The organism is Saccharothrix sp. NRRL B-16348 (assembly GCF_001280085.1).
Taxonomy (GTDB): domain Bacteria; phylum Actinomycetota; class Actinomycetes; order Mycobacteriales; family Pseudonocardiaceae; genus Actinosynnema.
In genome coordinates this window covers 1-55,856 of the sequence record NZ_LGED01000224.1, presented here as the reverse complement: position 1 = coordinate 55,856, position 55,856 = coordinate 1, and the positions used below count along the sequence as shown (strand labels likewise).

Annotated in this window: 62 protein-coding genes (1 of these 62 running past the window's edge); 15 read left to right on the top strand and 47 right to left on the bottom strand. The window is 71.7% G+C overall.

What is annotated here, in order from left to right:
* The 25 genes from ADK67_RS33150 to ADK67_RS33030 form a co-directional block, all read right to left on the bottom strand.
* Positions 1-270, bottom strand: the 5' portion of a protein-coding gene (locus ADK67_RS33150) for a DUF2469 domain-containing protein (protein ID WP_015104440.1). 54 nt of this gene lie to the left of the window's left edge; 270 of the gene's 324 nt are visible here — the first part of the coding sequence; it begins with the start codon at positions 268-270; the stop codon falls past the left edge of the window.
* On the bottom strand, positions 270-1,064 hold the full coding sequence (locus ADK67_RS33145; RefSeq protein ID WP_053720496.1) for a ribonuclease HII: 795 nt from the start codon (positions 1,062-1,064) through the stop codon (positions 270-272). Before ADK67_RS33145 ends, ADK67_RS33150 begins: the two co-directional genes overlap by 1 nt.
* Positions 1,065-1,073: 9 nt before the next feature.
* Positions 1,074-1,976: a signal peptidase I gene (gene lepB, locus ADK67_RS33140; RefSeq protein ID WP_053720495.1), complete on the bottom strand. Its 903-nt coding sequence runs from the start codon at positions 1,974-1,976 to the stop codon at positions 1,074-1,076.
* A 16-nt stretch (positions 1,977-1,992) separates the two neighbouring features.
* Positions 1,993-2,895, bottom strand: coding sequence for a signal peptidase I (lepB, locus tag ADK67_RS33135; RefSeq protein WP_053720494.1), 903 nt, complete (start codon positions 2,893-2,895; stop codon positions 1,993-1,995).
* Positions 2,896-2,929: 34 nt separating this feature from the next.
* On the bottom strand, positions 2,930-3,289 hold the full coding sequence (gene rplS / locus ADK67_RS33130) for a 50S ribosomal protein L19 (protein ID WP_053720493.1): 360 nt from the start codon (positions 3,287-3,289) through the stop codon (positions 2,930-2,932).
* A 165-nt stretch (positions 3,290-3,454) separates the two neighbouring features.
* A complete protein-coding gene (gene trmD / locus ADK67_RS33125; RefSeq protein ID WP_053720492.1) occupies positions 3,455-4,201 on the bottom strand; it encodes a tRNA (guanosine(37)-N1)-methyltransferase TrmD in 747 nt (248 codons plus the stop codon).
* Positions 4,191-4,709: a ribosome maturation factor RimM gene (gene rimM, locus ADK67_RS33120; protein ID WP_053720491.1), complete on the bottom strand. Its 519-nt coding sequence runs from the start codon at positions 4,707-4,709 to the stop codon at positions 4,191-4,193. Before rimM ends, trmD begins: the two co-directional genes overlap by 11 nt.
* A gap of 8 nt (positions 4,710-4,717) precedes the next feature.
* Entirely contained in the window at positions 4,718-4,957 is a 240-nt protein-coding gene (locus ADK67_RS33115) for an RNA-binding protein (RefSeq protein ID WP_015104447.1), read from the bottom strand.
* Complete coding sequence (gene rpsP, locus ADK67_RS33110) at positions 4,954-5,406, bottom strand: 30S ribosomal protein S16 (RefSeq protein ID WP_053720490.1); 453 nt, start codon at positions 5,404-5,406, stop codon at positions 4,954-4,956. The genes ADK67_RS33115 and rpsP overlap by 4 nt, the downstream gene beginning before the upstream one ends.
* A 152-nt stretch (positions 5,407-5,558) precedes the next feature.
* Positions 5,559-6,326 carry a LamB/YcsF family protein gene (locus tag ADK67_RS33105; RefSeq protein WP_231648455.1) on the bottom strand — a complete coding sequence of 256 codons (768 nt, stop codon included), beginning with the start codon at positions 6,324-6,326 and terminating at the stop codon, positions 5,559-5,561.
* The gene (locus tag ADK67_RS33100; protein ID WP_053720489.1) at positions 6,323-7,105 is read right to left on the bottom strand and encodes a CPBP family intramembrane glutamic endopeptidase; all 783 of its coding nucleotides are present in this window, start codon (positions 7,103-7,105) and stop codon (positions 6,323-6,325) included. Before ADK67_RS33100 ends, ADK67_RS33105 begins: the two co-directional genes overlap by 4 nt.
* A 9-nt stretch (positions 7,106-7,114) precedes the next feature.
* Entirely contained in the window at positions 7,115-7,825 is a 711-nt protein-coding gene (locus tag ADK67_RS33095; RefSeq protein WP_053720488.1) for a CPBP family intramembrane glutamic endopeptidase, read from the bottom strand.
* A 155-nt stretch (positions 7,826-7,980) separates the two neighbouring features.
* Positions 7,981-9,057 (bottom strand): amidohydrolase family protein, encoded by a 1,077-nt coding sequence (locus ADK67_RS33090; RefSeq protein WP_197289733.1) that lies wholly within the window; start codon positions 9,055-9,057, stop codon positions 7,981-7,983.
* Positions 9,054-10,592 (bottom strand): signal recognition particle protein, encoded by a 1,539-nt coding sequence (gene ffh / locus ADK67_RS33085; RefSeq protein ID WP_053720487.1) that lies wholly within the window; start codon positions 10,590-10,592, stop codon positions 9,054-9,056. The genes ADK67_RS33090 and ffh overlap by 4 nt, the downstream gene beginning before the upstream one ends.
* A gap of 55 nt (positions 10,593-10,647) precedes the next feature.
* Complete coding sequence (locus tag ADK67_RS33080; protein ID WP_231648454.1) at positions 10,648-11,190, bottom strand: AAA family ATPase; 543 nt, start codon at positions 11,188-11,190, stop codon at positions 10,648-10,650.
* A gap of 226 nt (positions 11,191-11,416) precedes the next feature.
* Positions 11,417-13,786: a [protein-PII] uridylyltransferase gene (locus ADK67_RS33075; protein ID WP_053720485.1), complete on the bottom strand. Its 2,370-nt coding sequence runs from the start codon at positions 13,784-13,786 to the stop codon at positions 11,417-11,419.
* A 30-nt stretch (positions 13,787-13,816) separates the two neighbouring features.
* Positions 13,817-14,155 (bottom strand): P-II family nitrogen regulator, encoded by a 339-nt coding sequence (locus ADK67_RS33070; RefSeq protein WP_053720484.1) that lies wholly within the window; start codon positions 14,153-14,155, stop codon positions 13,817-13,819.
* Positions 14,152-15,495 (bottom strand): ammonium transporter, encoded by a 1,344-nt coding sequence (locus tag ADK67_RS33065; protein ID WP_053720506.1) that lies wholly within the window; start codon positions 15,493-15,495, stop codon positions 14,152-14,154. Before ADK67_RS33065 ends, ADK67_RS33070 begins: the two co-directional genes overlap by 4 nt.
* Positions 15,496-15,841: 346 nt before the next feature.
* Positions 15,842-17,377 (bottom strand): alpha/beta hydrolase, encoded by a 1,536-nt coding sequence (locus ADK67_RS33060; RefSeq protein WP_053720483.1) that lies wholly within the window; start codon positions 17,375-17,377, stop codon positions 15,842-15,844.
* A 124-nt stretch (positions 17,378-17,501) separates the two neighbouring features.
* Positions 17,502-18,500 carry an allantoicase gene (gene alc, locus ADK67_RS33055; RefSeq protein WP_053720482.1) on the bottom strand — a complete coding sequence of 333 codons (999 nt, stop codon included), beginning with the start codon at positions 18,498-18,500 and terminating at the stop codon, positions 17,502-17,504.
* A gap of 25 nt (positions 18,501-18,525) precedes the next feature.
* Positions 18,526-19,818 carry an allantoinase AllB gene (gene allB, locus ADK67_RS33050; RefSeq protein ID WP_053720505.1) on the bottom strand — a complete coding sequence of 431 codons (1,293 nt, stop codon included), beginning with the start codon at positions 19,816-19,818 and terminating at the stop codon, positions 18,526-18,528.
* A 5-nt stretch (positions 19,819-19,823) separates the two neighbouring features.
* Positions 19,824-20,831 carry a glycerate kinase gene (locus ADK67_RS33045; protein WP_053720481.1) on the bottom strand — a complete coding sequence of 336 codons (1,008 nt, stop codon included), beginning with the start codon at positions 20,829-20,831 and terminating at the stop codon, positions 19,824-19,826.
* Complete coding sequence (gene gcl / locus ADK67_RS33040) at positions 20,828-22,543, bottom strand: glyoxylate carboligase (RefSeq protein WP_082404197.1); 1,716 nt, start codon at positions 22,541-22,543, stop codon at positions 20,828-20,830. The genes ADK67_RS33045 and gcl overlap by 4 nt, the downstream gene beginning before the upstream one ends.
* Positions 22,543-23,415 carry a 2-hydroxy-3-oxopropionate reductase gene (locus tag ADK67_RS33035; protein ID WP_053720480.1) on the bottom strand — a complete coding sequence of 291 codons (873 nt, stop codon included), beginning with the start codon at positions 23,413-23,415 and terminating at the stop codon, positions 22,543-22,545. Before ADK67_RS33035 ends, gcl begins: the two co-directional genes overlap by 1 nt.
* On the bottom strand, positions 23,412-24,173 hold the full coding sequence (locus ADK67_RS33030) for a hydroxypyruvate isomerase family protein (RefSeq protein WP_053720479.1): 762 nt from the start codon (positions 24,171-24,173) through the stop codon (positions 23,412-23,414). The genes ADK67_RS33035 and ADK67_RS33030 overlap by 4 nt, the downstream gene beginning before the upstream one ends.
* Positions 24,174-24,330: 157 nt before the next feature.
* Between ADK67_RS33030 and uraD the strand changes: the two genes are divergently transcribed.
* The 3 genes from uraD to pucL are packed head-to-tail and all read left to right on the top strand — an operon-like array spanning position 24,331 to position 26,012.
* On the top strand, positions 24,331-24,816 hold the full coding sequence (gene uraD / locus ADK67_RS33025) for a 2-oxo-4-hydroxy-4-carboxy-5-ureidoimidazoline decarboxylase (protein ID WP_053720478.1): 486 nt from the start codon (positions 24,331-24,333) through the stop codon (positions 24,814-24,816).
* Positions 24,813-25,130, top strand: a complete 318-nt coding sequence (locus ADK67_RS33020; RefSeq protein ID WP_053720477.1) for a hydroxyisourate hydrolase — start codon at positions 24,813-24,815, stop codon at positions 25,128-25,130. The genes uraD and ADK67_RS33020 overlap by 4 nt, the downstream gene beginning before the upstream one ends.
* Positions 25,131-25,133: 3 nt before the next feature.
* Complete coding sequence (pucL, locus tag ADK67_RS33015; RefSeq protein WP_053720476.1) at positions 25,134-26,012, top strand: factor-independent urate hydroxylase; 879 nt, start codon at positions 25,134-25,136, stop codon at positions 26,010-26,012.
* Between the two features lie 37 nt (positions 26,013-26,049).
* Here the strand turns inward: pucL and ADK67_RS33010 are convergent, their stop codons facing one another.
* The 3 genes from ADK67_RS33010 to aceB form a co-directional block, all read right to left on the bottom strand.
* Positions 26,050-26,508: an Imm1 family immunity protein gene (locus ADK67_RS33010; protein ID WP_053720475.1), complete on the bottom strand. Its 459-nt coding sequence runs from the start codon at positions 26,506-26,508 to the stop codon at positions 26,050-26,052.
* A 75-nt stretch (positions 26,509-26,583) separates the two neighbouring features.
* Positions 26,584-27,780, bottom strand: a complete 1,197-nt coding sequence (locus ADK67_RS33005; RefSeq protein ID WP_053720474.1) for a DUF6986 family protein — start codon at positions 27,778-27,780, stop codon at positions 26,584-26,586.
* Position 27,781: 1 nt separating this feature from the next.
* On the bottom strand, positions 27,782-29,314 hold the full coding sequence (gene aceB, locus ADK67_RS33000; RefSeq protein WP_053720473.1) for a malate synthase A: 1,533 nt from the start codon (positions 29,312-29,314) through the stop codon (positions 27,782-27,784).
* Between the two features lie 84 nt (positions 29,315-29,398).
* Here aceB and ADK67_RS32995 point away from each other — a divergent pair, with 84 nt between their 5' ends.
* On the top strand, positions 29,399-30,151 hold the full coding sequence (locus ADK67_RS32995) for an IclR family transcriptional regulator (RefSeq protein WP_442974216.1): 753 nt from the start codon (positions 29,399-29,401) through the stop codon (positions 30,149-30,151).
* Between the two features lie 194 nt (positions 30,152-30,345).
* Here ADK67_RS32995 and ftsY read toward each other — a convergent pair whose 3' ends face one another.
* On the bottom strand, positions 30,346-31,692 hold the full coding sequence (gene ftsY / locus ADK67_RS32990) for a signal recognition particle-docking protein FtsY (protein WP_053720472.1): 1,347 nt from the start codon (positions 31,690-31,692) through the stop codon (positions 30,346-30,348).
* 114 nt (positions 31,693-31,806) lie between these two features.
* Here ftsY and ADK67_RS32985 point away from each other — a divergent pair, with 114 nt between their 5' ends.
* Positions 31,807-32,955 (top strand): anhydro-N-acetylmuramic acid kinase, encoded by a 1,149-nt coding sequence (locus ADK67_RS32985; protein WP_082404194.1) that lies wholly within the window; start codon positions 31,807-31,809, stop codon positions 32,953-32,955.
* Positions 32,942-34,501 (top strand): sodium:solute symporter, encoded by a 1,560-nt coding sequence (locus ADK67_RS32980; RefSeq protein WP_053720501.1) that lies wholly within the window; start codon positions 32,942-32,944, stop codon positions 34,499-34,501. The genes ADK67_RS32985 and ADK67_RS32980 overlap by 14 nt, the downstream gene beginning before the upstream one ends.
* 9 nt (positions 34,502-34,510) lie before the next feature.
* On the opposite strand, the gene ADK67_RS32975 is transcribed toward ADK67_RS32980, so the two are convergent.
* Positions 34,511-35,446, bottom strand: coding sequence for a GNAT family N-acetyltransferase (locus tag ADK67_RS32975; RefSeq protein WP_053720471.1), 936 nt, complete (start codon positions 35,444-35,446; stop codon positions 34,511-34,513).
* 48 nt (positions 35,447-35,494) lie between these two features.
* Between ADK67_RS32975 and ADK67_RS32970 the strand changes: the two genes are divergently transcribed.
* The 4 genes from ADK67_RS32970 to ADK67_RS32955 all read left to right on the top strand — a co-directional run bounded on the left by ADK67_RS32970 (position 35,495) and on the right by ADK67_RS32955 (position 38,394).
* Positions 35,495-36,073 (top strand): maleylpyruvate isomerase N-terminal domain-containing protein, encoded by a 579-nt coding sequence (locus tag ADK67_RS32970; protein WP_231648453.1) that lies wholly within the window; start codon positions 35,495-35,497, stop codon positions 36,071-36,073.
* A 10-nt stretch (positions 36,074-36,083) separates the two neighbouring features.
* Positions 36,084-37,250, top strand: a complete 1,167-nt coding sequence (locus ADK67_RS32965; protein ID WP_053720470.1) for a cytochrome P450 — start codon at positions 36,084-36,086, stop codon at positions 37,248-37,250.
* A gap of 94 nt (positions 37,251-37,344) precedes the next feature.
* Positions 37,345-37,680 (top strand): hypothetical protein, encoded by a 336-nt coding sequence (locus ADK67_RS32960; protein ID WP_053720469.1) that lies wholly within the window; start codon positions 37,345-37,347, stop codon positions 37,678-37,680.
* A 15-nt stretch (positions 37,681-37,695) separates the two neighbouring features.
* On the top strand, positions 37,696-38,394 hold the full coding sequence (locus ADK67_RS32955) for a lysophospholipid acyltransferase family protein (protein ID WP_053720468.1): 699 nt from the start codon (positions 37,696-37,698) through the stop codon (positions 38,392-38,394).
* Between the two features lie 40 nt (positions 38,395-38,434).
* On the opposite strand, the gene smc is transcribed toward ADK67_RS32955, so the two are convergent.
* The 4 genes from smc to ADK67_RS32935 are packed head-to-tail and all read right to left on the bottom strand — an operon-like array spanning position 38,435 to position 43,750.
* Complete coding sequence (gene smc / locus ADK67_RS32950; protein WP_197289732.1) at positions 38,435-42,205, bottom strand: chromosome segregation protein SMC; 3,771 nt, start codon at positions 42,203-42,205, stop codon at positions 38,435-38,437.
* A gap of 58 nt (positions 42,206-42,263) precedes the next feature.
* Positions 42,264-42,917 (bottom strand): anti-sigma factor family protein, encoded by a 654-nt coding sequence (locus ADK67_RS32945; RefSeq protein WP_053720467.1) that lies wholly within the window; start codon positions 42,915-42,917, stop codon positions 42,264-42,266.
* Positions 42,914-43,420, bottom strand: coding sequence for a sigma-70 family RNA polymerase sigma factor (locus ADK67_RS32940; RefSeq protein WP_082404192.1), 507 nt, complete (start codon positions 43,418-43,420; stop codon positions 42,914-42,916). The genes ADK67_RS32945 and ADK67_RS32940 overlap by 4 nt, the downstream gene beginning before the upstream one ends.
* Positions 43,421-43,453: 33 nt before the next feature.
* Positions 43,454-43,750 carry an acylphosphatase gene (locus ADK67_RS32935; RefSeq protein ID WP_053720465.1) on the bottom strand — a complete coding sequence of 99 codons (297 nt, stop codon included), beginning with the start codon at positions 43,748-43,750 and terminating at the stop codon, positions 43,454-43,456.
* 64 nt (positions 43,751-43,814) lie between these two features.
* Between ADK67_RS32935 and ADK67_RS32930 the strand changes: the two genes are divergently transcribed.
* From ADK67_RS32930 to ADK67_RS32920, 3 genes are all read left to right on the top strand, one after another.
* Entirely contained in the window at positions 43,815-44,513 is a 699-nt protein-coding gene (locus tag ADK67_RS32930; protein WP_063797808.1) for a CAP domain-containing protein, read from the top strand.
* A 32-nt stretch (positions 44,514-44,545) separates the two neighbouring features.
* On the top strand, positions 44,546-45,037 hold the full coding sequence (locus tag ADK67_RS51475; protein ID WP_053720463.1) for a hypothetical protein: 492 nt from the start codon (positions 44,546-44,548) through the stop codon (positions 45,035-45,037).
* Between the two features lie 133 nt (positions 45,038-45,170).
* The gene (locus ADK67_RS32920; RefSeq protein ID WP_053720462.1) at positions 45,171-45,632 is read left to right on the top strand and encodes a hypothetical protein; all 462 of its coding nucleotides are present in this window, start codon (positions 45,171-45,173) and stop codon (positions 45,630-45,632) included.
* Here ADK67_RS32920 and ADK67_RS32915 read toward each other — a convergent pair whose 3' ends face one another.
* Positions 45,633-46,190, bottom strand: coding sequence for a GNAT family N-acetyltransferase (locus ADK67_RS32915; RefSeq protein WP_053720461.1), 558 nt, complete (start codon positions 46,188-46,190; stop codon positions 45,633-45,635).
* Positions 46,191-46,258: 68 nt separating this feature from the next.
* On the opposite strand from ADK67_RS32915, the gene ADK67_RS32910 reads away from it, so the two are divergent.
* Complete coding sequence (locus ADK67_RS32910; RefSeq protein ID WP_053720460.1) at positions 46,259-47,365, top strand: NAD(P)/FAD-dependent oxidoreductase; 1,107 nt, start codon at positions 46,259-46,261, stop codon at positions 47,363-47,365.
* Between the two features lie 4 nt (positions 47,366-47,369).
* Here the strand turns inward: ADK67_RS32910 and ADK67_RS32905 are convergent, their stop codons facing one another.
* Positions 47,370-47,963 (bottom strand): TetR/AcrR family transcriptional regulator, encoded by a 594-nt coding sequence (locus tag ADK67_RS32905; protein WP_053720459.1) that lies wholly within the window; start codon positions 47,961-47,963, stop codon positions 47,370-47,372.
* A gap of 26 nt (positions 47,964-47,989) precedes the next feature.
* Positions 47,990-48,667, bottom strand: coding sequence for a response regulator (locus ADK67_RS32900; protein ID WP_053720458.1), 678 nt, complete (start codon positions 48,665-48,667; stop codon positions 47,990-47,992).
* 254 nt (positions 48,668-48,921) lie between these two features.
* On the opposite strand from ADK67_RS32900, the gene ADK67_RS32895 reads away from it, so the two are divergent.
* On the top strand, positions 48,922-49,356 hold the full coding sequence (locus ADK67_RS32895; protein WP_053720457.1) for a MarR family winged helix-turn-helix transcriptional regulator: 435 nt from the start codon (positions 48,922-48,924) through the stop codon (positions 49,354-49,356).
* A gap of 10 nt (positions 49,357-49,366) precedes the next feature.
* On the opposite strand, the gene mutM is transcribed toward ADK67_RS32895, so the two are convergent.
* The 10 genes from mutM to ADK67_RS32845 form a co-directional block, all read right to left on the bottom strand.
* Entirely contained in the window at positions 49,367-50,224 is an 858-nt protein-coding gene (mutM, locus tag ADK67_RS32890) for a bifunctional DNA-formamidopyrimidine glycosylase/DNA-(apurinic or apyrimidinic site) lyase (RefSeq protein WP_053720456.1), read from the bottom strand.
* Between the two features lie 10 nt (positions 50,225-50,234).
* Positions 50,235-50,465, bottom strand: coding sequence for a hypothetical protein (locus tag ADK67_RS32885; protein ID WP_053720455.1), 231 nt, complete (start codon positions 50,463-50,465; stop codon positions 50,235-50,237).
* A 7-nt stretch (positions 50,466-50,472) separates the two neighbouring features.
* A complete protein-coding gene (rnc, locus tag ADK67_RS32880; protein WP_053720454.1) occupies positions 50,473-51,294 on the bottom strand; it encodes a ribonuclease III in 822 nt (273 codons plus the stop codon).
* Positions 51,295-51,323: 29 nt separating this feature from the next.
* On the bottom strand, positions 51,324-51,506 hold the full coding sequence (gene rpmF / locus ADK67_RS32875; protein ID WP_053720453.1) for a 50S ribosomal protein L32: 183 nt from the start codon (positions 51,504-51,506) through the stop codon (positions 51,324-51,326).
* A gap of 2 nt (positions 51,507-51,508) precedes the next feature.
* A complete protein-coding gene (locus ADK67_RS32870; protein ID WP_053720452.1) occupies positions 51,509-52,096 on the bottom strand; it encodes a YceD family protein in 588 nt (195 codons plus the stop codon).
* A 105-nt stretch (positions 52,097-52,201) separates the two neighbouring features.
* Positions 52,202-52,918, bottom strand: coding sequence for a DivIVA domain-containing protein (locus ADK67_RS32865; protein WP_053720451.1), 717 nt, complete (start codon positions 52,916-52,918; stop codon positions 52,202-52,204).
* 87 nt (positions 52,919-53,005) lie between these two features.
* The gene (locus ADK67_RS32860; protein ID WP_053720450.1) at positions 53,006-53,434 is read right to left on the bottom strand and encodes a ribonuclease domain-containing protein; all 429 of its coding nucleotides are present in this window, start codon (positions 53,432-53,434) and stop codon (positions 53,006-53,008) included.
* A gap of 65 nt (positions 53,435-53,499) precedes the next feature.
* Positions 53,500-53,982, bottom strand: a complete 483-nt coding sequence (gene coaD / locus ADK67_RS32855; RefSeq protein WP_053720499.1) for a pantetheine-phosphate adenylyltransferase — start codon at positions 53,980-53,982, stop codon at positions 53,500-53,502.
* 54 nt (positions 53,983-54,036) lie between these two features.
* Complete coding sequence (gene rsmD, locus ADK67_RS32850) at positions 54,037-54,603, bottom strand: 16S rRNA (guanine(966)-N(2))-methyltransferase RsmD (RefSeq protein ID WP_053720449.1); 567 nt, start codon at positions 54,601-54,603, stop codon at positions 54,037-54,039.
* Between the two features lie 4 nt (positions 54,604-54,607).
* On the bottom strand, positions 54,608-55,696 hold the full coding sequence (locus ADK67_RS32845; protein ID WP_053720448.1) for an MBL fold metallo-hydrolase: 1,089 nt from the start codon (positions 55,694-55,696) through the stop codon (positions 54,608-54,610).
* Positions 55,697-55,856 lie beyond the last annotated feature (160 nt).

The window sequence follows — 55,856 nt, the reverse complement described above, 5'->3', positions numbered from 1 at the left end:
CTCGACGTTGACGTCCTTGAAGGTGATGACGCGAACGTTCTTCACGAACCGGGCGGGGCGGTACATGTCCCACACCCACGCGTCGGACATCCGCACCTCGAAGTAGACCTCGCCGTCCGCGTTGCGGACCTGCACGTCCACCGAGTTGGCCAGGTAGAACCGCCGCTCGGTCTCCACGACGAACGAGAACTGGCTGACGATGTCGCGGTACTCCTTGTACAGCGACAACTCCATCTCGGTCTCGTACTTCTCGAGATCCTCTGCACTCATTACGCCTCCGCGCGGGTAATCATCGAATCCGCGCCCCTCCTCGTCGCGAGCCTGCCACCGCTGGTCTGCGGGGTTGTCCCATTCTGGACCACGTCGGCCGCGATCACGCCGCGCGCCACCCGGTGCGGCGCCGCCAACCCGTGCCGGCGCGCCGCGGCGGCCACGTTCGCATACGACCAGCGGTGTTGCGCACTCGGGCCGTGCTCCGCCAGCGCCGCCGTGTGCTCGGGGGTGCTGTAGCCCTTGTGCACGTCGAACCCGTAGACGGGCAGTTCCTCGTGCAGACCGGTCATGATCCGGTCCCGCGTGACCTTGGCCAGCACGGACGCCGCCGCGACGCACGCCGCCACCCGGTCGCCCTTGACCACCGGCATGTTCGGCGCCGTGAGCCCCGGCACCGGGAAGCCGTCCGTCAGGACGTACCCGGGGTGCGCGTCCAACCGCGCGACCGCGCGCCGCATGCCCTCGATGTTCGCCACGTGCACGCCGATCAGGTCGACCTCGGCGCTCGGGATCACGATCACCGCGTAGTCCAGCGCCCGCTTGAGCACCAGGTCGTACATCCGGTCCCGCGCGGCGGCGGTGAGCAGCTTCGAGTCGGTGAGCCCGTCGAACTTCGCCGCGTCACCCGGCTTGAGCACGCACGACGCCACGACCAGCGGTCCCGCGCAGGCGCCCCGGCCTGCCTCGTCCACGCCGGCCACCGGGCCGAACCCACGCCGGTCCAACGCGGCTTCGAAGGCCCAGATGCCCGCGGTCTGCCGAACCTGGACGCGGGGCGGCTTCCGGATCACCCCTCGACCCTATCTCAGCCGCGAACTCCGGAAACGCGACCTCACTCGCTTGCCCAGCAGCAGCACCGGCCACGCCGCGGCGAGGCCGACACCGGCCGGCAGCGCGTCCTGCCACGCGGGCGCCCCGATGGCCACGACCTGCGGGTTGTGGTCGCCGACGCCCTGCCAGCGCGTCGGCGGCAGCACGATCGCCCGCGCCTTGCCCACCACGTTGTCCACCGGCACGAGACCACCCTCGCGGCCGTCGCCCTGGCACCGCGAGTCGCACGAGTCGTTGCGGTTGTCACCCAGCACGAACAGGTAGCCCTCGGGGATCTTCAGCTCGGCGAACGACTCCTGCACCGTGCTGCGGCCCGGCGCCCAGTACACGTACGGCTCGTCCAGCGGCTTGCCGTCGACCAGGACCCGGTTGCGGTCGTCGCAGCACTGCACGGTCTGCCCGCCGACCGCGATGACCCGCTTGACGAAGTCCTCCTCGTTCGCCGCCGGGAACCCCATCAGCGAGCCGAGCCCCTGCAACGCCTTGACCACCGGGTTCGTCGGCTCGGGCGCCACGAAGTCCTGGTTGATCCAGGTGTCGGGGCCGTGGAAGACCACGACCTCGCCCGGCTCGATGTCCGCGAAGTCGTAGACCAGCTTGTCGACCAGCACCCGATCGCCGAAGCACCCGTCGGAGCAGCCGTGCAGCGTCTGCTCCATCGACTCCGACGGGATCATGTAGACCTTCGCCAGGAACGACTGGATCAGCACCGCGAGCACCACCGCGACACCGATCAGGATCGGCAGCTCTTTCCAGAACGAGCCCTTGCGCTTGGCCGTTTTGCGCGCGCGGGCACGCCACTGCTCGACCTTTTCCTCGTGCTCCGGTTCCCCCTCGTCGGAGGAGCTCCGGGACGATGCGACGTCCACCACCCGGTCAGCGTACCGATCAGGGCTGTGTGGCCCTGGTCAACCGCCTCCGGACCTTCCGGCCGAAGAACACCAGCGGCCACGCCGCGGCCAGGCCTGCGCCCGCCGGGATGGCGCCCTGCCACGCGGGCGCGCCGAGCGCGAGCGCCTGCGGGTTGTGGTCGCCGATGCCCTGCCAGCGCGACGGCGGCAGCACGATGACCCGGGCCTTGCCGATGACGTGGTCCTCCGGCACGGTGCCCGCCACGCCACCGCCGCCCTGCTTGCGGGAGTCGGTGGAGTTCGTGCGGTTGTCACCCATCACCCAGAGGTGGCCTTCGGGGACCTTGACCGGCTCGAACGGGTCGTGGTTCTCCGGTGACGTGCCGGGCTGCCAGTAGATGTACGGCTCGTCCAGCGGCTTGCCGTCGACCTTCACGCGGTGCTGCTCGTCACAGCACTCGACGGTCTGCCCGCCGACCGCGATGACCCGCTTCACGAAGTCGCGCTCGTCCGGCGGTGCGAGGCCGACGAGGGACGCCACCGACTGGATGCCGGCCACGATCGGGTTGTCCGAACGGCCGGAGTTGAAGTCGTTGTTGCCCCACGTGCCGGGACCGCGGAAGACCACGACCTCACCCGGCTCGATCTCGGTGAAGTCGTAGACCAGCTTGTCGACCAGCACCCGGTCGTTGTTGCAACCGGGGCAGCCGTGGAGGGTCTCCTCCATCGACTGCGACGGGATCACGTACACCCGCGCGAGGAACGTCTGGATCAGGATGGTGAGGACGAGGGCCGTGGCGCCGAGCACGAGGAGTTCGCGCCAGAGCGGGGGCTTCTTCTTGTCCTTCTTCGACTTGCCGCCCGCAGCCGAGTCCGGAGTGGACTCGGCTGCGGGATCCTGACCGTCTTCGTCAGCGGAGCGGTGCACGGGATCTGCCACGTGGGCAGGCTACTGCTTCCGCGTGTGCCCGGCGTCAGGAGGCCGGCTTGGCGTCCCGCTTCTCCTTGATCTTGGCGGCCTTGCCGCGCAGGTCGCGGAGGTAGTACAGCTTCGCCCGGCGGACGTCGCCGCGGGAGGCGACCTCGATCTCGGCGATGTTCGGGGAGTGCACCGGGAAGGTGCGCTCGACGCCGACACCGAACGAGACCTTGCGGACGGTGAAGGTCTCGCGGATGCCACCGTTCTGCCGGCGGATCACGACGCCCTGGAACACCTGGACCCGCTCGCGGGAGCCCTCGATGACGCGGACGTGGACCTTCAGCGTGTCGCCCGGCCGGAAGCTGGGGATGTCGGAGCGCAGCGACTGGGCGTCAAGAGCGTCCAGGGTGTTCATCGGTGGTCCGTCCTCGTCCTCACGTGTAATGCGTACTCCCCCAAGGCGCGGCCGAACTCAAGTCACACACGCGCGGGGGCGGGCCTAGCGCACGCCGGATGAGTAGAACCGGGTGCAGCAACCTGTCCAGTGTGCCAGACGAGGGGCGGCGGCACGAAATCGCCCCTAGTCCAGCCCACGGTCCAGCTCGTCGAGCAGCTTGCGGTCGTGCTTGTCGAGCGCGCCCTCGGGCAGGGCGTCGAGCAGTTCGGGACGGCGTTCGCGGGTGCGGCGCAGCGACTGGTCGCGGCGCCAGCGGTCGATCGCCTTGTGGTTGCCCGAGCGCAGGACCTCCGGCACGGCGAGGTCGCGCCACACCTCGGGCCGGGTGTAGCTGGGGCCCTCCAGCAGGCCGTCGGAGAACGAGTCCTCGGCGGCCGACTTCGGGTTGCCCAGCACTCCGGGCAGCAAGCGGACGACGGCCTCGACCATCACCAGCACCGCCACCTCGCCGCCGACGAGCACGTAGTCGCCGATGGAGACCTCGTCGACGCGCATCCGGCGCGACGCGTCGTCCACCACCCGCTGGTCGATGCCCTCGTACCGGCCGCAGGCGAACACCAGGTGCTCCTCGGCGGCCAGGTCGTGCGCCAACCGCTGGGTGAACGGCCGACCGGCCGGCGTGGGCACGATCAGGCGGGTGGCCGGGGTGACGACCTCGTCCAGCGCCTCGCCCCACACCTGCGGCTTCATCACCATGCCGGGACCGCCGCCGTACGGGCTGTCGTCGACGGCCTTGTGCACGTCGTGCGTCCAGTTCCGCAGGTCGTGCACGCCGACGCTGATCAGGCCCTTGTCGATCGCCTTGCCGAGCAGCGCGGCGCGGAGCGGGTCCAGGTACTCCGGGAAGATCGTGACGACGTCAATCCGCATCGAGCAGGCCCTCGGGCGGGTCCAGCACGACGCGCTTGCCCGCCAGGTCCACCGTGGGCACGATCTCGCGCACGAACGGCACCAGGGTCTCGTCGCCGTTCTCACGCTTGACCACCAGCAGCTCGCCGCCCGGGCCGTGCACGATCTCCAGCACGGTGCCGATCCGCGTGCCGTCCGCCAGCTCGGCGGTCAGCCCTTCGAGCTCGTGGTCGTAGAACTCGTCCGGGTCGCCGGTCGGCGGCAGGTCCTCGGTGCTGCCGAGCAGCACCGTGCCCCGCAGCGTCTCGGCGACGTCGCGGGTCAGCACTTCCTCGAAACGCACCAGCAGCCGCCCGGAGTGGTTCCGGGCGGCTGCGACGGTGAGGTTGCGGGACGTGCCGTCGCGCAGTTTGGCGGTCAGCACCGAGCCCAGCGCGAACCGGGTCTCGGGTGAGTCCGTGCGCACGTCGACCGCGAGCTCGCCGCTGATCCCGTGCGCCTTGGCCACTCGGCCGACGACGACGTCCATGTGCGCGTTCAGCGGTCGGTGTCGACCACGTCGACGCGCACGCCACGACCACCGATGCCGGCCATCACGGTGCGCAGGGCGGTCGCGGTGCGACCGCTGCGGCCGATCACCTTGCCGAGGTCGTCCGGGTGGACGTGCACCTCGAGCGTGCGACCACGTCGAGTCGTGACCAGGTTCACCCGGACGTCGTCCGGGTGGTCGACGATGCCCCGAACGAGGTGTTCGAGGGCGTCAGCCAACAAGCTCACGCCTCGTCCTTGGCAGCCTCGGGAGCGGCCTCGGCGTCAGCCTTCTTGGCGTCGTCCTTCTTGGCCGACTTCTTCTTCGGGGTGGTCGCCTCGGTGGACGGCGCGTCGCCCGCGGCGGCCAGCGCGGCGGCGAACAGCTCCGCCTTGCTGGTCTTGGGCTCCTTGACCTTCAGCGTGCCCTCGGCGCCCGGGAGGCCCTTGAACTTCTGCCAGTCACCGGTGATCTCGAGCAGGCGCTGGACCGACTCGGTCGGCTGCGCGCCGACACCCAGCCAGTACTGCGCGCGGTCGCTGTCCACCGCGATGAACGACGGCTCTTCCTTGGGGTGGTACTTGCCGATCGTCTCGATGGCCTTGCCGCTGCGGCGGACGCGGGCGTCGGCGACGACGATCCGGTAGTACGGCTGACGGATCTTGCCAAGCCGCTGAAGCTTGATCTTGACGGCCACGGGTGTGGGTGCTCCTCGTGCTCTGTGTGCTCAGGTGCGGGCAGTCCTCACCCGAGTGGGGCACGGGTGGTGAAAGCCCAGGTGTCTGGGGCGCCATGGCACGGTGAGAGGGACCGACCTCGGCGAACAACCAACCATTCTGCCAGACAGGTCTACCGGACCACGAATCGGGCCACGGGGACACCCGCGTCCGCCAGCGCCGCGCGGATCTTCGTCGCGTGCTCGACCGCGCCCGGGGTGTCGCCGTGCAGGCAGATGGAGTCGATCTCCACCTTGAGCACGGAGCCGTCCGCGGCGATCAGCTCACCGCGTTCGGCGAGCCTCAGCACCTGCGCCAGGACGGCGTCCGTGCTGGTCAGGACGGCGTTCGGCGCGGTGCGCGGCACGAGGGTGGCCTCGGGGGTGTACGCGCGGTCGGCGAACGCCTCGCGCACCGGGCGCAGGCCGGCCCGTTCGGCGTGGTGGAGCAGGCGCGAGCCGGGCAGCCCCAGCACGGGCAGGTCGCCGAACGCCTTCACGCCGTCCACCACGGCTTGCGCCTGCCGGTCGTGGTGCACGGTGGCGTTGTAGAGCGCGCCGTGCGGCTTGACGTACTCGACCGCCGTGCCGGCCGCCTTGGCGCACGCGTCCAGCGCGCCGATCTGGTACAGCACCTCGTCGGCCAGCTCGGCCGGGTCCGCGTCGATGAACCGGCGGCCGAAGCCCGCCAGGTCGCGGTAGGAGACCTGGGCGCCGACCGCCACGCCCGCGCCCGCCGCCTGGCCGCACACCCGGCGCATCGTCGACGGGTCGCCCGCGTGGAAGCCGCAGGCCACGTTCGCGCTGGTCACGATGCCGAGCAGGGCTTCGTCGTCGCCGAGGCGCCAGATGCCGAAGCCCTCGCCGAGGTCGCTGTTGAGATCGATCGCGCGGGTGTTCACGCGGGCATCACCCCGACGGAGACGAGCAGGAGGGTCAGACCGGGCAGGAAGTTGTTGATGACGTGCGCCACCACGCTCGCGGTGAGCCTGCGGGTGATGAGGCGGGCGATGCCGATGGGCAGCGCGATGACGATGAGCAGCGACGTCCGCAGCGGTTCGAGGTGGCTGGCCGCGAAGATCAACGTGGTCAGCACGAACGCCGCCCACCGGCTCCACCGCTGCCGCTCGATCGCACCCCACAGCAGGCCGCGGTAGATCACCTCCTCGCACACCGGACCGAGGAAGCACACGTAGACGAACATCGCCACGGCGGCGGCGAGCGGCAGGCCCGCGCCGTCCACCAGCTCGCCGATCGCGGAGGTGGCGTTCTGGTCGCCGACCACCCTCGACCAGATCACCGCGGCCACGTAGGTGAGCACCAGGCCGAGCGCGCCCAGCTTGAGGCCCACCTTGACGTCCGCCCAGTCCCAGGCGAGCCGCAGGTCCCGGAACGGGCCGTTGCCGCGCAGGTAGGTGATGGCGATCGCGACCGAGGCGGCCAGCACCGTCGGCACCATCGAGCCGATCAGGACGAAGCTCACCGACGAGCCGATGTCCGTGCCCGACGTGCGGGCCACCGCCGTGATGAACACCGCGCTGAGGATGAAGACCGCCTCGACGAGCAGGAACGCGCCGAAGCCCCACCGCTGGCCGGCGTGCACCGCTTCCGGCTCCCGTCCGACCGCGCGGACGCTGGCGATCAGCCCTGGAGGCGGTTCATCCGGTCGTGTCACAGCCATCCACCCTAGTCAGCCGGTGTAGAGGTAGACGGCGGGCAGCAGGTTGTTCGTCGCGTGGGCCACCACGCTGGCGGCCACCCGGCCGGTGATCATGCGGGCCGCGCCGATGGCCAGCCCTTGCGCGAAGAGGCCGAGCACGCGCCAGCTCTCCTCGTGCAGGAACGCGAAGACGACGGCGGTGAGCGCCAGGATCGCGATCCTGGGTATCCGGTAGTGGGCCAGCGCCTGCCACAGCGCGCCCCTGGTGAGGAGTTCCTCGGTCAGCGGCGCGCCGAGGAAGACGAACAGCGCCGCGGCGGCCAGCCAGACCGTGCGGCCGCCGGAGAGCGCCTCGATCTCGTCCAGCGAGCTGGACCGGTCCGGGTTGATGCGCAGCAGCAGCGCGCCGATGAGCCAGGCGGCCAGCAGGGCCGCGCCGCCGGCGGCCAGGCCCACCTTCAGGTCGCGCAGGGTGGGCCACAGGCCGAAGTCCTTGTTGGGCCCGTCGCCCCGGTACCACGAGATGACGACGGGGCCGAGGCCGAGCAGGACGTTGGGCAGGAAGACCAGCAGCAGGAGCGGGCCGAGCACCGGCGGATCGGTGACGTCCACCTCGGCGAAGCGGTCGGCCGTCGCGGCGGTGAAGACCAGGATGGCGAGGTGGTAGCCGCCGAGCCCGGTGAAGAACGCCAGGAAACCCCAGTGCGCCCGGCCGGTGTCCTGGTCCTGCTGTTCCTCCACTCGTCCGAACGTAGTGGTCCGGTGGGCCGGAGTGCGCCCCGAGGCCGTTCAAGATCACCCTGACGGCGGCAGCACGCCCTTCGACTGGCGGAAGAACTCCTCGTCACGTGGCCCGATCACGGATTTCCTACCGCCGCCGAACGGGCCCGTCGAGGTCAGGCGTGGATTCGGCCGCGCAGCATGACCAGCTTCGGGTGGCGCAGGGCGTCCAGGTCCTCACGCGGGTCGCGCTCGTAGACCACGACGTCGGCCGCGGCGCCCTCGGTCAGCGACGGGAAGCCGAGCCACTCGCGAGCGGCCCAGGAGGCGGCGGCGAGCGCCTGGACCGGGCTCATGCCGACGCCGTGCAGCGCCTTGATCTCGTCCACGATCCGGCCGTGCTCGATGCCGCCGCCCGCGTCCGTGCCCGCGAACACCGGCACGCCCGCCTCGACCGCCTTGGCGATGGTCGCGGTGTTGCGCGCGTGCAGGTGCCGCATGTGGCTCTGGTAGGTCGGGTACTTGTCCGCGCCGGCCGCGATGGCGGGGAAGTTCTCGATGTTGATCAACGTGGGCACCAGCGCGGTCCCGTTGCGGGCCATCTGCGCGATCGTGTCGTCGGTCAGGCCCGTGCCGTGCTCGATGCAGTCGATGCCGGCGTTGAGCAGGGCGGGCAGGGCGTCCTCGCCGAAGACGTGCGCGGTGACCCTGGCCTTGCCCTCGTGCGCGACCTTGATCGCCTCGGTGAGCACGTCCTCGGTCCACAGCGGCGCGAGGTCGCCGGTCTCCCGGTCGATCCAGTCGCCGACCAGCTTCACCCAGCCGTCGCCGGCGGCGACCTGCTCGGCCACGGCGGACGGCAGGTCGGCCGGGTCCTCGATCTCCACGCCCAGGTACTTGATGTACCGCTTGGGCCTGGCCAGGTGCCTGCCCGCGCGGATGATCCGGGGCAGGTCGAGGCGCTCCTGCAACGGGCGCGTGTCCAGCGGCGAGCCGCAGTCCCGGATGAGCAGCGTGCCCGTGCTCCGGTCGGTCAGGGCCTGGTCTACCGCCTCGGGCAGATCGACCGCGCCCTTGGCGCCCAGGCCGACGTGGCAGTGCGCGTCGACCAGGCCGGGCACCAGGTAGCCGGCGCTGCTGACGGTCGTCGCGCCCGGCACCGGCTTGGTGCGGATCCGCCCGTTGACCACCCAGACGTCCTGCGGGTCGCCGCCCTCGGGGAGGACCACGCCCCGCAGGTGCAGGCCGCTCACTTGTCGAACTTCAGCTTCGACGGGTCGAAGCCGGGTGGGAGCTGGTCGAAGCCGCCGAGCCCCGGTGGCAGCGCGTGACCGCCGCCGCCCTGGGGTGGCATCCCGGGCATCATGCCGGGCATGCCGGGGAACCCGCCGCGGACCTTCGGCGGCGTGGGGCCGCGGCCCTTGCCCTTCTTCCCCTTCTTGCCCTTGCCCTTGCGGGTGTTCTTGCCGCCGCCGCCCGGCAGGCCGAAGCGGCCGGCCATCTGGCTCATCATCTTGCGGGCTTCGAAGAAGCGGTTGACCAGGTCGTTCACGTCGCTGACCCGGACGCCCGAGCCGTTGGCGATGCGCAGCCGGCGGGACGCGTTGATGATCTTCGGGTCGTCGCGCTCGGCCGGGGTCATGCCCCGGATGATCGCCTGCACCCGGTCGAGGTGCCGCTCGTCGAGGTTGGCCAGCTGGTCCTTCATCTGGCCCGCGCCCGGCAGCATGCCGAGCAGGTTCGCGATCGGGCCCATCTTGCGCAGGGCCAGCATCTGCTCCAGGAAGTCCTCGAGCGTGAGCTGGCCGGAGCCCATCTTGACCGCGGCGGCCTCGGCCTGGTCGGCGTCGAACGCCTGTTCGGCCTGCTCGATGAGGGTGAGCATGTCGCCCATGCCCAGGATCCGGCTCGCCATCCGGTCCGGGTGGAAGACGTCGAAGTCCTCCAGCTTCTCCCCGTTCGAGGCGAACAGGATGGGCTGGCCGGTGACCTCGCGCACGCTGAGCGCGGCGCCACCGCGGGCGTCGCCGTCGAGCTTGGTGAGCACCACGCCGGTGAAGCCGACGCCGTCCTGGAACGCCGTGGCGGTGTTCACCGCGTCCTGGCCGATCATCGCGTCGACCACGAACAGCACCTCGTCGGGCTGCACGGCGGCGCGGATGTCGACGGCCTGGCGCATCATCTCCTCGTCGACGCCGAGGCGGCCCGCGGTGTCGACCAGCACGATGTCGTGCTGGGCCCGCTTGGCCTCCTCGATGCCCTTGCGGGCCACGTCGACCGGGTCGCCCACGCCGTTGCCGGGCTCGGGCGCGAACACGGGCACGCCCGCGCGCTCGCCGACCACCTGCAGCTGGGTCACCGCGTTGGGGCGCTGGAGGTCGCACGCCACCAGCATCGGGGTGTGGCCCTGGCCCTTGAGCCACTTGGCGAGCTTGCCCGCCAGGGTGGTCTTACCGGCGCCCTGGAGACCCGCGAGCATGATCACGCTGGGCGGGTTCTTCGCCAGGTTGAGCCTGCGGGTCTCCCCGCCGAGGATGCCGACCAGCTCCTCGTTGACGATCTTGACGACCTGCTGGGCCGGGTTCAGCGCCTGGCTGACCTCGGCGCCCTTGGCGCGCTCCTTGACCTTCGCGATGAACGTGCGCACCACGGGCAGCGCGACGTCGGCCTCCAGCAGCGCGACCCGGATCTCGCGCGCGGTCGCGTCGATGTCGGCCTCGGACAGCCGCCCCTTGCCCCGCAGGTTCTGCAGGACCGAGGTGAGCCGGTCGGAAAGGGTGTTGAACACGATGCCGCCAGACCTCGCACGTCGTCGGTGGGTTCCTCGTACTCAGGGTAGCCGTTCACGCCGGCGTCACCGACAGGCGCAGGTGGTCGCGCCGGGTCAGCAGGGTCAGGCCCTGCCAGCCGCGCGGCGGCACGCCCGCGGCGAACCGGGTGCGCAAGCGGGCCGCGCGGCGCACGTGCCGGGTGAACGACCGCGACCGGATCAGCCTGCCCCGCTCGACCTGGCCGGACATCGCCTCCTCCGGGCTCGCGTCCAGCCACAGGAAGTGCCGCGGCCGGTTCGTGAGCACGCCGACGGCCACCAGGCCGGCACGCGTGGTCGGGCGGGTGGACGGTTCGTGGACGAGCAGGAGACCGCCCGCGGTGATCGCGAACCACACGATGCGGGCGCGGTGCACGAGGTGCACCAACGGGCGGAAGAAGCGGTACGGCAGGGCTTCGGGGAAGAAGGCGCGGAGTCTGGTGCGCACCTGGTCGGAATCCAGCACGACGGCGGGCGCGCCGTCCGTGTCGGCGGCGGCGAGCAGCGTCGACTTACCCGCTCCCGGCAGTCCGGCCAGCACGACCAGCGAGCGCGGCCTCACGGCGACAGCGGTCATCGCATCCATACTAAAGAGACGTTTCGGACGACCACGAGTTCCCCGGCGTGATCGGGAGCGGCCCAACCCCTCGATAGGCCGCACCCGACCACGCGGTGGCGTTGTCCCCGCCGGTGCCCCCCGGTCCACGCGGGTCCCCCCGTGCCACGAGTAGGAGCTTGCCCCGGCACGGGGGTCCACCGGCAGCGTGAGCACCCTGATCGGTTGTGCGTAGACCTACGCAACCTCAGCGCGCGGCCAGCAGCACGGCCCGTTCGATCCGACGCCGCTGGTCGGCGCCCACGCTCCCGGCGCCCGAACCTCGCGGCATCGTGATGGCGAACGAGTCCACCACCGTGGAGCCCAATGTGGACACCCGCGACCACACGATGTCCACACCGGACTGCTCCAACGCGTCCGCGACGTGGTGCAGCAGCCCGATCCGGTCCGCCGCGCGCAGCTCCAGCACCACCGCGCCGGTCGACTCGTCGTCGAACCAGAGCACCTTCGGCGGCGGCGGGTCCTGCGGCGGGCCGCCGTAGTCGCGTTCCTTCGCGGCGAGCTTGTCGGCCAGCGCGAGGGAGCCGTCCAACGCCCTGGTGAGCTGCTCGCGCAGCAGCGTCACGTCCGGCAGCGAGCCGAACCGGGGTGACACGGTGAACACGTCGACCGCCGCGCCCTCATGGGAGCGCAGGGTCGCGGCGTGCACTTCGAGGGAGTTGAGCGCGAGCACGCCCGCGGCCCGCGACAGCAGCCCCGGCCGGTCGGGCGCGACCACCGTGACCGTGGCCGCGTGGTCGCCCGGGTCGATGAGCACGTCCGCTTTCCCGCTGTCCAGCACGGCCCGCGCGAGGTCCTGCTGGCGCTGGTCCAGCGGCTCCGGCTTGGGCAGCGGGTCGCCCGCCATCGCCGTGCGGCAGCGCGCGACCAGGTCTCTGACCAGCGCGGCCTTCCAGTCCGACCACACGCCCGGCCCGGTGGCCACGGCGTCGGCCTCGGCCAGCGCGTAGAGCAGCTCCAGCAGCACCGGGTCGCCGCCGAGGGTGTCGACCACGCGGCGCACGGTGGCCTCGTCCTCCACGTCACGGCGGGTCGCCGTGTGCGGCAGCAGGAGGTGGTGGCGCACCAGCGCGGTGAGGGTGGCCACGTCCTGCGGCCACAGGCCGAGCCGTTCGGCGATCTGCGTGGTGAGCGCCGCGCCGACCTCCGAGTGGTCGGCCTGCCTGCCCTTGCCGATGTCGTGCACCAGCGTGCCGAGCAGCAGCAGGTCGGGCCGGGACACCCTGGTCACCAGGCGGGCCGCGTGCGCGGTGGCCTGCACCAGGTGGCGGTCCACGGTCCAGGTGTGCGCGGCGTCGCGGGGCGGCAGGTCGCGCACCGCGCCCCACTCGGGGAAGAGCCTGCCCCACAGGCCGGTGCGGTCCAGCGCCTCGACCACGTCGACCAGGCCCGTGCCGGTGCCCAGGAGGGCCAGCAGTTCCTCGCGAGCCTCCCTCGGCCACGGTTGGCGCAGCTCCGGCGCCGAGTCGGCGAGCTTGGCCAACGTGCCCGCGGCGATCGGGTGCTTGCTGCGCGCGGCGGCCGTGGCGACGCGGAGCAGCAGGGCCGGGTCACGGCTGGGCACCGCGTCACGGGCCAGCGCCACCTCGGAGCCGTGCAGCACGACGCCCTCGTCCAGCGGACGCCTGGCCGGGGCGCGCCTGAGCGGGGAACGGGCGAACACGCCCAGTCCGCGCTTGGGCACCGCGGCACGCGCCGTGCGCATGGCCACGTCCACGGCGTAGACGATCGTGCGCGCGGCGGACGACATCGAACGGGCCAGCGTGAAGCGGTCCTGCAGGCCCAACGCGGTGGCGACCTCGTCGCCGTCCTGCGCGCGGAGCACGTCGCGCGGCTTGCGCGCCACCCGGCGCAGCTCGGTGCGCACGTCCAGCAGCAGCTTGCGCGCCTCGTTGACCTCGGCGGACGGCCGGTCGGTCAGCTGCGCCGCGCTCAACGCGTCCAGCAGCGTCACGTCGCGCAGCCCGCCGCGGCCGTGCTTGAGGTCGGGCTCGACGCGGTGCGCGATCTCGCCGCTGCGCGCCCAGCGCCGCGACGCCGACTCGGCCATCTCGTCCAGCCGCGTGCGGACCCCCGTGCGCCACGCCTGCCGAGAGCTGTCGGTCAGTCGTTGGCTGATCTCCTGGTCGCCCGCGATGTGGCGGATGTCCAGCAGCCCCAACGCGGTGCGCAGGTCACCGGCGGCGACGCGCAGCGCCTCGCCGACCGTGCGCACCGAGTGGTCCAGGCCGATGCCGGAGTTCCACAGCGGGTACCAGAGCTTCTCGGCGATCTCGTCCACGCCCTTGTGCCCGTTGTGCACCAGGAGCAGGTCCAGATCGGAATAGGGCACCAGCTCTCGCCTGCCCAAACCCCCCACGGCGACCAGTGCGACCCCACCGCCCGGCCCGCCGACGCCCGCCTGCGAGGCGTGCGCGGTGAGCCAGAACTCGTGCAGGTCCACCAGCGCCTCGCGCAGCGCTTCCCCCGTCAAACGGCGCCGACCTGGCGCGAGCAGCCGATCGCGTGCTCGCACCAGGTCGTCCGCCGTGACGACGGCCGCCTCGGCGTTATCCATACGGCCGTCTCCCATTCCTACTTCGGATCCCTATAGGGCATCCGAGCCGCGCTCCCCGGTGCGGACCCGGATGACCGTCTCGACCGGGGTCACCCAGACCTTGCCGTCGCCGATCTTGCCGGTGCGGGCGGCTTCCACGACGGCGTCGAGGGTCTTCTCCACGGCGGCGTCGTCCACCAGGACCTCGATGCGCAGCTTGGGCACGAAGTCCACGGCGTACTCGGCGCCGCGGTAGACCTCGGTGTGGCCCTTCTGCCTGCCGTACCCCTGGACCTCGCTGACGGTCATGCCCAGCACGCCCAGCTGCTCCAGGGACGCCTTCACGTCGTCCAGGGTGAAGGGCTTGATGATCGCGGTGACCAACTTCATGACTTGTTGCTCCCCTCGAGGACCGAAGTGGCGCCGGCGGCGACACTGGGCTTGCTGCCGCCACGGGCGCCGATGCCGCTGCCGAACTCGTACGCCGTCTCGGCGTGCTCGGCCTCGTCGATGCCGGCGACCTCGGCCTCCTCGTCGGCGCGGAAGCCGACGGTGAGCTTGACGAGGTAGCCGAGGATGAGGCTCAGCACGAACGAGTAGGCGAGCACGGCCAGCGCGCCGACGGCCTGCCGCCACAGCTGGTCCACGCCGCCACCGTAGAAGAGGCCGTCGATGCCCGCCGGGGCGGCGGAGCTGGCGAAGAAGCCGATCAGGATCGTGCCGGAGAGGCCACCGACCAGGTGCACGCCGACCACGTCGAGCGAGTCGTCGAAGCCGAAGCGGTACTTCAGGCTGACCGCCAGGGCGCACAGGGCGCCGGTGATCGCGCCGATCGCGATGGCGCCGACCGGCGTGACCGAGGAACACGCCGGGGTGATGGCGACCAGACCCGCGACGATGCCGGACGCGGCGCCGAGCGTGGTGGCGTTGCCGTCGCGGACGCGTTCCACGGCCAGCCAGGCGAGCATCGCGGCGCAGGTGGCGACCAGGGTGTTGATGAACGCGACGCCCGCGGTGCCGTTCGCGGCGACGGCGGAGCCCGCGTTGAAGCCGAACCAGCCGAACCACAGCAGACCCGCGCCCAGCACGACCAGCGGCAGGCTGTGCGGCTTCATCCGGTCCTTCGGCCAACCGACGCGCTTGCCGAGGACGAGCGCCAGCGCGAGGCCCGCCGCACCGGCGTTGATGTGGACGGCGGTGCCGCCCGCGAAGTCGATGGCGAGCAGCTTGTTGGCGATCCAGCCGCCCGCGTCGACGACGTTGCCGTCAGCGTCCTTGCCGTCGAAGTCGAACACCCAGTGCGCGACCGGGAAGTACACCAGCACGGCCCACAGGCCGGCGAACAGCAGCCACGGCCCGAAGCGCGCCCGGTCGGCGATCGCGCCGGAGATGAGCGCCACCGTGATGATGGCGAACATCGCCTGGAACGCGACGAAGACGGTGGTCGGGATGGTCCCGAACGCCGACTCCTTGCCGAGCAGGCCGTCGAGGCCGAAGAACTCGAACGGCTTGCCGAGCAGACCGGCGCCGACGTCGGTGCCGAACGCCATCGAATAGCCGACCAGCACCCAGAGCACACCGACCACGGCGATTGCGCCCAGGCTCATCATCATCATGTTGAGCACACTCTTCGACCGGACCATGCCCCCGTAGAAGAAGGCAAGTCCCGGCGTCATCAACAGCACCAGTGCGGCACTGGTGAGCACCCAGGCGGTGTCCCCTGTATCCACGTCGACCTCCACTGCACGTCGGTTGCAGGGAGCATCGGTATGTCCTGTTTCACGCGGTTGCGCCTCAGGTTTCGTGCAGGTGAACTGTCCCGGCCCTGGTGTTACGGCCACGTTTCGCGGGCTTGAACCGGGCAGTTCCACCCGCGATCCGGCGGGGTCACCGCGGAATTTCCGGTGACGGACCGTGCGAGCGCAACTCGCCTTTGCGGTGGTTCGTGTGATCCGGTGGGAGCCCTCGACGACGCTGGGTCACCGGCGGTCGGCGTCGTGCCACGCGTGATCGTCACCGAGCCTGCCAGACCGGCCGGGGCCGCCCCCACCGGGTGGCGGAGGCGGCCCCGGACCGCTACTTCAGCCAGCCCGGGATGGCCGGGGTCGGGCCCGCCGGGACGGGCTTCGCGTCGAGGGACGCGACCGACTGCGGCGCGGGCTCGACGGCCGCGCACCGTGCCCCGGGGCGCGGGGTCTTCAGGTTGAGGAGGTAGTCGTCCGTCGCGCCGCGCGTGCAGTCGCTGCGGTCGTAGACGCCGTGGCCCCAGCCCTCGTAGGTCAGCAGGACCGTGGTGTCGCGGCTCTGCCGGTGGGCGTTGGCGGCCCACTCGTACCCGGTGGCTGGGTCGTGCAGCGCGTTCAGCATGAGGATCTTCGGCGCGTGCTTGATCCGGAGCCGGTGCTGGGGGTTGTTGACCTGCTCCGGCAGCCCGACGCAGCCCGCCATCGCGCGGTGCCCGAGCGACGAGCCGCGCATGTGCGGCGCGAGCTGGTTGGCGCGGTCGACCAGGGCGGAGAACTGGCGGTGGTCCTGCACGCGGATCGCCCAGTCCTGGCAGAACACGGCCGGGAACGGGTTGCGCGCGGTCTCCTCGGCCGCGAAGGACTTCACCGACGTGCCCGCGCCGAGCTCGACCACGAAGTCGGACAGCTCCTGCCACTGCGGGCCGTAGAACGCGCCGAACGCGGCGCCGATGATGTCGTCGGCGGTCACCTTGCGGTCGGGGTCGAGCGGGTCGGCGATCTCGCCCCGGTCGGCGCGGGCCAGCAGGTCGTCCCACACCTTCGCCACGTCCTGGCCGTGCAGCGCGCACGACTCGGTGCGGTCGCACCACTTCACGAACTCGCGGAACGAGTCCTCGGCGGTCTCGGCCTCGGTCTCGTTGAACCGCCACGTGCCGAGGCTGTGGTCCATGTTGGAGTCGATCACCATGGCGCGGATGTTCCGCCCGAACTCCTCGGCGTACTGCTGGCCGATGAGCGTGCCGTAGGACAGGCCGTAGTAGTTGATCTTGGACTCGCCGAGGGCCTTGCGCAGCGCGTCGATGTCCTTGACCACGGCGCCGGTGTCGGCGTGGTCGTAGATCGGGCCGCTGTGCTTCCGGCAGTCGGCGGCCAGCTCGCGGTTGTACGCGGCCAGCGCGTCGAACCCCCGCTGGTCGGTCGGGTAGATCGACGGCTGTGCGCTCAGCACGTCGACCGAGCACTGCACGGGTTGGCTGCGGGCGACGCCGCGCGGGTCGAAGCCGATGAGGTCGAAGCGCTGCTGCACCTCCGGGCTGAAGTAGCCGTCCGCCCCCAGGGCGAAGTTCACGCCCGAGCCGCCCGGACCGCCGGGGTTGAGGACCATGACCCCGATCCGCTTGGCCGGGTCGGTGGCCTTGCGGCGGGCCACGGCGAGGTCGAACCTCTCACCGCGCGGGTTCGCCCAGTCGATCGGCAGGCTCAGCGTGCCGCACTCCACCTCGGCCAGTTCCGGGCACGGCTGCCAGTCGATCTTGCCCGCGCCTTGCGCCGCAGGCTCCGTTTCGGCCGACGCCAACGACGTCGTGCCCACTACGAGCGCCAACGCGGTGGCAACACCGCCGAGCGCCCTGATGATCGGTCGCACAGGTTCCTCCCTAGTTCCTGTTCACCCAATCGGGAATCCGCAGGCTCCCAGGGCCCTGGAGGGCACCACAACCGACTGAAGTCTCACCCGTGATCAGCCCAAGGGCTGACAACCTCCGCGTCTTTCAGCGCAAGTCCTGGAAGCGCTGGGTGATCACCCTGAGGCCGTCGGCGGTCAGCCCGCCGAACAGCCGCAGCCGGGCCATCCCGCCGTCCGGGTAGATGTCGAGCCGCGCGTGCGTGGCCTCGGCGGCGCCCTCGACGCGGAAGCGGTGGCGGGTGTCGGGCTGCAGCCGGGTGCGCGGCAGCACGTCGAACTCCGCGCCGGTGCGCGCGTCACGGGCCCGGACCGACGCCCAGCCCGGCGCGTTGCCCTTGAAGTGGCTGGTGTCCAGCTCCGCGAGCCGGATGACGCCCGGCGCGGCCAGCTCCACCTCGACCCAGTCGTTGCCGTCGTCACGCCGGCGCGCGGTCTCCCAGCCCTCGCCCATGACCGTGGCCTGGCCGGGCGCGATGAGGTTGGCCGGGTCGCTGTAGAACATGTTGCTGCACCCCGTGATCGACGCGCCGTTCTCCAACGCGGCCAGGTCGAGCGCGTCCGGCACGATCAGGTCGGGGTCCGCGACTGGCGTGCCGAACACGCGCAGCCTGGCCACCCCGCCGTCCGGGTGGATGGTGAGGCGGACGTGCGTGTACCGGCGGTGCGCGGACACCTCGAAGTAGTGCTTGCGGTCGCCTCCGAGCGGCGACTTGGGCACCACGGTCTCCCAGCCGGCCAGCTCGTCGGGCGCCGGGTAGCCCGTGGCGGACGTCGCCTCGACCGACGCGAACGGCGGGTAGTTGCCCGTGAAGAACGCGGTGTCGACCACGACGCCCTTGATCACGCCCGGCAGGCCGAGCCGGACGATCGCCTGGTCCACCCCGCTGTCCCGGCGGCGCCGCGTCTCCCACCCGTCGTAGACCTGGCCTTTGTGCCCGAACGTGTACGTCTGGTACACCGGCTCGGGCTTGCGGATCAGGTTCTCGCGTTCGGCGAACAGCTCGTCGTTCGCCCACACCACGCTGCCGCCGACCGAGCGGCAGGCCAGGTCGGGCAGTCGGGTCCAGCCGGGGACTTCCGCCATGTGTCTCCTCTGTCCGGTCCCCGGCTCAGCCGAGGCTGCTCAGCAACCGGCCGCGCGGCCGGTCGTCGATCGGCCGCCCGCGCAGCCACGTCTGCCGCACCACGCCCGCCAGCGGACGGCCGTGGTACGGCGTGACGGGGTTGCGGTGGCGCAGCGCGGCGCGGTCCACCACGAAGGCGTCGTCCGGCGCGAACACGCAGAAGTCGGCGTCCGCGCCGGGCGCGATGCGGCCCTTCGCGGCCAGGCCCACCAGGTCGGCGGGGTTCGTGGCCATCCACCGGACCACGTCGGTCAGCGCGTGCCCGCGTTGCCTGGCCTGGGTCCACACCGCGGACAGGCCCAGTTGCAGGCTCGCGATGCCGCCCCACGCGGTGGCGAAGTCGCCCCGCTTCAGCTCCGGGGTGCACGGCGAGTGGTCGGTGACCACGAGGTCGATCAGGCCGTCGCCCAGCGCGTGCCAGAGCTGCTCGCGGTTGGCCGCGTCGCGGATCGGCGGGCAGCACTTGAACTCCGTGGCGGTGTCGCCGATCTCCTCCGCGACGAACGTCAGGTAGTGCGGGCACGTCTCGGCGGTCAGCCGCAGCCCGAGCCCCTTGGCGGTCCGCACCTGCCGCACCGCCTCGCCGCTGGACAGGTGCAGCACGTGCAGCCTGGCGCGGGTCTCGTTGGCCAGGTCGACCACGGTCGTGATGGCGTGCTGCTCGGCCCGGTGCGGCCGGGAGTCGAGGAAGGACCGGTAGCCCGGACCGGACTCGGTGACCTCGTGCGGGTCCTCGGCGTGCACGATCGTGAGGGCGTCGCGGTCGCGCAGCCTCAGCAGGGCCGCTCTCAGCTGGTCCTCGGTGACGTGCGGGAACTCGTCCACGCCCGAGTGGATCAGGAAGCACTTGAAGCCGAACACGCCGGCGTCGTGCAGCTCCTCCAGGTCGTCCAGGTTCGTCGGCACGATGCCGCCCCAGAAGCCGACGTCGACGTGCGCCTTGTCGCGCGCCGCCTCCCGCTTGGCCTCCAGCGCGGCGACGGTGGTCGTCGGCGGCAGGCTGTTGAGCGGCATGTCGATGATGGTCGTGACGCCGCCGGCCGCCGCCGCCCTGGTCGCGGTCTCGAAGCCCTCCCAGTCGCCGCGGCCCGGTTCGTTCACGTGGACGTGCGTGTCGACCAGGCCGGGGAGGAGGACTTCGTCGTCGGCGAGCACCACGACGGTCTCGGCGTCCAGGTGGTCGGCCACCGCGACGACCCGACCGTCCGCGACGCCGACGTCGGCACGGCGTTCACCGTCCGGGGTGATCACTCGGGCAGCGCGCAGCACCAGGTCCATGCGGGTCACTCTCCCAGCCGGTCGACGGCGATGCGACCGGCCAGACGGCGCAGGACGGGTTCCGGGGACGTCAGGCAGCGCCGCAGGTCGGGCTCCACGTCCAGCAGCGCGTAGGCGGCGTCGATGCCCAGGTCGGCGGGGTCGACGGCGCACCGGCCGGCCACCGCCACCACGGGCACGCCACCTGACGCCCGCGCCACGCCCGCCGGCGCCTTGCCGTGCGCGGTCTGGTGGTCGAGCGAGCCCTCGCCGGTGATCACCAGCCGGGCGCCGGGCAGGTGGTCGGCGAACCCGACCAGGTCGAGCACCACGTCGATGCCCGGCCGCCTGGTCGCACCGAGCACGGCCAGCGCGGCGAACCCGATGCCGCCGGCGGCGCCCGCGCCCGGGTGGTCGGCCCAGGACGGGCCGATCTCGTCGGCCCAGTCCCGGAGGCGTGCCTCCAACTCCTCGACCTGACGCGGGGTCGCGCCCTTCTGCGGGCCGTAGACGGCTGCCGCGCCGTGCGGCCCGAGGAGCGGGTTGTCGACGTCGGTCGCGAGGATCAGCTCGACGTCACGCAGGTCCCGGTCGCCCAGGCCGTCGAGCATCCCCTTGCCGCCGTCGGTGCACGCGCTGCCGCCCACGCCCAGGATGATCCGCCGGCACCCCAGGTCGTGGGCGGAGCGCAGCAGCTCGCCGGTGCCCCTGCTGGTCGCCGCCAGCGGCGCGGGACGGTCCAGCAGGGCCAGGCCGGAGGCCGCGGCCACTTCGACCACCGCCGTGTCGCCGCGCACCGCGAAGCTCGCCGGCACCGGCGCGCCGACCGGTCCGGTGACCCACCGGCCGACCCGGACGAACCCGGCGGCAACGGCGACGTCCACTGTGCCGTCACCGCCGTCGGCCACCGGCAGGCAGCGCACGTCCAGGTCGGGCACCACGTCCCGCAGACCGCGCGCGACGGCGGCAGCCACGCGTGGTGCGGTGAGCGTGCCCTTGAACTTGTCGGGCGCGACGACGACGTGACCGGTCATGGAAGGGGTTCGTACTCCTTCACCGACGCGATAGACGTGCCGTTGGCGGTGTTGCCCTGGCGCTCGATCATGATCTCGACCAGGACGGGGCGGCTGGTGCGCTCGGCCTCCTTGCGCGCCCACTCCAGGCTCTCCCGGATCTGCCCCGGCTCGGTGACCCTGGTGCCGGAGCAGCCGTAGGCCTCCATGATCTTCACGTTGTCCGACCCGACGGTGTCGTAGTGGAGGTCGACCTCGTACTCCATGTCGTAGCCGCCGTGGTCCTCGGCCATCCGGATCAGGCCCAGGTACTCGTTGTTCAGCATGATCAGCACGAACGGCACGTCGTACTGGGCGCCCACGGCCAGCTCCTCCACCAGGAACTGGAACGAGTAGTCGCCGACGATCCCCACCACCTCGGCCGACGGGTCGGTGGTCTTCAGCGCCTTCTTCACGCCGATCGCGGCCGGGATCTCCCAGCCGAGCGGGCCCGCCTGGCCGCACACCTGGTAGTGCCGCGGCTTGTGCGCCTTCTGGTGCTGCCCCGACCAGATCTGGTACAGGCCGATGGCCGTGACGAAGTAGGTGTCCGGGCCGTAGAACTCGTTGATCTCCTTGAACACCCGCGGCGCCTTCACCGGCACGGTGTCGAAGTCCTCCCGGCGCAGCAGGGTCGCCTTCAGCTCACGGGTCCGCGCCGTCCAGGCGTTGTCCGGACGCGGGCCGGTCCGGGTCTTCGCCAGGGCGAGCAGCGCCCGCAGGAACGCCTTCACGTCCGACACCACGCCGAGGTCCGGCCCGAAGACCTTGCCGATCTGGGTCGGCTCGACGTCCACGTGGACGAACTTCCGCCCGCCCCGGTAGGTCGCCAGGTCACCGGTGTGCCGGTCGCCGAACCGCGCGCCGAGCGCCACCACCAGGTCGCTCTCCAGGAACGACGCGTTGCCGTACCGCTGCGACGTCTGGATGCCGGTCATGCCCGCGTACAACGGGTGGTCCTCGTCGATCGCGCCCTTGCCCATCAACGTGGCCTGGATCGGCACGTTCAGGTGCTCGGCCAGCGCCAGCAGCTCCTCGTGCGCCTCGGCGAGGATCACGCCGCCGCCCGCGAGCAGCAGCGGACGTTCGGCGGCCAGGAGCATGTCCAGCGCCCGTGCGACGCGGGCCGGGTGCGGTTCGGGCCGGGTGACGGGCAGCGGCGCGTCGATGGTGTGGTCCCACTCGATCTCCTGCTTCTGCACGTCGATCGGCAGGTCGATCAGCACCGGGCCCGGCCGGCCGGACCGGGCGATCCGGAACGCCTCCCGGAAGATCCACGGCGCCTGCGCGGCCTCCTTGACCTGCACCGCCCACTTGGTGACGGGCGCGGCGACGGCCACGATGTCGACGGCCTGGAACGCCTCCTGGTGCAACTTGGACGTCGCCGCCTGGCCCGTGATGCACAGGATCGGCACCGAGTCCGCCTGCGCGGTGTAGAGGCCGGTGATCATGTTGGTGCCGGCCGGGCCGGACGTGCCGATGGCCACGCCGACGTTGCCGGTCGTGCGCGACCACCCGTCGGCCATGTGCGTGGCGCCTTCCTCGTGCCGCACGATCAGGTGCTCGATCGTGCCGTCTTCCTCCATCGCCTTGTAGAGCGGCAGGATCGCCGCTCCCGGGCAGCCGAAGACCGTGTCGATCCCCTCGCTCTTGAGGACTTCCACGACCGCTTGCATGACGGGGATCCGAGCCATCAGGCCCTCCCGGACAGGTTCTCGATGACCTTCAACAACGCCGAGTGGTCGAGGGATCCGTACCCCTGTGCCCGGCCGGACGCGATGAGCTGGGCGATCAGCCCCGTCACCGGTAGCGCGACGTCGACCTGGCGGGCCGCGGCGAGCGCGATCCCCATGTCCTTGTGGTGCAGGTCGACGCGGAAACCCGGCTGGAACTCGCGCGCGATCATCGTGTCGCGCTTGAGGTCCAGGATCCGGTTGGCGGCCAGTCCGCCCGCGAGGACGTCCAAGCCGGCCTTGGCGTCCACCCCGGACGCCTCCAGCAGCACGATCGCCTCGGCGACCAGGGCGTAGATGCCGCCGACCATGAGCTGGTTCGCGGCCTTCACCACCTGGCCCGCGCCGTGCGGGCCGACGTGGACGACGGTCTTGCCCAGGACGTCGAGGACGGGCCGTGCGGCGGCGAAGTCGGCCTCGTCACCCCCGACCATGATCGACAGCGTGGCCTGCTTCGCGCCGGTCTCACCGCCGGACACCGGCGCGTCGAGCACGCGCACGCCCCGCTTCGCGCCCTCCTCGGCCACGGCGAGGGACGTCTCCGGGCGGATGGTGCTCATGTCGATCAGGAGCGTGCCCCGGTCGACGGCGTCGAGGACCGTGCCGAGGACGACGTCTTCCACCTGCGGGTGGTTCGGCAGCATGGTGATGACGACTTCGGCGTCCGCCACCGCGTCACGCGCGCTCGCCGCCGCCGTGCCGCCCGCCGCGGTGAGCTTGGCGAGCGCGTCCCGGCTCAGGTCGAAGCCGGTGACCCGGTGGCCCGCGGCGACCAGGTGCGCGGACATCGGCGTGCCCATGATGCCCAGGCCGATGAACCCGATCCTGCTCATGACCGCCCTCCTTCGGGGAGCCAGTCGAAGCCGCCGGTCGTCGCCCGGTACTCCAGGCCCACGTAGCCCTGGTAGCCGTTGGCCTCGAGCTTCGCCAGGTAGCCGAAGACGTCGAGGTCGCCCGTGCCCGGCTCGCCGCGGCCCGGCGCGTCGGCGATCTGCACGTGGCCGATGCGGTCCACGTGGTCGGAGACGACGGCGTCGAGGTCGTCGCCGTTGACCGCGAGGTGGTAGAGGTCGGCCAGCAGCGCCACGTTGGCGCGGTCGACCTGGTCGATGACCTCCAGCGCGTCCGCGGCGGTGCGCAGCGGGTACTCCGGCGCGCCGGAGAGCGGCTCCACCAGGACGACCGCGCCGATCTCGGCGGCCACGTCGGCGGCGTGCGCGAGGTTGTCCAGGGCGGTGTCCGTGGTGGGGAAGTTGCCGTGCAGGGCGTTGAATGCGCGGCAGCCGAGCCGGCCCGCGATGCCGGCCGCGATCTCCACGCCGGCGCGGAACTCGGACTGCCTGCCCGGCCACGCGAGCAGGCCGCGGTCGCCGCTGGCCAGGTCGCCCGCGAAGAAGTTGAGCCCGACGAGCCGCACGCCCGCGTCGGTGACGGCCGCCTCGAACGCCTCGATCTCGCGGGACGGCGGCACGGCTTCGGCGAACGGCCACCAGAACTCGACCGCGTCGAACCCGGCCGCCCGGGCCGCGGCGGGTCGTTCCAGCACCGGCAGGTCGGTGAACAGGATCGACAGGTTGACGTCGTAACGCATCAGACCTTCTTTCCACGATGCGGAAGCTAACTTCCGTACATCGAGAGAGTAGGCGGGTTCTCGACGGCGGCGCAAGACTGTTGACACGCTCGGAGGGCGCTCGTACCGTCCCTCCTTGCGGAAACGGGATTCCGCGATACAGAAAAAGGGAGCCTTCGTGCCCGATCTGGAAGGGTTCAACTCCGCGCCCGCGGCCGAGCTCCGGCCCCTGCTCACCGACTGCCTCGCGGTGCCGCGCTGGGTCGACGCGCTGCTCGCCGACCGCCCCTACGCCGACGTGGACGCGCTGCTCGCCGCCTCGGACCGGCACGCGGACCTGACGGACGACGAGGTCCACGCCGCCATCGGCGGCCACCCGCGCATCGGCGAGCAGGCCGCGGGAGGCGGGGTGTCCGCGAAGTGGTCGGCCGACGAGCAGTCCGGCGTCACCGCGTCCCTCGCCGAACGGCTGCTCGCCGCCAACGCCGCCTACGAGGACCGGTTCGGGCACATCTACCTGGTGTGCGCGACCGGGTTGAGCGGCGAACAGCTGCTGGCCGACCTGGCGGCCCGGATGGACAACCCGCCGGACGTGGAACTGCGCGTGGTGAACCGGGAGCTGGCGAAGATCGCGGCGCTGCGGCTGAGGAAGGTGCTGTCATGACCCCGGGCACGACCCCCGGCACGACGACGTTGTCCACCCACGTGCTCGACGCCGAGGCCGGTCGACCCCGCGTCGGCGTGCCGGTCCGGTTGGAGCGCGACGGCGAGGTGCTGGCCGAGGGCGTCACCGACGACGACGGCCGGCTGAGGTTCGCGCGGGAGCTGTCGCCCGGCGTGCACCGGCTCACGTTCGACGTCGACACGCCGTTCTACCCGGAGATCACCGTCGCGTTCCGGGCCACCGGCGACCCGGGGCACCTGCACGTGCCGATCCTGCTGAGCCCGTTCGCCTTCACGACCTACCGAGGGAGCTGACCGATGGCCATCGTCCTGGGGCCCAACCAGTACGGGAAGGCGGAGAACCGCCTCGTCACGGTGACCCGCAACGGCGCCGTGCACACGATCAAGGACCTCACGGTCGGCACCTCCCTGCGCGGCGACCTGGCGGACACCCACCTGACCGGCGACAACTCCAAGGTGCTGGCGACCGACACGCAGAAGAACACCGTCTACGCCTTCGCCAAGCAGGCGCCGGTCGGCGAGATCGAGGACTTCGCGCTGCGGCTGGGCCGGCACTTCGTCTCGTCGCAGGAGGCGATCACCGGCGCCCGCGTGCTGATCGACGAGCACGCGTGGGAGCGCATCGAGGGCAACGACCACTCGTTCGTGCAAGGTGGCAACGAGAAGCGGACGACCGCCGTGACCGTCGAGGGCGAGCGCGCGTGGGTGGTGTCGGGCGTGCGGGACATGGTGGTGCTCAAGTCGACCGGGTCGGAGTTCCACGGCTTCCCGCGTGACGAGTACACGACGTTGAAGGAGACCTACGACCGGATCCTGGCCACGTCCGTGACGGCGCGGTGGCGCTATCAAGGCGACGGGATCGACTGGGCGAAGAGCTTCACCGAGATCCGGCGGCTGCTGCTGGCCACGTTCGCGGCCAAGCACAGCCTGTCGTTGCAGCAGACCCTGTACGCGATGGGCGAAGCGGTGCTGCGGGCCCGGCCGGAGGTGGCGGAGGTGCGGCTGTCGATGCCGAACAAGCACCACTTCGCGGTGGACCTGACGCCGTTCGGGCTGGAGAACGACAACGAGGTGTTCTACGCGGCCGACCGGCCGTACGGGCTGATCGAGGGTTCCGTGCTGCGTGACGACGCCGAGGACGCCGGGTCGGCCTGGCACACCCTGCCCGCGTTCTGAGCCGTCGACGACCGTGCTCCCTCGCCTGGGAGCACGGTCATTTTTTGTGCAGGGCCATGCGTTGCAGCCGCCAGGCGTGGAACAGGTCGGCCTCCTCGTACCACTCCACCACGGTGGGCCGGCGGGCGGTGAACATGAACTCCAGCAGGATCTCGCGGTACGTCGTCAGCGGCACGGCCACGCCCGGCGGGAAGTCGGTGTAGGTCTCGTCCACGTACGGCGCGTCGGGCACGCCCTTCGGCCAGCCGGTGAACTCGTCGTCCACGTAGTTGAGGTAGCCCCACGCGCCGCGGACGGCGAGCACCAGGTTGTGGTCGCTCTCCCCCTCGGCGTCCGGGGCGCGGCCGAAGTGCTCCAGCATCCCGTCATTGCACTCGGGCCGCGCCAAGGCGGCGATGAGCACGTCCACGTCCGCCGCGCACGCCACCACCTGGTAGCGGAACTCCGCCCGCTCCAGGTCCGGCAGCCCGGTCCACAACCCGGCCCGCATGGTCATGGACCCACCCTGACCGGTGTCGCGTGATTCGGCCTTTCGCCGGTTCGAGGATCACCCCATCCAGCGATGCCACGATCACTCTCTTCTGGCTAGAGCCTGCAAATCGGTCACGGTGAGTCCTGTCGCGCGGTGGACTTCATCCTCGTCCAGGGCACCGCAGTCCAAGGCGCGGATGAAGGACGTGGACAGCGCCTGCGCGGTCGCGGGCTCGTCCAGCACCGAGCCGCCGGCCCGTGCCACGTACGCCTTGAGCCGGCGCGCGTCGGCGTCCACGCCTTCCAGGTAGAACGCGTGCACGGCCGCGTACCTGGTCACCAGCTGCGCCGGGTGCAGGTCCCAGCCCTGGTAGAAGCCGTGCGCCAACGACCGTCGCACCAGCCGGTAGTGCGTGCGCCAGCCCTCGTGCACGTCGTCGCCCACCGGCAGCACGTTGGTGGACCCGTCGGACAGCGCGACGCCCGTGCCCGCCGCGGACACCTGCATGACGTTGCGGGCGAAGTCGCACGCGCCGTGCGCCAGGTGCTGGTGCGCCGCGCCGAGACCGCAGCCCGCCGTGTAGTCGTACGTGCCGAAGTGCAGCCCGGTGACCCGGCCGCGGCCCGCCTCGATGAACCGCGGCAGGGCGAGCCTGCCCTCGCGGTCGACGATCGACTGCGTCGTCTCGACCTGGATCTCGAACCGCAGCGGCAGCCCGAACAGGTCCAGCACGTCGCCGAACACCTCCACCTGCGCCACCGAGGTGACCTTCGGGAACGTGATCACGAACCCGTCGGGCGCCCCGCCCAGCGCGGTGAGGAAGACGTCCAGCGTCCGGATGCCGCGCTCGCGCGTCGCCCTCGTGTCGAACGACTTCATCCGCAGCCCGAAGCGCGACGGCGCCGTGCCGTCCCGGAGCCAGTCCCGCACCACGAGCGCGGTGCGTTCGGCGTCCGCGTCCTCCTCCGCGTCGGAACGGGCGCCGTAGCCGTCCTCGAAGTCGATCCGCAGGTCCTCCACCGGCTCGGCGCCCAGCTTCGCCCGCACCCGCCCGTGCACGACCTCCGCCACGTCCGGCGCGAGGCCGAGCACGTCCGCCAAGCCGTCCGGGGCGTGCTCGGCCAGCGCCGCAAGCGCTTGCGCGCCCCAGTCGCCGGGCGTGGACGGGCTCACCCGGTCGGCGGGCACGTAGCAGGTGTGCACGGGCTGGCGACCCGCCGGCGCGCGCAGCTCCACATCGGACAGCCGGGCCGTGACCGCGCGCACCGCGTCGGCCGACAACGACGTGCGCGGCACGTCAGCCGATCCGCTCGTAGGCGGGCAGGGTCAGGAAGTCCACGAACTCGTCGGACAGCGCGACCCGCTCGAACAGCTCCACGGCCACGTCGAGGTGCTCGCCGTCGAGCTTGTCCTTCACCTGGGCCAGCACGGTGCGCACCAGCTCGGCGGTGACCGGTGTGCCGTCGTCCAGCACGACGTCGTTGTGCACCCACTGCCACAGCTGCGAGCGGGAGATCTCGGCGGTGGCGGCGTCCTCCATCAGGTTGTGGATCGCCGCCGCGCCGTTGCCGCCCAGCCAGGACAGCAGGTACCGCACGCCGACGTCCACGGCCGACTCCAGGCCCGCCCGGGTCGCGCTGCCGCCCGCCGACGTGAAGTCCAGCAGCTGCTCGGCGGTGACGGACACCTCGGGCCGCAGCACGTCGAGCTGGTTGGGCTTGTCCCCCAGCTTGTCGTCGAAGATCCCCTGGCACACGGGCACCAGGTCGGGGTGCGCCACCCACGAGCCGTCGAACCCGTCGTCCGCCTCACGGGTCTTGTCCGCGCGCACCTTCTCCAGCGCTTGTGCGGTGACCTCCGGGTCGCGCCGGTTCGGGATGAACGCCGCCATGCCGCCCATCGCGAACGCGCCCCGCTTGTGGCACGTGCGCACGAGCAGTTCGGTGTAGGCGCGCATGAACGGCACCGTCATCGTGATGCTGTTGCGGTCCGGCAGCACGAAGTCACGGCCCGCGTCGCGGAAGTACTTGATGGCGCTGAACAGGTAGTCCCAGCGGCCCGCGTTCAGGCCCGACGCGTGCTCGCGCAGCTCGTAGAGGATCTCGTCCATCTCGAACGCGGCCGGGATCGTCTCGATCAGCACGGTCGCGCGGATCGTGCCGTGCGGCACGCCGAGCCGACGTTGGGCGGCGGTGAAGACGTCGTTCCAGAGCCGGGCTTCGAGGTGGCTCTCCATCTTCGGCAGGTAGTAGTAGGGCTTGCCCAGCTCGGCGTTGTGGAAGAAGTGCAGGCCGAAGTCGACCAGCGCGCCGATGGCGGGCTTGCCGTCGACCTCGACGTGCCGCTCGGGCAGGTGCCAGCCGCGCGGCCGGACCACGATCGCCGGCCGGGCCACGTCGTCGCGCAGGGCGTAGTGCTTGCCCTCCGGCGAGGTGTGGTCGATCGTGCCGCGGGCCGCGTCGTAGAGGTTGACCTGGCCGGAGACGACGTTGTGCCAGTGCGGCGTGTTGGCGTCCTCCAGGTCGGCCAGCCACACCTTCGCGCCCGAGTTCAGCGCGTTCACGGTCATCTTGCGCTCGGTCGGGCCGGTGATCTCCACGCGCCGGTCGCGCAGCGGCTCGGGCGCCTCGGCGACCCGCCACTCACCGTCGCGGATCGCCTGCGTCTCGGGCAGGAAGCCCAGCGGGCGGCGGTCCGCGCGGCGGCGCATCAGGGCGGCGTGCTCGTGCGCGAACACGCGGTGCAGCTCGGCCACGAACTCCAGCGCGTCCGGCGTGAGGATCTCGTCCCCGCGCTCCACTTCGCCACCGAGGACGCGAACACCGGACATGGAAGCCCACCTCGTTCCGAGTCGGTTTCTACTTCGCGGACTATAGTTTTCACCACGCGGAACGGCAACGAAGGAGTGGTGTCGGTGGCACGAGAGTCCACGGGCGGCGTGCAGTCGCTCCAACGCGCCTTCGACCTGCTGGAACGCCTGGCCGACGCGGGTGGCGAGGCGAGCCTGTCCGAGCTCGCCGCCACCTCCGGCCTGCCGCTGCCGACCATCCACCGGCTGATCCGCACCCTTGTCACGCTGGGGTACGTGCGGCAGAACAGCAACCGCCGGTACACGCTCGGGTCCCGGCTGATCCGGCTCGGCGAGACCGCGTCGCGGCAGTTCGGCACGTGGGCGCGGCCGTTGCTGGCGCAGCTGGTCGACCAGGTGGAGGAGACCGCGAACCTGGCCGTGCTTGACGGCGACGAGGTGGTGTACGTGGCGCAGGTGCCGTCACGGCACTCGATGCGGATGTTCACCGAGGTGGGCCGCCGGCTGCTGCCGCACGGCACGGGGGTGGGCAAGGCGATGCTCTCGCAGCTGCCGCGTGACGAGGTGCGCGCCCTGCTGGCCCGCACCGGCCTGCCCGCGTACACGCCGAACACCATCACCGACGCCGACGAGCTGCTGGCGTCCCTGGACCAGATCGCCGAGCAGGGCTACGCGCTGGACGAGAGCGAGCAGGAACTGGGCGTGCGCTGCGTCGCCGTCCCGCTGCACGGCGCACCGACCCTGGCCGCCGTCTCCGTCTCGGGCCCCGACAGCCGCCTCACCAAGGACTCCGTCGCCCGCATCGTCCCCGCCGTCCTGGCCACCGCCACCCGCCTCTCCACCCACTCCCACCCTTAACCAACCGCGCGTGTCGAACACTCAGGCCCCGCGTGTCGAACGCTCAGGCCCCGCGTGTCGAACGCTCAGGACCCCCGAGTTCTACGTTCGCGTCGCGGGAGTTGCGCCTGAGCGTTGAATTCGGGGGTCCTGAAGGTTCGACACGCGGGACCTGAAGGTTCGACACGCGAGCGCTGAACGTTCGACACGCGGGGTTAGTTCAGGAGGGCGTCGACGAAGGCGGTGGGTTCGAAGGGGGCCAGGTGGTCGGCGCCCTCGCCCAGGCCGACGAGCTTGACGGGGACGCCCAGCTCGCGTTGGACCTGGAACACGATGCCGCCCTTGGCGGTGCCGTCCAGCTTGGTCAGCACGATGCCGGTCACGTCGACCACCTCGGCGAACACCCGCGCCTGGGTCAGGCCGTTCTGGCCGGTGGTGGCGTCGAGCACGAGGAGCACCTCGTCGACCTCCGCCTGCTTCTCCACCACGCGCTTGACCTTGCCCAGCTCGTCCATCAGGCCGGTCTTGGTGTGCAGCCGGCCCGCGGTGTCGATCAGCACCGTGTCGACCCCGTCGGACACGCCCTGCTTCACCGCCTCGAACGCCACCGACGCCGGGTCCGCACCCTCGGCGCCGCGCACGGTCGCCGCGCCCACGCGCGAACCCCACGTCTCCAACTGGTCGGCCGCCGCCGCGCGGAACGTGTCCGCCGCGCCCAGCAGCACGGTGCGGCCGTCGGCCACCAGCACCCGGGCCAGCTTGCCCGTCGTGGTGGTCTTGCCGACGCCGTTCACGCCCACCACCAGCACCACGGCGGGCTTCACGCCGCCGGAGCCGTTGGCGTGCGGCAACGCGTTCACCGCGCGGACCATCTCCGGGTGCAGCGCGTCGACCAGGACGTCCCGCAGCAACGCCCGCGCGTCCTCGGACGTGCGCACACCGCGGGCCACGATCTGCTCGCGCAGCGCCGTGACGATCTGGTCCGTGATCGCCGCGCCGAGGTCGGCCATCAGCAGCGTGTCCTCGATGTCGGTCCACGAGTCCTCGTCCAGGTCGCCCGCGCCGAGCAGCCCCAGCAGGCTCTGCCCGAACGTCGACCGCGACCGCGACAGCCGCCCGCGCAGCCGCTCCAACCGGCCGGAGGTCGGCTCGATCTCCTCGATCTCGGAGGCCGCCTCGGGCAGGTCCACCTCGACGAACCCGCGCTTGACCGAGTCGCGCGGCACCGCCGCGTCGTCACCGACCCCCGGCTGGCCGTCGACCTCGGTGCGCTCGGCGACCGGGTGCTCGACAGGCTCGACGGGCGCCGGAGTGGGAGCGGGCGTCGCGCCGGCGCGCTCCACGGGCTCGGCCGGTCTCGTCGGTTCCGCCACCGGCGGCGGCGGGGGCGCGTTGAACGTGATCGCGCCGCCGGCCTGGTAACCGCCCTTGGCCGGCTTGTCCTGCTCGGGCTCGGTGATGCTGATCCGCCGGCGTCGCGCCAGCACGACGCCCGTCACGAGGGCGACCGCGAGCAGTGCCGCGACGACGACGATGATCCAGATCAGGGACGTGGTGGACACGGCGCAATCCTCGCACGCCAGCGTATGTTGACGATCGACGAACCAGGTTGATTTCAGGCAACTTTCCAACGAACACTCTTGCGCCGGCGTGCAGTGTGGAATAGACCACAGGGCGTGAGGGTGATCGGGCTCATCTCGGGCACGTCGATGGACGCCATCGACGTGGCCGTCGTCGACCTGTCCCTGGACGGCCGCACCGTCGTGCTGACCCCCGTGGAGCACGCCGAGCGCCCGTTCCCGGAGGACCTGCGCAGGCCACCGACCAGCGCCGCGGACCTGTGCGTGCTCGACACCGGGCTCGGCCGGGCGTTCGCCGAGGTCGCCGCCGAGTACCAGGCCCGGCACGGTGGCGACCTGGTGTCGTCGCTGGGCCAGACCGTGCACCACTGGGTCGAGGACGGCCGCTGCCTCGGCACGCTCCAGCTGGGCCAGCCCGCGTGGATAGCCGAAGCCACGGGGCTGCCGGTGGTGGCCGACCTGCGGGTGCGCGACGTCGCCGCGGGCGGTCACGGCGCGCCGCTGGCGAGCACCCTGGACGCGCTGTGGCTGGCCGGTTTCGACGGACCGGCCACCGCGCTGAACATCGGCGGCATCGCCAACGTCACCAAAGTTTCGCCCGAAGGTGTGGTCGCCTACGACACCGGACCGGGCAACGCGCTCATGGACGCCGCGATGACCGTGCTGTCCGGCGGCCTGCGCAACCAGGACACCGACGGCGAGTTCGCCGGCCGCGGCCACGTCCACACCGAACTGCTCGACCGCCTGCTGGCCGACCCGTACTACGCCCTCCCCGCGCCCAAGTCGACCGGCAAGGAGCACTTCGACCGCGCCTACCTCGACCGCGTCACCGAGGGTCTGACCATGCCGGCCGAGGACCTGCTGGCCACGCTGACCGAACTCACCGCGCGCACGATCGCCGCCGAGTGCGAGGGCACCGTCATCGGCTCCGGCGGCGGCATGCGCAACCCCGTGCTGGTCGAGTCGTTGGGCCGGCACGTGGACCTGCGCACGAGCGACGAACTGGGACTGCCCGCCGACGGCAAGGAGGCGTACCTCGCCGCCCTGCTCGGCTTCCTGACCTGGCACGGTCTGCCCGCGAACGTGCCGTCCGCCACCGGCGCCGCCGGCCCGCGACCGCTGGGGTCGATCACCCCCGGCCGCTACCCGCTGCGCCTGCCCGAGCCCGTGATCACCGCCGTGACGGGATTGACGATCCGCCGCCGTGAGCGGCAATCGGATGGAGGAGACCATGCGCGCACTTGATGTCGGCATCATCGTGCTGTTCCTGGTGGGCATGCCGCTGCTGGGCGTGTGGATCGCCGGGCGCCAGCGCTCCGCCACCGACTACTTCGTCAGCGAGCGCCGCATCTCGTGGTGGGTCGTGTGCGTGTCGGTGGTGTCGGCGGAGACGTCCACGCTGACCGTGCTGAGCGTGCCGACGGTCGCCTACCTGGGCACGATGACGTTCCTGTCGCTGGCCGTCGGCTACCTGATCGGCCGGATCGTGGTGTCGTTCGTGCTGCTGCCGAAGTACATCGCGGGCGAGCTGATCACCGCGTACGGCTTCCTGGGCAAGCGGTTCGGGCGCAACATCCAGAGCACGGCGTCGCTCACGTTCCTCGTCACCCGGCTGCTCGCGGACGGCCTGCGGCTGTTCGCCACCGCCATCCCGATCAAGGTCGTGCTCGTCGCGTACGGCGTGGACCTGTCGTACTGGGTGATCGTGGCGGCGCTGGGCGTCGCGATGGTCGTCTACAGCTTCCTCGGCGGCGTGCGGGCCGTGGTGTGGGTCGACGCGATCCAGATGCTCTGGTACGTCGTCGGCGCGTTCGCGGTGATCCTGGTGCTGAACGGCAAGCTGCCCGACGGGTGGTTCGCCAGTGCCGCCGACGCGGGCAAGTTCCAGATCCTCGACTTCAACGCCAGCGCGTTCACCTCGCCGTACGCGATCGTCGTCGCGTTCATCGGCGGCGCGGTGCTGTCCATGGCATCGCACGGCGCGGACCAGCTCATCGTCCAGCGGCTGATGGCCACCAAGGACGTGCGGTCGGCGCAGAAGGCGTTGATCGCCAGCGGTGTCGTGGTGTTCCTCCAGTTCGCGCTGTTCCTGTTCATCGGCGTGATGCTGTGGGCGTTCTACAAGGCGGCCAACCCGGTCAAGGACCTCGGGCTCAACAACAACGACGAGCTGTTCGCCAACTTCATCGTCAACGACATGCCGTCGGGCCTGTCCGGGTTCGTGATCGCGGGCATCCTGGCGGCGGCGCTGTCGTCGTCGTTGGGCGCGCTGGCCTCCTCGACCGTGACGGACATCGTGCAGCGCGTGGTGCGGCGGCCGATGAGCGAGGCCGAGGTGTTCAAGCAGGGTCGGATCTGGACGGTGGTCTGGGCCGGCCTGCTGATCGTGTGCGCCGGGCTGTTCGCCACGCTGACCCGCCGCGGCAACCCGATCGTCGAGCAGGGGCTGTCGATCGCCGGGTTCACCTACGGCGCGCTGCTCGGCGCGTTCCTGCTCGGCCTGGTGTTCCGCAAGGCGAAGGAGCTCGACGCGATCGTGGCGTTCGTCGTCACGGTGGTGGTGATGGCGTTCGTGATCCTGGGCGTGAAGTTCGTCGGGCCGGAGGCGACCCTGGCGATCGACTTCTCGCCGGCGGCGCCCGCGCAGAAGATCGTGTCGCTGGCCTATCCCTGGTACACGGTGCTCGGCGTGCTGGTGACGTTGGTCGTCGGCGGCCTGATGTCCTTGCGGCACAAGGGTTACCAGCCGCCGGACGTGCAGGACGACGTGATGTCGGCCAAGGCGTCCTAGTCGGAGGGCTCAGGCGGCGGCGTTGGCGCGGTAGGCGACGAGTTCGAGGTGGAGGCGGAAGCCGAGCCGGTCGAAGAGCCGTTGGGACGAGCGGTTGCCGGCCAGTATCGCGGCGGCGGCCTGCGGTCGTGCCCCGGACTTCTCGGCCAGCTTCCAGACCAGCTCGGTGACCAGCGCCGCGCCGACGCCCTGCCCGCGCACGTCCGGCTCAACGGCCACGAAGTCCAGGTAGAACTCGCCCGGCTCGGCCTTGCCCGACGCGTAGCCGAGCACGCGGTCGCCGTCCATGGCCACCACCACGGTGTGCCGTCGGGCGGCGTCCACGAGCTTGCGCCCGGACAGGTAGGTCTTGGGGAAGCACCGCTCGTGCAGCACGGCCACCGCCTCGTGCACGGCCGGGTCGGTCGGCAGGACCCGCATCTCGCGGGCCGGCCCGGTGCGCGGGCAGCTCACCTCGCGCAGCAGCAGGCCGCGCAGGCCGTCGCCGTCGAGGACGTGTATCCCGCACGCCCGGGCGGCGGCGAAGCGGTGCCGTTCGGCGAACGCGGCCAGCCGCCGGTGCCCGGTGTGGCCGAGCAGCTCGCGGTCGGTGACGCCGTCGAGCAGCGGTAGGGCGGCCGTGTAGAGCGCGTCGGCGGTCTGGTCCCAGATCCGGCTGCCCGCCGGGTGGTTGACCGGCACGTCGACGAACGGTCCGTGCAGGTAGGCGCGGCCGGACTCGGCGTCTACCTCGACGCTGAGCGCGCCGACGACCCAGCCGGAGTCGTCGGTGGCGACCACGGTGCACGCGGCCCAGTCCGGCTCGAACTCGGCCAGCTCCGCGGAGATGTCGCCGAGCGTCTCGCCGAGGTAGCCGATGTGGTGCGCGTCGTCGGCCTGCAGCCGCAGGACCAGCGCGAGGACGGCGTCCAGGTCGTCCTGGGCGGCGGGACGGATGTCGTACATGTCTGGAATGGTCACCCGCGAGGTCGGCTGAACGCGAGGGAGTTTTCGGTGCTGAACGGACGGGACGTGACGGAGGTCGCCGAGCGGTGCGCGGCGTTCCTCGAAGGTGCGGTCGAGGGCGACTGGAAGGCGGTCGTGCCGGGGATGGACTGGACGGTCGCGCAGACCGTCGCCCACGCCGCCGACTGCCTGCTCTGGTACACGACCGAACTCGCCAGCGGGCCGGTCGAGCTGGGCACGGTGGTGCTGGACGTGCAGCCCGACTCGCCGCCCGCCGACCTCGTGCGCACGCTGCGGTCGTTCGCGTCGGTGCTGGCGGCGGTGGTCGACGCCACGCCGGCGGACGGCCGCGGCTGGCACCCGTGGGGTGTGACGGACGCGGCGGGCTTCGCCGGCATGGGGTGCGACGAGATGCTGGTGCACACCCACGACGCGGCCCGCGGCCTCGGGTGCGAGTTCGAGCTGCCGCCTGACCTGGCGCGCAAGGTGCTGACCAGGATGTTCCCCGAGGCGCCCGCCGACCGGGACCCGGCGCGGACGCTGCTGTGGGCGAACGGCCGCGCGCCGCTCGACGACCTGCCGAAGCTCACCGGATGGCGCTGGCACTGCGCTCCCCTCGGCTCCTAGCGTCGAGGTCATGACGGACGACGTCCTCGACATCCCCTTCGCCGACGCCTTCTCCTTCGACCCCTCGCCCACGTGGGCGAGGCTGCGGGAGGAGTCGCCGGCGGTCCGGGTCCGCACGCTCGCGGGCGACGAGGTGTGGCTGGTGACCCGCTACGACGACGTGAAGCTGGTGCTGGCCGACCCGCGGTTCTCCCGGGCGGGCGTGGTGGCGGCGGGCGCGCCCCGGGTGGGCGTGTCCCGGCCGCTGCCCGGCACCCTGCCGACCACCGACCCGCCCGAGCACACCCGGCTGCGCAAGCTCGTGTCCGGCGCGTTCTCGCACCGGTCGATCTCCCGGACCCAGCCGTGGGTGCGCGAGCTGTGCGAACGGCTCGCCGACGACGTGGTGGACGGCGCGGACCTGCGGCAGGTGTACGCGCTGCCGTTGCCGATCCAGGTCATCTGCACGCTGCTGGGGGTGCCGTTCGAGGACCGGGAGCGGTTCCGCGGGTGGATCGAGCTCGCGTACAGCCTGGAGCTGTCCGAGCAGCCGCGGGTCGAGGCGGCGATGGCGAGCCTGGTCGAGTACATGGGCGGCCTGGTCGCGGAGAAACGGCGGCAGCCGCGGTCGGACGACCTGCTCGACGAGCTGTGCGCGACGCCGCTGACGCACGACGAGCTGGTCGCGTTCGCGTTGAACCTGCTGGTCGCGGGGCACGAGACGTCGGCCAACCAGATCACCAGCTTCGTCGCCACCCTGCTGCGCGACCGGTCCCAGTGGGCACGGCTGGTGGACGATCCGGCGCTGGTGCCGAGCGCGGTCGAGGAGCTGATGAGGTTCACCCGGCTCAGCGAGGTCGGGCAGCTGCGGGTGGCGCTGGAGGACGTGGCGGTCGCGGGCGTGGTCGTGCGGGCGGGCGAGGGCGTGATGGCGTCCATCGGCTCGGCCAACCGCGACCCGCGCGCGTTCGCCGCACCGGACGCGTTGGACCTCGCCCGCACGCCCAACCAGCACCTGGCGCTCGGGGCCGGACCGCACTTCTGCCTCGGCGCCCAGTTGGCGCGGATCGAGCTGCGGGAGGCGCTGCTGGTGTTGCTGCGGCGGTTCCCGGGGCTGCGGGCGGCCCGGCCGGTCGAGGAGCTGGCGTGGCGGAGGGTCCTGGTCAGCGGTCTGGCCGAGCTGCCGGTGCGCGTCTGACGGCGCCGGTGAGCGGGTCCCGACACGCCGACGCGACGTCACCGATGACCGACATCTATTGCCGCGCGTTTCGCGTTGGGGAACCCTGGGGAGCGTGAGCGAGGAAACGATCCAACTCGAACTCAACGACAGCGGGGTGGCGGTAGACCTACCGATGCCTGCCAACCAGCGGGACACCGTCCAGGAGGTCCCCTACCGGCCGGTCGAGTTCCGCGACGACGACCTGCCCAGCGCGTTGGAGCGCGCGGCCTCCTGGCTGCGGCAGACACAGGACTGGCTCGGTGAAGCGGTCGACGTGATCGCGGTCCACCTGGACTACGACGACACCAAGGGTTCGCCGTATTACGCCCTCAAGCTGCTGTGCAATGAGGAGGACCTGGCCGGCGTTCCACGCGTGGTGCGCGAACACGATCGCACTACTGACGAGTAACGTACGCTGGGGTTCATGCCAGATCGCGTGTACCCGCCGGTGATCGCCGCGGCCAAACTGATGTTCCGCGTGCTCGACATGCGGATCACCGTGGAGGGCGCGGAGCACGTGCCGACCACCGGCGGGGCCGTGCTGGCCTCGAACCACGTCTCCTACCTCGACTTCATCTTCGCCGGTTACGGCGCGCTGCCCGCGCGCAGGCTGGTCCGGTTCATGGCCAAGCACGAGGTGTTCAAGCACCGCGTGTCCGGCCCGCTCATGCGTGGGATGCACCACATCCCGGTGGACCGGGCCGCCGGGCAGGCGTCCTACCAGCAGGCGTTGGACGCGCTGCGGTCCGGCGAGATCGTCGGGATCTTCCCCGAGGCCACGATCAGCCGGTCGTTCACGGTCAAGGACGTGAAGAGCGGCGCCGTGCGGCTGGCGGCCGAGGCGGGTGTGCCGTTGCTGCCGACGGCCGTGTGGGGCACGCAGCGCCTGTGGACGAAGGGCAGGCCGAAGTCGCTGACCCAGCGGCACGTGCCGATCACGATCATCGTCGGCGAGCCGGTGGAGCCGACCACGGACGCCGCGCTGCGCGAGCGGATGCAGGACCTGGTGGACGACGCGCAGGCCCGTTACCCGGAGTCGGGCGAGGGCCAGTGGTGGCAACCGGCCCACCTCGGCGGCACCGCGCCCACGCCGGAAGAAGCCAAACGCCTCGACGACCGCTGAACAACCTGATGGACGGCCGCCGGTCGCGGCGGCCGTTCCGCTAGGCGGGCGGAGCCGAGTCGGGCTCTGGCACGGGCTCGATCTCCGGCACGGCCTCAGCGTCCGGCACGACCTCGACCTCCGGCACCGCGTCGACGTCCGGCGCGACCTCCGCCTCCGGCACGGCGTCGACGGTTGCCTCAGGCGCGACCTCCGCTGCCGCAACGGCCTTCGGAGCGGCCTTGGCGCGCTTCGGCTTGTCCTCGCCGCGCAGGCGCTGGGAGATCACCTGGCTGATGCCGTCACCGCGCATCGACACGCCGTACAGGGCGTCGGCGATCTCCATCGTCGGCTTCTGGTGCGTGATGATCAGCAGCTGCGAGTGCTCGCGCAACTGCTCGAACAGGCTGATCAGCCGGTGCAGGTTGGTGTCGTCCAACGCCGCCTCGACCTCGTCCATCACGTAGAACGGCGACGGCCGCGCCCGGAAGATCGCGACCAGCATCGCCACCGCAGCCAGCGACTTCTCGCCACCCGACAACAGCGACAGCCGCTTGACCTTCTTGCCCGGCGGCCGGGCCTCCAGCTCGATGCCGGTCGTGAGCATGTCGTCCGGCTCGGTCAGCACCAGCCGTCCCTCGCCACCGGGGAACAGCACCTTGAACACGATCTCGAACTCGCGCGCGACGTCCTCGTAGGCCGACGTGAAGACCTCCAGGATCTTGTCGTCGACCTCCTTCACCACGGTCAGCAGGTCGCGCCGCGTCGCCTTGATGTCCTCCAGCTGGTTGGACAGGAACTTGTACCGCTCCTCCAGCGCCGCGAACTCCTCCAGCGCCAGCGGGTTGACCTTGCCCAGCAGCGACAGGTCCCGCTCGGCCCGCTTGGCCCGCCGCGCCTGCGTGTCCCGGTCGTACGGCATCGGCTGCGGCGCGGTCACCGGCTCGCCCCGCTCCTTCGCCGCCTCGTACTCGGCCAGCTCCTGCTGCGACGGCGGGATGAACACGTCCGGGCCGTACTCGGCGACCAGGTCGTCCAGGCCGATGCCGAACTCCTCGGCGACCTTGGTCTCCAGCTGCTCGATGCGCATCCGCTGCTCGGCCCGCAGCACCTCGTCGCGGTGCACGGCGTCGGTCAGCTTCTCCAGCTCCACCGACATCTCGCGGACGAGGTTGCGCACCTGCGCCAGGTACGTCTCGCGCTGCGCCTTGCGCTCCTGCGCCGCGTCACGTTCACGGGCAGCCCGGCCCAACGACGCGGCGATCCGCTCCAGCGCGACCTCACCGCCGCGCACCACGGCCTTCGCCACGACCGCGCCACGGGCCCGGGCGGCGTGCGCGCGCTGGGCACGTTCCCGCGCCTCCCGCTCGGCCCGTGCCGCCCGGCGCAGCCCTTCCGCCTTGCCCTGCAACGCCCGGGCCCGCTCCTCGGCGGTCCGCAACGACAGCCGGGCGTCCACCTCGCCCTGACGCGCGGCGGCCAGCTCGGCCGCCATCTCGTCGCGGTGGGAGGTGTCCGGCTCGTCGTCCAGCGGCTGCTCCTCGGCCACCAGCAGGCGTTCTTCCAGCTCGCCGAGCTTGAGCAGGTTCTCCTCGCGGGCCGCCTCGACCTTCGCCCGCTGCGCCCGCACGCGCTCCACCTCGGCCTCGGCCGAGCGCACCGCCGCGGCCAGCCGGTTGAGCCGCTCCGACGACCGGGCGCGCCGCACCTTGGCCTCGTTGAGCTGCTCCTTCACCGCGGCGACCTCGGCCCGCCGCGCCTGCTGCTCGGCCCGTGCGCCCTCCAGGGCCGCCGTGGACTGCTCCAACGCGCGCTCCGCCAGCGCCAGCTTCTCCGACGCCTCGTCCACCGCGGCCTGGACCTCGATGACGCTCTGGCTGCGCCCGGAACCGCCGACCGCCCAGTCCGCGCCGAGCACGTCGCCGTCACGGGTCACCGCGCGCACCGACGGGTGCGCGTCCACCAACCCGCGCGCGGTGGCCAGCGAGTCCACCACGACGACCTTGTCCAACGCCCGGTGCAACGCGGGCCGCAGCGGTTCCGGCGCCTGCACCACGTCCACGGCCCACCGCGCGCCCGACGGCAACGACGGCCACCCGGACCGGTCGACGCTCACCGGCGCGCCACCCACCAGCACGCCGGCCCGGCCGGTGTCCTGCTCCTTCAACAGCTCCAACGCCGCCACCGCGTCCGCGCCGGACGCCACCGCGACCGCGTCCGCGATCGGGCCCAGCGCCGCCGCCAGCGCGACCTCCGCGCCCGGCTCCACGGTCAGCAGCGCCGCGACCGACCCGAGCAACCCCGGCAGCCGGGACGCCAGCAACGCGCCCGCGCCGTCCTTGCGGGTCAGGCCGAGCGACAGCGCGTCCACCCTCGCCTTCCATGACGCGATGTCGCGCTCGGCCGTCCGCTCGGCCTTGACCAGCTCCTCGACCCGGCGGCGCGCGGCGTCGTCCGCCTCGACGGCCAGCCGGTGCCGCTCGTCCAGGCCGACGTCGTCCTCGTCCTCGGTCCCGGTCACCTCTTGGGCCTCGGCCAGCTCCTGCTGCACGACCTCGGACCGCTCGACCGCCTCGGACAGCGCGACCGACATCCGCTCGATCTCCTCGGCGGTCGCGCTCGTCTTCGACCGCAGCGCCTCCACCTGCCCGGACAGCCGGGCCAGGCCCTCGCGCCGGTCGGCGATCGCCCGCACGGCGGCCAGGTGCGCCTTCTCCGCCGCGGACACCATGCGCTCCAGCTCGGCCCGCGTCTCCACGGCCTCCGCCAGACCCACCCGGGCCTCGGTCACGCCGTCCTGCAACTCCTGCTCCAGCTCGGCGGTCTGCTCGGCCTCGGCCTCCAGCTCGTCCGGGTCACGCCCGCCGCGCGGCGCGTCCACCGCCGCCGACAGGTGCCGCTCCCGTTCCACGGCGAGCCGGACGGTGCCGCGCAGCCGTTCCTCCAACGCCGACAGCCGGTACCAGGTGTCCTGGGCCTGCTGGAGCTTCGGCGCGTCGGCCGCGACCTGGTCCTCCAGCTCGTTCTGCTGCACCTGGGCCTGTTGCAGCGTCTTCTCCACCTCGGCGCGGCGGGCGCGGGCGACGGCCTCGTCCTGCTCCTCGCGCGCCAACGCCTCGCGCTGCGTCACCAGGTCGTCGGCCAGCAGCCGCATCCGGGCGTCCCGCAGCTCCGACTGCACGACCTGCGCGCGGCGGGCGATCTCGGCCTGCTTGCCCAGCGGCTTGAGCTGGCGGCGCAGCTCGGCGGTGAGGTCGGTCAGGCGGGTCAGGTTCGCCTGCATCGCCTCCAGCTTCCGCAGCGCCTTCTCCTTGCGCTTGCGGTGCTTGAGGACGCCCGCGGCCTCCTCGACGAACGCGCGCCGCTCCTCGGGCTTGGACTCCAGGATCGCGGCGAGCTGGCCCTGGCCGACGATCACGTGCATCTCGCGGCCGATGCCGGAGTCGCTGAGCAGTTCCTGGATGTCCATCAGCCGGCACGAGTTGCCGTTGATCTCGTACTCGGTGGCGCCCTCGCGGAACATCCGGCGGGTGATCGACACCTCGACGTAGTCGATCGGCAGCGCGCCGTCGGAGTTGTCGATGGTCAGCGTCACCTCGGCGCGGCCGAGCGGCGCGCGGCCGGACGTGCCGGCGAAGATGACGTCCTCCATCTTGCCGCCGCGCAGGTCCTTCGCGCCCTGCGTGCCCATGACCCAGCGCAGCGCGTCGAGCACGTTCGACTTGCCTGAGCCGTTCGGTCCGACGACGCAGGTGATGCCCGGCTCGAAGCGCAGCGTGGTAGCCGAGGCGAAGGACTTGAACCCCTTCAGCGTCAGGCTCTTGAGGTGCACGCGGGGCAGAGTACCCGTGTGGGCCTCGAACCAGTCGTGGGCACGCTGACCTGCGCGATCACGGCCGGACCGAGACCAGCACCTCCATGTCGACCACGAGGTCGAGCCGTTCGATCTGGTCGACCGGGAACGACGTGGCGCCGGGGATGCGCTCGTCCGGCGCGTGGTCGCTGCCCCACCAGCCGCCGATCTCCGTCCGCCCGGACCGGTCGTGGACGATCAGCTTGCACCTCAAGCCCTTCGGCATGTTCTCGATGCTCATCCACAGCTCGGTGCCCCACGACTTGCCGACGAGGTCCGCGCTGGCCACCACGCCGGACGCGGCGTCGGTGGCGTGCCAGGTGACGGCCGGTCCGTCGCCGCCGACTAGCCGCGGCACGACCACCACGCCGAACGCGACGAGCACCGCCAGCACGCCCGCGCCCACCAGCACCGGCCACCGCCGCCGTGCCCGCCCGTGCGCCGGCTCCGGTTCGGGCTCGGGTCCGGGCGGCAGCGGCCACAGGTCGGGGTCGGGCGCGGGGTCGTCGAACGGCAGCTCCAGGTCCGACAGCTGCACCTGGCCGAGCAGCCCGGGCAGCGGCGCGAGCCGCACCATCTCCCGGCGGCAGTCGGCGCACCCGCGCGCGTGCCGCTCGAACGACGACCGCTCCGCCGGGTCGAGCGAGCCGAGCAGGTAGGCGCCGAGCGCCACCGTCTGCGCACAGCTCATGACTCGGTCACCCCGCGTTCCTCCAACGCGTCGCGCAGCGCGCGCAGGGCGTAGAAGCAGCGCGACTTGACCGTGCCGGGCGGGATGCCCAGCACCGCCGCCGCCTCCGCCACCGAGCGCCGCCGGTAGTACAGCTCGACCACCACGTTGCGGTGGTCGGCGCTGAGCCCGCGCAGCACCTCGGCCACCTGCCAGCTCTGCAGGACGTGCTCCACCTCGTCCGCGACCGGCGGCAGGTCGCCCGGTTCGATCGGCACCTCGGAGTTGCGGCCGCCGCGCTTGCGGAAACCGGAGATCACCAGGTTCCTGGCCACCGTGTAGAGCCACGGACCCGCGTCGGCGGGGGTCAGCTCGTCGACGTGCCGCCAGGCCCGCAGCAACGTCTCCTGGACGACGTCCTCCGCCTGCTGGTGGTCACCGCCGACCAGACGCAGGACGTAGCCGTGCAGCGGGCCGCGCCAACGGCCGTACAGCTGCCTGACGACATCTTCGCCACGGTCCACATCGATGTACTACGCCATCGGGCCCCTCGGCGTTCAACGCTCGACGAAACCGGTGAGGCCGCCGCGGGCCTCCGACCAGCGCTCCACGATCGAGTCCACCCGACCGGGGGTATCGCCGGAACGCAGCGCAGTCAGCAGTTCCCGGCACGCGGCTTCGGACCCTTCGGCGTTCACCTCGACCCGACCGTCACGCAGGTTGGACGCCGAACCGACAAGTCCCAGCTCAAGTGCCCTGGCGCGGGTCCACCACCGGAAGCCGACGCCCTGCACGTGGCCCCGCACCCAGGCGGTCAGGCGCACGGTCTGCTCTACTCCAGCCACAAGAGCCATCCTGTCATTTCACCCGTTAGTGGTACGGTGCGCGACCGTGACAGCACGGCGCGGTAACCGATCCGTGATCGGCGGACTCGTCGGCCTGCTCCTCGGCGCGGCCGGTGCGACCGGCGTCGCCGTCGCCAACCCGGAACAGCTCGCCCCGTTCGTCGGGGAAAGCGCAGCACAGCGCAGCGGTTCCGACAACATCGGCGTCGGCGGGGTCGGGGGTGTCGGCGGGCCCGCGCAGAGCCGTGAGCCGGAACTCCTGCCGACCACCACCGAAGCGCCGCCGTCCACGGAGACCACGACCGGGACGACGACCACCACCGAGACCACCACCACGACGACGGAGACGACGACCACCACGGCCGAGCCGTCCCCGGAGCCGACGACCACCACCCCCGCCGACGTGCCGCAGGCGCAGCAGGTCGTCGCCCTGGTGAACGAGGCGCGCGACCTCGCCGGCTGCAAGCCGCTGAAGGTGGACGAACGGGTGGTCGAGGCCGCGCAGGGCCACAGCGCCGACATGGCGCAGCGCGACTACTTCTCGCACACCACCCCGGAGGGCGTCGACTTCGCCCAGCGCATGCGCGCCGCGGGCTACCCGAGCCCGGGCGGCGAGAACATCGCCATGGGCCAGCGGTCCGCCGAGCAGGTCATGAGGGCCTGGATGAACTCGGACGGGCACCGCCGCAACATCCTGAACTGCGGGTTCACCACCATCGGCGTGGGTCTGGACACCCGCGGCTGGTACTGGACCCAGAACTTCGGCTGGTAGAAGACGACGTCCGACAGACCTTGGGAGAACCGTTGTACGAGTCCCCGGAGCCCGAGCGCACCCGCCCGCGCGTGTCACCCCACGTGCTGCTGGCGGCGTCCGGTGTCGCCGTGTCGACGATCTTCGCCACCATCGCGTCCCTGGCGGGCGCGACCCCCGACGCGTCGTCCGGCGACCAGCTGCCGCGTGAGGACGTCGTGTCCCGCAGCACCCTCAGCACGGCCCCGCGCACGTCGTCGTCCTCCTCGGTCAGCTTGACCACCACCGCGGAGTCGACCACCACGACGACCGAGACCACCACGACGACGACCACGTCGCGCCGCACCCGCGTGACCACGGTGACCCGGCCGGACGGCACCACCACGACCACGGTCGTGGACGACCCGCAGCCCCAGCCGACGACCACCACGACGCCGCCGGTGATCACGACGACGGTCCCCCCGACGACGACCACGACCACGATCCCCACGACGACCACCACGACCACGACCACCACGTCGACCGTGCCGCCTGCGGGCGCGTAACGAGATCATCCGCCGCGGGTGACGGTCCGCCACACCATTGTGTGGTGGACCGCTCGAACGTTGAGGCACGCGGCATGACCCGCCGATAACTCGAACACTGACCATCCGTCCGGATCCCCCACAGGGAGATGGTGTGTTCGAGGAAGACCAAGCAGCGCCGCCGAAGAAGAAGCTCACCGCGGTCGTGCTGCTCGCCGCGGGCGGCGCCGTCGTCGCGACCGTGATCGCCACCCTGGCGTCGGTGCTGACCGGTGGGCCCGCGGCGGTGCCACCGCCGGAGCCGCGGGTCGAGGTGCTGACCACGACGGACACGCCGAACAACGCCGCCGCGCCGAACGGGAGGACGGCCACCCTGGTCGTCACGGTGTCCAAGCGCGCGGGCGAGCAGCCACCGGGCAAGCCGGCGGGCGCGACACCGGAGCGGCAGGCGGAGCAGGCGGCCCGGTCCCCCGAGTCGGTCGCGGCGACGTCGTCCGAGACCCGGTCCACCACCCAGCCGCCGAGCAACCCGCCGACGTCCTACCAGCCGCCGTCGCCGTCGTCCTCCGCGTCGACCACCGTCACCGCGCCGACCACGACGGACGGCACGCCGTGACTACCAGACGTCGCCGTCCCGCAAGTCGCAGGTGAGGTCGGCCGCCAGGTCGAGCGGCACGACCGGCAGGACGAAGACCCCGTCGTCCTCCTCCTCGGTGCGCTCCACCCCGGTGGGCGTCATGGCGAACGTCCTCCCCCGCCACCGCTGCCACCCCCGAGCCGCGTAGAACTCCAGTGCGTCCTCCGACGCGCTGAGCGCGCCGAGGGGGTACGCGCCGCGCACGACGTCCTCCAGAGCCGACATCACGACCCCGCCGACGCCTCGGCGACGCCGGTCCGCGCGCACCGCGACACCTTCCACGTACCCGACCCGCAGCGCGCGGGTCGCGTGCGGGCCATCCACGACCCGGGGTGCGTGCAGCAACCGGCGCTGCACGACGGCGCCGTGGCCGATCAGCTCGTCGCCGTCCCGGACGAGGACGTGCACGCCGCCCAGCGTGTGCTCCCAGTCCTCGTCGCCGAACTCGCCGTCGAACGCCTCGTCCAGCAGCGCGCGCACGGCGGTGAGCGTCGGCTCGGGGACCTGCCAGGTGTGCAGCACGGACACGGGTGACACGCCTCACACCCTAAGCCGTCACACTCGGCGCTCCCGTCTCGCTCCTCTCACAGCGAAAGGAGCTCGACATGGCAGAGCACATCGTGGTGGTCGGCGCGGGGTACGCGGGTCTGGCCGCGGCCAGGCTGGCGGCGAAGTGGACCGACTCGCGGGTCACCCTGGTCAACGCGCGCGACCGGTTCGTCGAGCGGGTCCGGCTGCACCAGTCGGCGGCCGGGCAGCGGCTGCGCGACGTCCGGCTCGCCGACGTCCTCAAGGGCACCGGCGTCGAGCTGGTGGTGGACCGGGTCACCGACATCGACCCCGACGCGCGCAAGATCGAACTCACCAACGGCACCCTGGCCTACGACCGGCTGGTCTACGCCCTCGGCAGCCACGCGAACCTCGACGGTGTCCCGGGCGCGGCCGAGCACGCGCACGCCGTCTCCACCCAGGAGGACGCCGAGAAGCTCACCGCGGCCCTCGAGACCGCGCGCACGGTCGCCGTCATGGGCGGTGGGCTGACCGGCATCGAGGCCGCCTCCGAACTGGCCGAGTCGCGCCCGGACCTGGACGTGCGGCTGGTCACCGCGGGCGGTTTCGGCGAGGACCTGTCGGACAAGGGCAGGCGGCACCTGCGCAAGGTGTTCGACCGGCTCGGCGTCCGGGTCCGCGACCACGCGCACGTCGCCGAGGTCCGCGCCGACGGCCTCGTGCTCGACACCGGCGAGCTGGTCGCCGCCGACGCGGTCGTCTGGACGGCCGGGTTCGCCGTGCCGGGCCTGGCCGCACGGGCCGGGTTCGCGGTGGACGGCCACGGCCGCATGCTGGTCGACCAGACGTTGACGTCGATCTCGCACCCGGACGTGCAGGGCATCGGCGACGCCGCCGCGATGAAGCGGCACGACGGCCTCGAACTGCGCATGGCGTGCGCGACCGGCCTGCCGACGGCGCAGCAGGCGATGCGCGCGCTGGCGAAGCGGCTCGGCGGTGACGCGCCGGCCGACCGGCTCGACTTCCGGTACCGCATCCGGTGCGTCAGCCTGGGTCGCCGCGACGGCCTGATCCAGTTCGTGGACGCCGACGACAACCCGAAGGAGCGCGTTCTGACCGGCCGGGCGGCGGCGCTGACCAAGGAACTCGTGGTGCGCAGCGCGCTGTTCTTCCAGAGCCACCCCACCATGCCCGCGGGCTGAGCGGTCAGCGGGCCGCGAGACCGGAGTCGACCAGCGCCAGCACCGTGTCCGCGACGTCGGCGGACCGCTCGGCGGGCAGCTGTCCCGCGAGCACCAGCGAGCAGAGGCCGTGCAGGACGCAGGCCATCAGGACGGTCACGTCCGCCACGTCGTGCACGGCCAGTTCGCCGGACTCCTGCGCCGCCGCGATGGCGGACGACAGGAGGGCGTGCACGCGCTGCTCGGACGCGGACAGCTCCACGTGCACGTCCCGGCGCGGCACCTCGCCGCCGAACATGAGCCGGTAGAGCGACGGGTTGGCCACCGCGAACGCCACGTAGGCCCGGCCGATCCCGTGCAGCCGGTCACGCGGCCCGCCCGACACCGCCTCGGCCGCCGCGCGCAGCTCGTCGAAGCCCTGCGCCATCACGGCCGCCACCAGGGCGGCCTTGTCCGCGAAGTGCCGGTAGGCCGCGGTGTGCGAGACACCGGCCGACGCGGCGGCCCGGCGCAGGGTCAGGCCCTCGGCGTCCTCGGCGACGACGAGCGAGCGGGCCGCCGTGACCAGGGCGGCGCGCAGGTCCCCGTGGTGGTACGGCCGCCGGGGCGATGTCGCCACTGGATGACTCCCTCTCCGGACGTGCGCTAGGGCTCGAACCGGTAGCCCATGCCGGGCTCCGTCACCAGGTGCCGGGGGTGCGCGGGCTCGGGCTCCAGCTTGCGCCGCAACTGGGCCAGGTAGACGCGCAGGTAGTGGGTCTCCTTCGCGTACGCCGGCCCCCACACCTCCTGCAGCAGCTGCTTCTGCGCCACCAACCGGCCCCGGTTGCGGGCCAGGATCTCCAGCAGGCCCCACTCCGTCGGCGTCAGGTGCACCTCGACGCCCGCCCGGCGCACCTTCTTCGCCGCCAGGTCGACCGTGAACGACGCCGTCTCCACGACCGCGTCCTCACCGTCCACCACCGCCGAACGGCGCACCGCCGCCCGCAGCCTGGCCAGCAGCTCGTCCATCCCGAACGGCTTGGTCACGTAGTCGTCGGCGCCCGCGTCCAGCGCCTCCACCTTGTCGGCGGAGTCGACCCGCGCGGACAGCACGATGATCGGCACGGTCGTCCAGCCGCGCAGTCCCGCGATGACCTCGGTGCCGTCCACGTCCGGCAGGCCGAGGTCGAGCACCACCACGTCCGGCTTGCCCTCGGCCGCCGCCCTGAGCGCCGTCGTGCCGTCGTGCGCGGTGAGGACCGAGTAGCCGCGGGCCGACAGGTTGATCCGCAACGCCCGCACGATCTGCGGCTCGTCATCGACGACCAGCACCTTTGTCACGCTGAGACACTACGCCCGGGCCGCGCGCGGCCGCCGTGCCCGACTACGTTCGGCGAACTTCCTGACGGACCCTTGATGCGCCCCTGTTCACCCTTTATGCCGTTTTGACGGTTCCTTCTCCGCATCGGTGCGGAAAGGGTGAGTACATCCGGGTGCGAATGAATCCGTTCTCTGGACAGCCGTACTGCGATAGTGCGAATGTCCTGTCCGAATTCGGACACTTGCTCACTCACGGTGAGCCACAAGGAGGTCTGATGACCACCAGTGTGACTAATCAGGACGCGTTACAACTCGTGGTCGCCGTGCACCGGCTGATCCGCAGTCTGCGCCAGTCCGCGTCCGTGCGCCGCCTGCAGCCCACGCAGCTGCTCGTGCTCGCGGAACTCGCGTCGCAGGGACCGATGCGGATCGGCGAGATCGCGGTGCGGGCCCTGTGCTCGCAGCCGACGGCGACCACGGTGGTGACGGGCCTGGAATCCAGCGGCCTGGTGCGGCGCGAATCCGATCCGGCCGACGGGCGGGCGACGATCGTCGAGCTGACCGGCCTCGGGCGGGACACCATCCTGTCCCTCGCGCACGGCGAGGCGGAGCTGCTGTCCGAGCGGATCTCCCGGCTGGAGCCGGAGGAGCGCGACACGCTGAGATCGGTGACGCCGCTGCTGCGCAGGCTCGCCGACCCGGCCCGGTGACCCCCGGCCGTCAGCCCCTCGGCCGGGGCTGGCACCGCGGGCACGAGTAGGACGAGCGGTTCATGAACGGCTCGCGCCTGATCGCCGTCCCGCACCGCCGGCACGGCTCGTTCTCCCGCCCGTACACGGCCAGGGACCGGTCGAAGTAGCCCGACTGGCCGTTCACGTTGACGTAGAGCGCGTCGAACGACGTGCCGCCCTCACCCAGCGCCTCGTACATCACCCGCGTGGCGTGCGCCAGCAGCTCGGCGGCCTTGGCCCTGGTCAGCTTGTCCGTGGGCCGCAACCCGTGCAGCTTCGCCCGCCACAGCGCCTCGTCGGCGTAGATGTTGCCCACGCCGGAGACGAGCGTCTGGTCGAGCAGGGCGCGCTTGACCTCGGTCCGCCGCTTCCGCAGCGCCGCGACGGCCGCGTCCGGGTCGAACGCCGGGTCCATCGGATCGCGCGCGATGTGCGCCACCGGCTGCGGCAGCCGGGCGCCGTCGACCTCGACGATCTCCGCCAACGCCAGACCACCGAACGTGCGCTGGTCCACGAAGCGCAGTTCCGGGCCGCCGTCGGCGAACCGGACCCGCACCCGCAGGTGCTTCTCGTCCGGCGCGTCGACGGGCTGGACCAGCATCTGGCCGCTCATGCCGAGGTGCGCGAGCATGGCGTCGCCACCCGACAGGTCGACCCACAGGTACTTGCCGCGCCGGCGCGCGGCCTCCAGTCGCTGACCGGTCAGGCGCACGGCGAAATCCGCCGCACCGGGCAGGTGGCGGCGGATCGCGCGTGGGTGGAGGACTTCGACCGCGTCGACGGTCCTCCCCGCGACGTGCTCGTGCAGACCTCGGCGGACGACCTCTACCTCGGGCAGCTCGGGCACCGGCGGGTGATCAGTCCTCGGACTCGTGCTCGGCGGCGGCGGCCTCGGCACGCTCCAGCTCTTCGAGCATCTCGTAGGCGGCGGCCTGCGGCTTGGTCGGCTTGAGCATCCAGCCGCCCGCCTGGGCGGTGTCGCGCACGAGGACCAGGCCCTGGATGCCGCCGTTGCGGCTGGCGTTCAGCGGGCGGGACGGACGCGCGTGGCGCGCGCGCCGGTTCGTCCGGACGTTCGTGGCATACATTTCGGCGTCAGTCTTCCTTAGTAGGTGAAGCCTGAGGTGAAGCCTGGGTTGAAGCCTGCGTGGCCGAGCCGGGTGCGTGGCCGTTCCCGGACGCGCCGGTCTCCTCGGCGCGGACCCGTTCGTGCAGCACGCGGTAGGCGGCCTCGGCCGCCTTCTGCTCGGCTTCCTTCTTCGTCTTCCCGTCACCGGTCCCGTACGGCTGACCACCGACGAGCACCGTGGCGGTGAACTCCTTGCGGTGGTCGGGGCCCTGGTCGTCGACCCGGTACTCGGGGACGCCCAGACCGGCGGACGCGGTCAACTCCTGAAGACTCGTCTTCCAGTCCAGTCCAGCACCCCGGAGTGGCGCTTCGGCCAACAACGGGTCGAACAGGTGGTGAACGAGTTGACGCGCGGTTTCTATGCCGAACTGCAGGTAGACCGCGCCGATGACGGCTTCCAGGCCGTCCGCGAGGATGCTCGCCTTGTCCCTGCCGCCGGTCAGCTCCTCGCCGCGACCGAGCAGGAGGTGCCCGCCCAACCCGTCGTCGCCGAGACCCCGCGCCACGCCCGCCAGGGCGTGCATGTTCACCACGCTCGCGCGGAGCTTGGCCAGCTGCCCCTCGGGCAGCTCGGGGTGCGTGCGGTACAGGTGATCGGTGACGACGAGGCCGAGCACCGCGTCGCCGAGGAATTCCAGTCGCTCGTTCGGCGGCAGTCCGCCGTTCTCGTACGCGTACGACCGGTGTGTGAGTGCGAGCGTCAGCAGCTCGGCGTCCAACGGGACGCCGAGCGCTTCGAGCAACGGGGCGCGGTCGGCGGACCGACCGCGCGACGACCTACCCCCCACGATTCGCCGCTACCTTCGCCAGAGGGTGATCAGGCCGGCTGGACGACCTGGCGGCCGTCGTACTGGCCACAGGCCGGGCAGGCGATGTGCTGCGGCTTCGGCTGGCGGCAGGCCCTGTTCTGGCAAGCCACCAGGTGCACAGCACTGGTCTTCCACTGAGCGCGGCGCGAGCGCGTGTTCGAGCGCGACATCTTCCGCTTCGGGACGGCCACGACTAGTTCTCCTCTGGATTGTCACGATTCCCGTCGAACCGCTCTTGGAGGGCGGCCCAACGGGGGTCAATCGTCTCATGCCCGTGGTCGGGGCCGAGATCAGCCAGCCTGCCGCCGCAGTCGACGCACAGCCCGAGGCAGTCCGGCGAGCACAGCGGCACCTGTGGCAGCGCGAGCACGATGGCGTCGCGCACCACGGGTTCGAGGTCGATCAGGTCGTCGTGCAGACGGCTGACCTCGTCCTCTTCGGTCGTCTCGTCGGTGGTGCTGTCCGGGTACGCGTACAGCTCGGTCAGCTCCACCTCGACCTCCGCGGACAGCGGCTCCAGGCAGCGCGAGCACTCCCCTTCGACCACCGTCGCGGCCGTGCCCGTCACGAGCACGCCTTCGACCACCGACTCCAGCAGGAGGTCGAGTTCGACGTTGCCCCCCGCCGGCACCGCGATCACGCCGAGAAGGCCGACGCCCTCCGCGGGCACCGTCCTGCGCAACCCGCGGCTGGAGCCCGCACGACGCCCGAGGTCCCTGGTGTCGATGACCCAGGGCCCGGTCGCTGTGGGACGCGCGGAGGCGTGACGATGCTCAGACATGATGTTTGGTGTTGCCGTCGGGGACTTACCACGACCAGCCGGTCAAGGGTACGGGACAACGGGCGTCCGCGTGAAATCGGCTGGTCGGGGCGTCGTCCGGTCGGGTTATTCGTGGTAGTCGAACGGCGCGGCGGCGCTCGCGACGGCCGGGCCGCGCAGGTGCGAGCGACCCTTCCCGACGCTGCGCAGCGTGTGCGCGAGCAGGTCCTCGAAGTCGGCCAGCTTGCCGTCCACGTACGCGTCGCACTCGCTGCGCAGCCGGATGGCCTCCGTCTGCGCGGCGTCCAGCACGCGGGCGGCCTCGGCGTGCGCGGCCTGCACGACCTCGGTCCCGTCGACCAGGCGCGCCTGCTCCGCCCGGCCCTCCTCGATCGCGCGCTCGTAGTTGGCCCGGCCCGCCTGGACCATGCGGTCGGCCTCGGCGTGCGCCCGGCCGACCAGGTCCTCGTACTCCTGGCGGCCCGCGGAGACGGTCCGCTGCGCCTGGTCCTCCGCGTCGGCGACCATCCGCTCGGCACGCGCGCGCGCCTCGGACAGCATCCGCTCGGCCTCGTGCTGCGCCTCGGCGACCATCCGCTCTGCGTCCGACCGCGCCTTGCTCAGCGCCTGGTCCGCGTCGTGCTGGGCCTTGCCGACCAGCTCGTCGCGGTGGTCGAGCACGTCCTGGGCGTCGTCCAGCTCCGCGGGGATCGCGTCGCGCACGTCGTCGAGGAGTTCGAGCACGTCGCCGCGCGGCACGACGCACCCGGAGGTCATCGGCACGCCACGCGCTTCCTCGACGATCGTGACCAGCTCGTCGAGGGCCTCGAACACCCGGTACACGTCACACTCCTCGCGCCCACAGCAGTACCCGTCCTAGTGTGCCCTGCCGATCTCGTCGCCGCCGGGAGATCGGCAGGGCGTGTCCGGCTACCGGGTGATGTCCACCAGGACGAAGCTCGCGTAGTGGTCCGGGGTGTAGAAGTACAGCTTCGGGGTGGCGTTCCCGGTCACGATCCGCCGCGCGCCGCGCGTGGAGACGCCCGGCGTCCGGACCGTGTACTCCTCGTAGTAGCCGGTCGAGCAGGCCGGGAGGATGCCCTCGCGGTTGTAGAAGGTCTGGTTGTCCTGCGGATACGGGTACGGCCCGCCCCGCTGGATCAGCCGGACGGTGTCGGTGGCCTGGCTCGGCAGGCCGGACAGGGCGACCTTCCGGAAGCCGGACGTGTCACCGCAGGCCGCCTGCGCGACCGCGACCGACTCGGCCGCCATCGACTGGGTGGACGTGGTGAACGTGCCCGCGAGGACCAGCAGCAGGGAGAGCAGCACCTTCGCGGTGCGCGATGTGATCTCGCTCATGCCGGCGAACGGTAACCACGCCGGGCGACAAGAAGGCGGTCGCCGCGTTAACGGACCGTGACCGGTCAGCGACCCTCTGCGCGCCGGGCCGTGAGGCGGTCCTTGATGGACGGCGGCACCAGGCTCGTCACGTCACCGCCGTAGGTGGCCACGTCCTTGACCAGGGAGCTGGCCAGGAAGCTGTAGATCGGGTTCGTCGGCATGAACAGCGTCTCGACCCCGCTGAGCTGGTAGTTCATCTGCGCCATCTGCAACTCGTAGTCGTAGTCGCTGACGGCGCGCAGGCCCTTGATGATGGCCTGGATGTCGTTCTCCCGGCAGTAGTCGACCAGCAGGCCGTGCCAGGAGTCGACGCGGACGTTCGGCCACTGCGAGGTGACCTCGCGCAGCATCTCCGTGCGCTCCTCGACCGAGAACAACGTCTTCTTGGTCTTGTTGATGAGCACGGCGACAACGACCTCGTCGTAGAGCTTCGCCGCTCTGCCGATGATGTCCAGGTGTCCGTTGGTGGCCGGGTCGTAGGAGCCGGGGCACACGGCACGCGTCATGGTTTCGGACGGTAGCACCCGATCGGACGCGTCCACTCCGGTGCGTGGTCGGCATCACCCGTCGGCGGCGACCTGTTCGGCCCAGTGCAGCGCCGTGTCGCCGTATCGCTTGCTGCGCAAGGATTCCACCGCGCTTGGCCAAATCGGTTCAGGACTCCGCGCGCCGCGTTCCACGACGATCAGCGACCCCGGTTTCGTCCAACCGTTCGTGACCAGCGCCGCGAGGAGCCGGTTGAGCTGCTCGTCGGTCACCGCGTAGGGCGGATCGGCGAAGACGACGTCGCACGCCACCTCCGCCACCGTGCCCACCACCGCCTCCGCGGTCCGGTTCAAGACCGTCGCGCCGGGCAGCGCGACCACCTTGGCGTTGCTCTTCAAGACTTCGGCAGCCCGCTTGTCCGACTCCACGAACGTGGCCCGGACCGCGCCCCGCGACAACGCCTCGAACCCGAGCGCCCCGGACCCCGCGTACAGGTCCAGCACCACCGCGCCGTCGAGGTCGACCAGCGTCTCCAACGAGCTGAACAACGCCTCGCGAACGCGGTCGGAAGTGGGACGGGTGCCTTTCGGCGGCACTTGCAGCCTGCGGCCACCGGCGGCGCCCGCGACAATCCTGGTCACCGGATCATCGTCCCACCGCGAGCGCCTGCCACCACCCGTCGACCTCCGGCGGCTGCTCCACGTCGATCCGCTCGCCGGGCCGCGGCACGGCCAACGGCACCCCGTGCGCCTTCGCCTCGCGCCACACCCGGTCCACCGGCTCGGACCAGTCGTGGAACGCCAGGTTGAAGGTCGCCCAGTGCACGGGGATCAACAGGCCGCCCCGCACGTCCCGGTGCGCCTCCACGCCCTCTTCCGGGGTCATGTGGATGTCCGGCCACCCCGGCCCGTACGCGCCGATCTGGATCAGCGAGGCGTCGAACGGCCCGTGCTCCTCACCGATCCTCTTGTAGCCGTCGAAGTAACCGGTGTCACCGCTGTAATACACCCGGTGCCGCGGCCCCTTGAGAACCCACGACGCCCACAGCGTGTTGTCCCTCTGGAAACCACGGCCGGAGAAGTGCTGCGCCGCCGTGGCCACCAACGTGACGCCGGCCACCTCGTGCGACTCGTCCCAGTCCAACTCCACGATCCGGTGCTCGGGCACGTCCCACCGGCGCAGGTGCGCCCCGATCCCGAGCGGCACCACGAACACCGCGTCCGTGTCCCCGGTCAACGCCCGCACCGTCGCCAGGTCCAGGTGGTCGTAGTGGTCGTGCGAGATCACCACCGCGTCCACCCGCCCCACCTCGCGCAACGAGTGCGGCACCGAGTGCAACCGACGCGGACCGACCATTTGCGACGGTGACACCCGATCGCTCCACACGGGGTCGATCAACACCCGCGCCCCATCGATCTCCACCAACGTCGACGCGTGCCCGTACCAAGTGATGTGCAACCCGTCCGCCGCCCCGACCACCGGCGGAATCAGCGGAACCTCACCGACGGGCCGCCGCTGCTGCCCACCGAAGAACATCTCCCGCACCGTCCCAGCCGCACCGTCCGGCATCGTCCGCGTGCTGGCGGCGTTGTGGAACTTCCCATCGCGATACCGGGGCGACCGCCGCACCCGCTCCCCACCGGGCTTCCCACCCAACGCCAACGACACATCCCGCGCCGCCCAAGCGACAGCACCGGCCGTGAGAGCGAACAGCGCAGCGGTGACCTTCTTCATGCCCCGACCAACGCCAACCCCACCCCCTCGGTTCCCCGAAGCCCGCTATGTGGCGCCCAACACCCTCAAGCCCGCTCCGCCCGCCTCACATCACGCCGGAAGAAGTAGTAATCCCCACCACTCAACACCACCGCCATCACCCCCGCCGTTGCGCCCAGCA

Excerpts from the sequence above, each read along its gene's own strand:
- rplS (WP_053720493.1), bottom strand. The coding sequence starts at position 3,289 with ATGAACACCCTGGACGCTCTTGACGCCCAGTCGCTGCGCTCCGACATC.
- trmD (WP_053720492.1), bottom strand. The coding sequence starts at position 4,201 with ATGCGGATTGACGTCGTCACGATCTTCCCGGAGTACCTGGACCCGCTC.
- rimM (WP_053720491.1), bottom strand. The coding sequence starts at position 4,709 with ATGGACGTCGTCGTCGGCCGAGTGGCCAAGGCGCACGGGATCAGCGGC.
- ADK67_RS33100 (WP_053720489.1), bottom strand. The coding sequence starts at position 7,105 with ATGGCTGTGACACGACCGGATGAACCGCCTCCAGGGCTGATCGCCAGC.
- ADK67_RS33080 (WP_231648454.1), bottom strand. The coding sequence starts at position 11,190 with ATGACCGCTGTCGCCGTGAGGCCGCGCTCGCTGGTCGTGCTGGCCGGA.
- ADK67_RS33075 (WP_053720485.1), bottom strand. The coding sequence starts at position 13,786 with ATGGATAACGCCGAGGCGGCCGTCGTCACGGCGGACGACCTGGTGCGA.
- ADK67_RS33070 (WP_053720484.1), bottom strand. The coding sequence starts at position 14,155 with ATGAAGTTGGTCACCGCGATCATCAAGCCCTTCACCCTGGACGACGTG.
- alc (WP_053720482.1), bottom strand. The coding sequence starts at position 18,500 with ATGGCGGAAGTCCCCGGCTGGACCCGACTGCCCGACCTGGCCTGCCGC.
- allB (WP_053720505.1), bottom strand. The coding sequence starts at position 19,818 with ATGGACCTGGTGCTGCGCGCTGCCCGAGTGATCACCCCGGACGGTGAA.
- ADK67_RS33045 (WP_053720481.1), bottom strand. The coding sequence starts at position 20,831 with ATGACCGGTCACGTCGTCGTCGCGCCCGACAAGTTCAAGGGCACGCTC.
- gcl (WP_082404197.1), bottom strand. The coding sequence starts at position 22,543 with ATGGCTCGGATCCCCGTCATGCAAGCGGTCGTGGAAGTCCTCAAGAGC.
- ADK67_RS33035 (WP_053720480.1), bottom strand. The coding sequence starts at position 23,415 with ATGAGCAGGATCGGGTTCATCGGCCTGGGCATCATGGGCACGCCGATG.
- ADK67_RS33030 (WP_053720479.1), bottom strand. The coding sequence starts at position 24,173 with ATGCGTTACGACGTCAACCTGTCGATCCTGTTCACCGACCTGCCGGTG.
- ADK67_RS33020 (WP_053720477.1), top strand. The coding sequence starts at position 24,813 with ATGACCCCGGGCACGACCCCCGGCACGACGACGTTGTCCACCCACGTG.
- pucL (WP_053720476.1), top strand. The coding sequence starts at position 25,134 with ATGGCCATCGTCCTGGGGCCCAACCAGTACGGGAAGGCGGAGAACCGC.
- ADK67_RS33010 (WP_053720475.1), bottom strand. The coding sequence starts at position 26,508 with ATGACCATGCGGGCCGGGTTGTGGACCGGGCTGCCGGACCTGGAGCGG.
- aceB (WP_053720473.1), bottom strand. The coding sequence starts at position 29,314 with ATGTCCGGTGTTCGCGTCCTCGGTGGCGAAGTGGAGCGCGGGGACGAG.
- ADK67_RS32980 (WP_053720501.1), top strand. The coding sequence starts at position 32,942 with ATGCGCGCACTTGATGTCGGCATCATCGTGCTGTTCCTGGTGGGCATG.
- ADK67_RS32975 (WP_053720471.1), bottom strand. The coding sequence starts at position 35,446 with ATGTACGACATCCGTCCCGCCGCCCAGGACGACCTGGACGCCGTCCTC.
- ADK67_RS32965 (WP_053720470.1), top strand. The coding sequence starts at position 36,084 with ATGACGGACGACGTCCTCGACATCCCCTTCGCCGACGCCTTCTCCTTC.
- ADK67_RS32955 (WP_053720468.1), top strand. The coding sequence starts at position 37,696 with ATGCCAGATCGCGTGTACCCGCCGGTGATCGCCGCGGCCAAACTGATG.
- ADK67_RS32945 (WP_053720467.1), bottom strand. The coding sequence starts at position 42,917 with ATGAGCTGTGCGCAGACGGTGGCGCTCGGCGCCTACCTGCTCGGCTCG.
- ADK67_RS32935 (WP_053720465.1), bottom strand. The coding sequence starts at position 43,750 with ATGGCTCTTGTGGCTGGAGTAGAGCAGACCGTGCGCCTGACCGCCTGG.
- ADK67_RS32910 (WP_053720460.1), top strand. The coding sequence starts at position 46,259 with ATGGCAGAGCACATCGTGGTGGTCGGCGCGGGGTACGCGGGTCTGGCC.
- ADK67_RS32895 (WP_053720457.1), top strand. The coding sequence starts at position 48,922 with ATGACCACCAGTGTGACTAATCAGGACGCGTTACAACTCGTGGTCGCC.
- ADK67_RS32885 (WP_053720455.1), bottom strand. The coding sequence starts at position 50,465 with ATGTATGCCACGAACGTCCGGACGAACCGGCGCGCGCGCCACGCGCGT.
- ADK67_RS32870 (WP_053720452.1), bottom strand. The coding sequence starts at position 52,096 with ATGTCTGAGCATCGTCACGCCTCCGCGCGTCCCACAGCGACCGGGCCC.
- ADK67_RS32860 (WP_053720450.1), bottom strand. The coding sequence starts at position 53,434 with ATGAGCGAGATCACATCGCGCACCGCGAAGGTGCTGCTCTCCCTGCTG.
- coaD (WP_053720499.1), bottom strand. The coding sequence starts at position 53,982 with ATGACGCGTGCCGTGTGCCCCGGCTCCTACGACCCGGCCACCAACGGA.
- ADK67_RS32845 (WP_053720448.1), bottom strand. The coding sequence starts at position 55,696 with ATGAAGAAGGTCACCGCTGCGCTGTTCGCTCTCACGGCCGGTGCTGTC.